This is a genomic window from Flavitalea flava (assembly GCF_054461575.1).
In genome coordinates this window covers 1-57,671 of sequence record NZ_JBTLQH010000028.1, presented here as the reverse complement: position 1 = coordinate 57,671, position 57,671 = coordinate 1, and the positions used below count along the sequence as shown (strand labels likewise).

The window sequence follows — 57,671 nt, the reverse complement described above, 5'->3', positions numbered from 1 at the left end:
CCGGAAGGTGATATCGCCTGACTGCTTATTGGCAGGATCGACCGGTGTACCATAATAATTAACCAAACTTCCACGGATACCCATCTCCACATTAAAATACTGATCGCTCAGCGCGCTGAAGGAAGCCGGGTTATTATTGACCAGAAAGCTGTTTGACCGGTAGGCAATCCCTGTATTGGCAAGCCCTGATGTACGATTGTAATAGTTATTTTCAATATCTCCGAGACCCATTTGGGAAAAAGGCGCATAATTTCCCTGCGCCAGCACCCCAAGGGATGAAACGGAAAGCAGAGTTATAAGAATATTTCGTTTCATTGTTATGACCGGGTTGGTATACGTAATGGTTAGTTATTTATGGGGATACAGGGAAATATAATACACGCTCAGCCTTATCCGCTGCTTCACCGGATAAGTTTGATCTGTCAGTGCTGCCCTGAGGAACGAATTGCCTGCTGCCGGGAAAGGGATGCTCAACATGAGCCCGTTCTGACCGGAGGTAGTGCTGTTATTTAAAATTTGGTATTTGACAAAATTGGTGACATCGTAAGTGTAAGAAGTATTGAGCGGAGACAGGTAATCCAGATCCAGGTTGCCGGTCTGTATACCTCCGGATCCGCTTAGCGAACCAACCAGGGGAGATCCTATGAGGTTATTATGATCGGTTTGGTAGATGCCCATCTGCGGGGGTAGTTTCTGCGTCGTTCCAAAACTTTCCGGAATTGGCCTTACGGTCAATTCCGCCCGCAGGATGCTCAGGTAATCTGCTCGTGCTGAGATCCCGCTCAGATACGGGAAGGTCATTTTCACGTTGAGCCCTGTCATAGTCTGTATGTAGGCGGCATGATCCGTTGAATCGGAAGGTGTGGCAGGAGGAGTTTGCGGGTTAGGGCCAGGCCTGGTGACTTTTGCAAGCGGGCTGCCCGTCCAGTCGGTGACAATATTGTTAAATTGAAAGCCCCTGTTGGTTACATTAAAATCGATGAATTTAAAGGCCGTATAGGCTGCGGCCTGGTGATAATAGATACGCATGATCGCACTGTCCTGAAAACCAAAGATAGCTCCCCGGGTTCCGGGCGTCGCAGAGAGACAAAGACCATGGAACCAGGCCAGCCAATCGGCCGATTTGGTGATGGTATCCGATTTGTTATAGATCATGTTGAACAATTGAAGACCCAACTGATCGTTCATTTTTATTTTAACGGTATCCCCGAAACCCTGATCGGTATAAGGGATATTGGGAGCGATCGTAGCACTTCCTCTGCCTAACTCAACCGGATCGACCGGGAAGCTGGAATTACTGAAAAAGCCCCTTTGAAAGGAATTCAATTGATAAAGCGTACTTACCTGATTAATGGAAATGCTTTGTGAAACAGTAGTATCCCCATAATAGGGATTTCCCTTTTTAAACAACAAGATCAGGCCGATGGAATCATAGCCATCGTTCACGGTAATGGTGGGAATGGGGCTGGGAGGAGCCACCTGCATAAACGCCCTTGAGTTGATCGTGCCGAAATAGGGGTCCCTGAACTCTCCTATCTGAAGATAACCGGTTCCTGCCGTTGCGGTCGAGTCGCTATAAACGGTGGAAAGGAAAACTGAGGCGGTATCTACCAGTACAATATTCGCCCCGTTATTATCGGAAATGAACTGACTTCCGAAATTGAGGACGGGTTGTTTTTGGCAGGAGACCAGGGAAAACAGGGCCAAACAAGAAGATAAAAGAAAAAATCGCTCTTTTTTCAGGTAATTTGGTATAATAGTCATGCTGATTTGCTTATTCCGGCTATGGCTTGATCTTACGGGGAGTGCCGATACCCGGACTTTTTTAGCCAATTTCTGCAATAATAAGGGGCCTAACTGTTACTATTTTGTTAGTATGTATAAAAAAGAATAAAAAATCGACAAATGGCCCATTTTCATATACGAATTGAATTTATTGAAAGGAAGAACAGGGCCTTGGGCGGGAAGGAGGTGATTGCCCGTTTCTCCTTCTTTTTCAGTTAAATAGGCAGGAAGTAAGTCTGGCAGAATGCCCGGAAATGAATAGGGAACAGGAGGCTTCTTTTTTAGTATATGAAAAATGCCATATTGTCTATTAAAAATGTCCGATAATACATTTTAACTAAATTGGTATGGCGACTTCTAATACATTAGCGAAAAATATCAAAAAAATATGAAGCGGATTAACATTGCTTTGTTCTCATTAATGTTACTGGGGGTCCTATTTTCTTGTTCCAAAGCTAGCTTGAATTACACTCAAAATGGGAACTGGGTTTCCCGGGCGACTTTTGCCGGAATACCCATGGGCTTTGGCGCTTCCTTTGTTTTAGGTAATAATGCTTATGTAGCGACAGGTTATAATCCCAATGATCCGAATAACCGGCTGGATATTATGTTCCGTTATACGGCTACTGCTATTCCTGCAGGCCCTACCGGCTATGACAGTGCATATGGTGCCTGGAAACAAATGACCTCCTTTCCCGGTGGCGGAAGACAAGGTGCAGTTGCTTTTTCCATAGGTAACCTGGGATATCTTGGTTCGGGAACGAAAGATGGCCATACGCCATTGAGCGATTTTTATGCCTATGATCCTTCCGTAGGGGAAGGTGGTGCATGGACGGCCATCGACAGCCTGGGTACCAGCATACAGCGCTACCCTCGTTTTGATGCGTCAGCCTTTGGTTTAAACAATGCAGGGTATGTCCTGACCGGTACGGATAACAACTATTATTTCGGCGATGTATGGAAATACGATCCGGGTTCCAATACCTGGTCCCAACTGACCAATATGCCCGGCTCCCCACGGTCACAGGCCCTGACCTGGATCTATAATGGAAAAGGTTACCTGGTAACCGGCTACACTCCCGGTTCACAGTGGGCTGTAGGCAATGCCTGTTACGATTTCTGGAAATTCGATCCTTCTTTACCCGATGGACAGTCCTGGACAAGGTTGCGTGATATATACAACACCAATCCCAGTACTTATGATGACGCCTATACCAATATCGCCCGTTATCATGCGGCAGGTTTCGTAATTACCGGCACCACTTCCGGAGATAAAGGATATATCACTACCGGCGAAAACGGTACGCTCTATAGCTTTACCTGGGAATATGATTTTGCCAGCGATCTTTGGACGGAAAAAACTCCTTATGAAGGCGCTGCGAGAAGAGGTGCAGTAGGTTTTACCATTCAGAACAGGGGATTCATCGCTACAGGGTTGAGCGGTGCAGGATTTAACGATTGCCGTGAATTCTTCCCCAACCAGATCTACAATCAGTATGATTAATAAGGGAACATTTCGTAAATGGGGCATCCCATGTTTGTTAATAGTAGCCACCGGAGCTCTTGCTTATACCGGGATACGAATGAAGACCAATTGGAAAAAGGATCATGTCTTCATCGAATTACGCCCGATTCAGACGCCTTTAGGTTGGGGGTATGACATTTTAGCGGACGGAAAGATCTTTATTCACCAGAATTCTATCCCGGCAGTGTCCGGCGGGCATGCCTTCCGTTCCAAAGAAGACGCTCTCCAGGTCGGTCAAAAAGTGGTAGACCGGCTTAGTCTGGGCCAGATTCCGATGGTAACGGATAAAGAAGTCAGGGAAATGGGTATCCGGGATTCCGTGGTATCGCAGAAATAACTACCATAAATTTTTCATAAACAAAAGACCTGTGCACCCGTGTACGGGTCTTTTGTTCATAAATGAGTGGAGCTCAATTTGTGAACTCAGCAAAAGGCTGGAACTCACTATCCTAAAAATAATTTCTCTTCATCAGGAGTACTCCTTACTTTGCAGATCGTTCCTTTTACATACTTTTTAATTTTCACCATTTTTTGAACTATGCGAAAAATTCAATTCTTATTCCTCCTGTTCCTTTTACCTGCGCTCTCTGCCTATAACCAGACGCAGCCTGCTTCCCGTTATGATCAGCACAAGGCTTTCGACCCTTTGTTCTATCCCGCTAACGGCACGGTATACCGTAGCGCAAGCGGCGCTCCGGGCGGCAAATATTGGGGCAACAAGGCGGATTATTCGATCAATGCCACCCTGGATACGGCCAAACATGAACTGACAGGGGCCGTGACCATTACCTATACCAATAACAGTCCGGATAATCTTCCTTTCCTTTGGCTGCAGCTCGATCAGAATATTTACCGGCAGGACTCAAGGGGTCAGTATACAAGCCCGGTAACAGGCGGCAGATGGGCTAATAAATCCTATACGCAAGGCGAGGTAATCAAATCCGTTTCGATCGTCCGTAACGGAATTTCTTCCAAAGCAGATTACCTGGTGACCGATACGCGCATGCAGATCCGCTTAAATGACGCACTAAAGGCAGAGGGAGGAAATCTGCAGATCAAAATTGAATATTCTTTTGAAGTTCCGGAATATGGAACGGACCGCATGGGCCGTTTGAATACGAAGAACGGATGGATCTACGAGATCGCCCAATGGTATCCGCGCATGTCCGTATATGATGATGTTTATGGATGGAATGTTCTTCCTTATCTGGGAGCCGGTGAGTTTTACCTGGAATATGGGAATATCGATTATACGATCACTGCGCCTTCGAATCTGGTCGTTACAGGAAGCGGGGAATTAGTGAATCCGGCAGAAGTGCTCACCCCGGCCCAGCAAGGCAGGATGGCCAAGGCAAAAGCCAGTGATAAGACCGTCTTTATCCGAACCCTGGAAGATGTTACAGATCCGGGTTCACACCTGTCCAAAAAGAGCCTGACCTGGCATTTCCGCTGCAATCAGACCCGTGATGTGGCATGGGCCGCCTCCCGTGCCTTTGTATGGGATGCTGCCAGGATCGATCTCCCAAGCGGCAAAAAGGCCCTGGCCCAATCCGTTTATCCCGCAGAAAGTGTTGGCGACAGCGCCTGGGGTCGTTCTACCGAATACGTGAAAGGTTGCATTGAACTATATTCCCAGCAATGGTACGAATTTACTTATCCTGTAGCAACCAATGTGGCCGGTATCGTCAACGGGATGGAATATCCCGGCATCGTATTCTGCTCCTCCCGCAGCAGGCAGGGCGGTCTCTGGGGGGTGACCAATCATGAATTCGGACATAACTGGTTCCCCATGATCGTAGGTTCCAATGAACGGAAATACGCCTGGATGGACGAAGGGTTCAATACTTTTATCAACGGAGTCGATACCAAGGTTTTTAATAAAGGGGAATATGAGGAGAAGGAAGATGCGCAGCGGAGCGCAAAGTACTATTTCAGCGCGGCCTCTGAGGCGCTGATGACCATTCCCGATGTACTGAACAGCGCAAACCTTGGAGTGGCAGCTTATGCCAAACCTGCGATGGCGCTTAATTTGTTGAGAAAACATGTCCTGGGTGAAAAAAGATTCGATTTTGCCTTCAGGACCTATATCAAACGCTGGGCATTCAAACATCCTACACCCTGGGATTTCTTCCGTACGATGGAAAATGTCGGAGGAGAAGATCTGGGATGGTTCTGGAGAGGATGGATATTGAATAACTGGAAGCTGGATCAAAGTGTGAAAGATGTAAAATATGCCGATAATGATCCTGCCAAAGGTGCGTTGATTACGGTCGAGAACCTGGAAGAAATGGCTATGCCGGTCATATTGGCCATTCAACAGGAAAATGGAAAAACCGATACCCTGACTTTACCTGTAGAAATCTGGCAGAAAGGCGGGACCAAGACTTTTGCATATGCCTCTGTTTCCAAAATAAAATCGATTGTGATCGATCCTTTGCATGAATTCCCGGATATCGATCCTTCGAATAATTCCTGGAACGGTTCAGCTTCCGTAAAACCGGTGCCTCCGGGCGTTTCGGCTGCGGATGTCATTAATAATTATCTGAAAGCCACCGGCGGTAAGGATAAATTGGCTGCCGTTAAAGATCTGGTGATCGTGTCTGGCGGAGTAGTACAGGGTCAGAAAATAGTCCGGACCCAAAAATATAAAACTCCTGATAAGTATTTGCTGGAGATCAGTCTCCCGGATATGAATATGACAGCTGTAAGGCTGTTGGTGAACGGGGATAGCGCAAAGATCACCCAAATGGGTCAGACACCTGTTCTCGATGAGGAAAGCCGTAAAGCGATCAAAGAAGTTAGCCTGCTTTTCCCTGAAATAAACTACCTGGCCGGCGGATATAAAACGGAGCTGACGAGCATAAAAAATATCAATGGAAAGGATGCTTATGAGGTAAAAGTTACCTATCCTTCCGGAAGCCTGGTCACCAATTATTATGAAGTGGCTACCGGATATAAATTACGGGAAGTGCATGTCGATAAACAAGGCGGATCAAAAAATCTGGATATGGATGATTACCGGGATGCCAGCGGGATCAAATTCCCTTATCATTTCAACGATGACGAAGGCGAAGTCGTGTTAGACCTGACTGTTCAAAGTATTAAAGTGAATCAGGGGGTGGTGGATACGGATTTTAAATAATAGTCAGATAAAATAGGGGTACTGGGGCTTAGCCCCGGTCGCGACGCAAAAATGGATAGAATGGGCATGCTTACTTTTACAATAAAGCATGCCCATTCTATCAAATCCCATGCAGGAATTGATCATGGATATAATCGACAACGGCGGTCATGCTCCCCGTTTCTTCGAATACCTTTAGCTGCCGGTCAGCGCCGGTTCCGTTCTCAAGGATCTTTGTAGCAAAATGGGTGGCTTCGCGGCTGCCCAGGGGGTCCACTACATCGTCTACAAAGTCAAGTAGCTCATAGATGAGGACCCTTGTATTTACTTCTTCTTCCTTGCCGAAATCGATGAGGTGCCCGTCGATGCCATAACGGCTGGCCCGCCATTTATTCTCATTGATCAGGGCCCGGGAATACTGGATATAGTTCATATTCTGCATACGCAGTTTGTAGATCTTCACGCAGATCGCCTGGAAGAGGGCAGCGATGCAAATGGTCTCTTCCACTGTCATCGGGACATCGCAGATCCGGAATTCAACCGTATTAAAGAAGGGATGTACCCGGAGATCCCACCAGATCTTTTTGGCATTGTCGATGCAATTGGTCTTGACCAATAACTTTACAAAATTGTCATAAGCTTCGATACTTTCAAAATATTCCGGTATCCCGGTGCGGGGGAATTTATCGAACACCTTTGTGCGGAACGATTTATAACCCGTCTGACGACCTTCCCAAAAAGGAGAATTGGTACTTAGGGCATAGATATGAGGTAAAAAATAACGCGTGGAATTGGCAATATGATTAGCCATCTCACGGCTTTCCATCCCCACATGCACATGGAGACCGAAGATCAGGTTACTGCGTGCTGCTTCCTGCAGTTCGTTGACGATTTCATAATAACGGGCATGATCGGTGATCAGCTGGCTTTCCCAATGACTGAACGGATGCGTACCGGAAGCGCCCACCCAGAAACCCAGGTCTCCTGCGATCTGGGAGATGGTCTTGCGTAAGGTCGAGACATCCTTGAACGCCTCATTGATATCCCGGCAGATATCCGTTCCCACTTCCACAACGGCCTGGTGCATTTCTGCCTTGACCTTGTCCTTGATCACTTTCTGTCCTTCCGTCACGATCTTTTGTTCATGACTCTTTAATTCCCGGGTAACAGGATCGAGGGTCATGTATTCTTCTTCGACGCCCAGGGTGAAATTTCCATAATTGATATCGGCCATAGCAAAAGGGGTATTTTGGTAACTTAAACACTCCGTACAAATGTAAACGGAAATTTAACGCAGGCTATTTTTTCGTTTACCCATCAGAATTTTAATTTTTCCACACTGCTTTGCAGGTAGGCACCCCAGGTAAGATTGTCCATTCCGTCGCGCTGGGCCAATGCACGTTCGATCGCATAGTCTGCCGAAGTCTCCACCACCCAGTTGAAATTATCTTCACCGACGCTGGTCTTTTCCGCATCAGGTGCCGGATTACAGAAGTCGATCGCATAAGGGATACCATCCCTGACCGCTAATTCCACCGTGTTAAAATCATAACCCAGCCAGCCATTGATCCGCAATACGATCTCTTCCATTTGCTGCAGCCTTTCCGCAGAAGGGTTGAAGTCGGCACAATAACGAAGATGATGCGGATTGCGGGGTTCATAAGGCATAATACGTACGTATTTGCCGCCGATGCAATAACAGCGGTAATATTCCGTAAAAACGATCTCTTCCTGTAATAACATCACGAGTTGACCGGTCTCGCCGTGATGATGATAGAATTCTTCGGCGTTATGCAGTTTGTATACATTTTTCCAACCTCCGCCGGCGAATGGCTTCATGAAGGCCGGGAAACCGACATAATGAAAGATGCTGTCCCAATCCATAGGATAGGCCAGGTTGGAAAAAGATTGGTCATTCGTATCCGCCGGCAATTCCCGCGAAGGAAGGATAACCGTTTTGGGCACGGGAACACCGATCCTGGTGGCCAGGCAATTATTAAAGAACTTTTCATCGGCGCTCCACCAGAAGGGATTGTTGATCACTGCTGTTCCGCACAGCGCTGCATTTTTGAGATAGGCCCGGTAAAAAGGAACGTCCTGGGAGATCCGGTCGACGATCACGGCATAACCGCAGGGCTCACCTTGCATCACCTTGTCGATGCGCACGGGCTCGGCAACTATATCCGTTAGGTTCTTCCGGTTCACCGCCTCGATAAAGGCCATTGGAAAGCTCCTTTCCTGACCGAAGAGGATGCCTATCTTTTTTTGTGTGCCCATAGTTGTATTTTTTATGCGTTCCGATAATTCCGGAATGAACCGGATGAATGATTGCATTTTCAGCTAACCGCGCCCGGAAGTAAAGAAAGATAATGAGGGAACATTTCTTTCCATACAGGCCAGTCATGATCCCTGTCCGGACGGATATCCAGCCAGTGACCCATGTTTTTGTCAGCCAGCATCCTGCTCAGGGATTCGTTCTGCCCCCGGCAGCTGTCTCTTTCTGCCGTACCTAAAACGATGCCCATTTTCCAGAGGCCGGCATCAGCTGCTCCCGGAATAAAATCCACCGGATTATTATAAAAGACATTGTCATCATAGTAGCCATCAACAAAGGAGCGGATGTCGAATATCCCGCTCATGGGGAAACAATACCCGGTGACCTGCGGGTGCCGGAAAGCAAAATTAACGGCATGATACCCTCCGAAACTACAGCCTGCCACCGCAACTTTGCTTTGACCAGTCTCCTGAAAGGCAAGTGGGAGGACCTCGTCCAAAATAAGGCGGTCATACAACGTATGGTTGTAAGCGCGTTCGGACGGAGGAATCGATTTATTGTACCAGCTATAGGCATCCAGGCTGTCGGGGCAATAGATCTTCACTTTCCCGTTTTCCAGGAACCATCGGGCAGTTTCGACCAATCCCTGGTCCTTGTTCTGATAATAGGTTCCCTGTGAGGTAGGAAACAGAATAACGGGGTATCCCGCATGACCGAATACAAGCATTTTGAACTCCCCGCCGGTAATGGGGGAATGCCACTGATGATATTCTTCCCGAAGGTCCATATCTGTTTGGATAAGGTGAAATCAGTAAATTATTCGCGTAACCAAACCTACTGAAAAAAAGGCAAATGACAACCCGGTAGCCCTTGATTCCTATTAACTTTATTTGTTATTTTTGGCCTTATGCAAGTTGACAAGAGCACAGGCATTTTAATGGAAAGCATACAGTTGGAATCCCTATCCCTGGACAGGGCCGTACAAATTGATTTTTTCCGGCCATCCGGATTGTGGGAAGGGCCTGAAAACATCAGCCTTTTGCTGATCAACGATGGTCAGGACCTGGAACAATTGGGTCTGGCAGATATGCTCGATGAGCTTTATGGACGTGAAATTCTCGATCCCTTGTTATGCGTGGGCATTCACGCCGGCCCGGAACGGAAAATGGAATACGGTACGGCCGGTATCCCGAATGATCAGGGCTGGGGGGCAAGGGCTGAAGACTATACCCGTTTTGTTTTTGAGGAATTGATACCGTTTATCCGGGAGAAATTTCTGATCCGTGAATTTAAAGAAAAGGCCTTTGCCGGATTTTCGCTGGGTGCGCTCAGCGCTATGGATATCGTTTGGGGACATCCTGAAGAATTTGCCAGGGCTGGTATGTTTTCCGGATCTTTTTGGTGGAGGACAAAAGATAAGTCGGATCCTTCCTATAATGATAATTCCGACCGGATCATGCACCGGCAGGTTAGGGAGCGTGCAAACGGGTATTACCCCTGGTTGAATTTCTTTTTTGAATGCGGCACCGAAGATGAAAAAGAAGATCGCAATCAGAACGGGATTATCGATTCCATTGACGATACAAAAGATCTTATTCAGGAACTGGTAACCAAAGGGTATTCCTATGAAGAAGGGGTGGCCCCCGAAATAACCTATCTTGAATTGGAAGGTGGAAAACACGAAGTCTCTACCTGGGCCAGGGCTATGCCGGAATTCCTGGAGTGGGGATGGGGGAAAAAAGATAAAACGAACAGATAAAAAAAGTCCCGGTTTATGCCGGGACTTTTTTTATCAAAACCATATTGGTCATTATACTACGATATTCTATGATTTCAACCGAAGATTATTATTCAACCGAAGATTATTTTACATGTAAAAATTTGGTGTCGGTTCCTACCAGATTTCCCAACTGACTGCTCAGGTTCAGGCTATAGGCGAAGGTAGCTGTCGTTTTGAGCCCAGTCTTGGAGGAAATCGCCGGAATGGGAAGCGGGAAACTGATTGACCAATGGAACAGGCCGGTTTTAGCCATTCCCACCGTATCATAAGCCGGTATGATTTTTTTAATGAACTGTATGGTCACCGGATTCTGGGCTCCGGTGGTATCGTTTGTTCTCAGGGTAGCCGAGATGATATATTTGCCTGTTGTGTCATTAATATTGCCTTGAGCAGCGAATGCCACGGTATCGCCGGAATTTACAATACTATCCTTGGAATGCGTCATCTTACTATTCACTGAAAACACCCGGGTCGGGGTATAGGGAGCAAGTGTTGTTGTTTTGTTGCAGGCCCAGATAAGAACTCCCGACACCAGCATAAAAAAAAGAACGTTTTTTTTCATAAAAAATATTTTAATCTGAATACTAATAATTTTTTATACCGAGTATAAATGGAAAGAATACTCAGGCAGTAAATGCGTTAATTAAATAAATACCGGATACCGAATTGCATCTGCCACCTTGAACCCGTGAAGGTCTGATTGTTGGCAAAGTTGGTAAGTGCCGTATTATTGACAAAACTGTTGACCAGGGGTACCTGGTTAGCCGGATCCAGGTAGGGTAAAGAAAATTGCGGTGTTTTATTATCGCCGGCCAGCCCTTCGAATTTAAGAAAGTTGGCGCTGCTGACGGTTTTGATCAAACCCCAATTTCTGTTCAACAGGTTTCCTACATTGACGATGTCGAAGCTGAGACGCAGCGTGTGTTTGTCTTTATCCTCCCCGTTCTTTGTATAGAAATAGATGTCCTGTGTAATATTCAGATCCAGGTGTTTGTACCAGGGGTACAAAAGTGAGTTGGCCTGGGCGTATTGTCCTTTATGTTTATTCAGATAATGATCCTGGTTAATGAAATTGCTTAGTTGATTCCAGATTTGTGAGGCTGTCCTGGTGTCGGTATGATCCAGGGAGGTATTGCCAATATTAGCAGAACCGCCATTCACCGGGACCAGATTGATCTCGCCGGAATTTCTGGGGATATAGATAAGGTCATTTCCGGTATTCCCGTCGCCGTTCAGATCTCCGTTGTATACATATGAATTGGACCCTGCGGTCGTAGCTTCGTAAACCGCTCCGACAGAAGTAACAAAATGTTTGGAGTATTCTATCCGGTAACTGGCAGAAGCAATCACGCGATGCGGCTGGTACCAGGAAGGACGGGCCAGGATCGGTGCATTCGGATCCGTATTGGAAATTGCCCTGGCGGCCCATAGGGAACTGGCCGTGCTGCCGACTTCCATCAGGTTCTTGGTGTCGCTATAGGTATAGGCTACACTGGCATACAGATGGCGCCATGTCTTCTGGACCCTTGCAGTGGCTGCATAGGAAAACCCTTTGCTGGAATTTGACAGCAGGATCGCGTTTCCGATATTGGGATTCTGCAGCGTGCTGCCATTGTAATATTTGTTGCTGGAGTTGGAACCGCTGGTGGATGCAGCCGTCGTATTGAATCGTAAACGGTTATCCGGCCCGTTGGCGATGGCAAACCCATTGCCCTCCTGAAGATTCACATTGGACATATAAACGGCGTTGATGTCCTTGGAATAGGTGAACTCGCCCGTCAGGACCCAGTCCCCGGGTAATTTTTTATCCAGGCCAACACTGGTCCTCAACTTGGTCGGATATTTGAAATTTTTGGAAGTCACGTTCACCGAATACCCGGTTGGTGTGGAAGTCTGTGCCAACGGCGGATTTTGTAAGGTATTCAGGTAATAATCGAGGGCCTTGGTGGGATCGGCAAAAAATGGCATATTTTTTTGCGTGAAAGACCCCCACTGTACTCCATTATTAGCAGCCTGATTCTCGAGCCACACGAAAGGAGGTGCTCCTTCGAAAATCCCGGCTCCGCCTCTTAACTGCCAGGTCCTGTCGCCGGTAACATCCCAGTTAAAACCGACCCGGGGAGAAACGATCAGAAAACTTTCTGGCGCCTTTCCAACATTGTATTGGTTCCCGTTCAGGAATTTGAGGGCATCGAAATTCGGGTTGTCGGTGAACTTATTCTGATACGATGTATAATCGAACCGGACACCATAGGTCAGGGTAAAAGCGGGGGTAATCCGCCATTTATCCTGACCGAACAAACTAAGGTTGGTGGCTCCGGCGTAAGCCCAGGGAAACGCTCCTCCCTTCAGGGTTGAATACTGCTGATAATAAGTGGCGGCCGGCGCTCCCGAATACCAGTCCGATAAACTGTTGAATTGATACACCCCATTGTAACCGGGTGCAAAGGCATTCTGATATTTTTTGTAGCTGTTCTGGGTACCGATAGTGATCTCATGGCCTCCCTTGAAAAGGCTAAAAATATCCGTAAGCTGATAAGAATCCATATTCAGCTTATTGTTATAGGTATACATCTCATATCCGAAGGTGGTGTAGATATTGTTATTGTTCAGGATATCTACCACGGGAAATGAACCTGAACTGGATTTGGGTGCGCGAAAATCCCGCTCCTGGGTATAACCGATCTGGAATTTATTGGACATCTGGTTATTTAACTTGGTGTTCAGTTCCAGGATATAGATCTTAAGGTTGTTGTTGATCCGGTAGCCGCTGCCGGAAAAGGGTATGGAAAAAGTACCGGGCTGACCGCCGGTAACCTGTCCGCTGCCCGGACGACTGTTGCTGGCAAACTGGTCAGCGTAGGATTTCAGGTAATTATATTTGAAGGATAAGGTATTGTTATTGTCGATATTCCAGTCAAGACGCAAATTGATCTTATAGCTATTGGTCTGGAAAGAAGGGCTCTGGGCAGCTCCGGGGTCGTATTTATAGGTTGACTGCAGATAAGAAGCCAAACGGGCCAGGGTATCGGCGTTGGCCTGGGAAACGACTCCTGCCTGCGGGGAATGCGTGGCATCGGAAGCAATGACGCTGCTGGATGGCTGTTTTTGAATATTCTGTTCTCCATTGATAAAGAAGAACAATTTGTTCTTGATAATGGCCCCGCCAAAGCTTGCGCCAACGACATTAAAATTGAAAGGCGTTCTCGCCACCGTAGTATTTTCTACCTTATAACCGATAGTGCCCGGCCCTTTTATATAGTCATATACCGTGGCTCTGAATTGATTGGTACCGCTGCGGGTAACGGAATTGACACCCGCACCCGTAAAACCGCCTTGCCGCACATCGTAAGGAGCTACATTTACCTGGATCTGGTCGATAGCATCCAGGGCTATGGGTTGGGCATTAGCCTGCCCGCCCAGGGTACCGGAAAGACCGAAGGAGTTATTGAAATCGGCCCCATCTACCGTGATATTATTCATTTGAGGGCTGCTTCCGGAAAAACTCAATCCGTTGGAGCTGGATTCCAGCCTGGCAAAGTCCTGGATAGACCGGGTAATCGTGGGCAACCGTTCGATCTGGGCCCTGGTAATGATCTCCTGAGCACCGGTACGGCTGTTATTAAAGGTCTTATTCTGACGAGAAGCCGGTACAACTACTGCCGTCAGCTCCTTCGATTCCGGTGTCAAATTGAAATCTGAGGTAAAATCCTGGCCAACGACCAGCATAATATTATCCTGTTTCTCCTGTCTGAAACCTACAAAACTGATGGAAAGCACATAAGGCCCACCCACACGCAAATTGGGAAGATTGAAACGCCCGTCTTTCCGGGTGGTGGTCGTATATTTTGTGCCTGTCGGAGTATGCAGGGCTGTCACGGTAGCCCCTCCCAGGCCTGTCTTGCCTTCCGAAACCGTTCCCAATATCTGGGACGTCGTCTCCTGCGCAAATGTAAATAGTACACAAAGGATTAGGTACGCTGAAATTACCAGTCGTTTTATCATAATAGTTGTTTTTGCCGGCTGCAAAGAAAAATGCTAACTATGTCCTGATAGTTAAAACTTCGTTAATGAATCGTTACTGATGATGATAGGCAAGTAATCAGAGTCAGGTCAATTTAAACCGCTGCTGAACGGAAGGAGTTAATTTAATTTCTGTCCGTACAGGCTCTAATCAGGGTCTGGGCAAGGGGCTTCGTTAAATATAACAGGGCCGATTTACAGGTAGTAGTAGGAGTATACACTTATCTTTTCGATTCCGGTCAGTCAAATATTATATATGTTAAAGAAAGGCAAAACTAAAGAAAGGCTGCATAATTAAATCCGATAATATTGACAAGTTATAAACAGGAGCCTAAAAGAGGCATCCGCTGATCAGGCATCCTTTAGAACCTTTCCGGCGTTTTTATTGTTAAATTTGCACCTAAATCTATTTAGCATGTTGGCAACTATTGAAAGCGCCATTGAAGATATCAAAAAAGGAAAGCTGGTAATCGTGGTGGATGATGAAGACCGGGAGAATGAAGGGGATTTTATTACCGCGGCCCGGAATGTAACCCCGGAAGTGATCAATTTCATGAGCAAATACGGAAGAGGATTGATCTGCGCTCCGCTGATCGAAGAGCGTTGCGACGAATTAGGACTGGAGCTGATGGTCAATAATAATACTGCCCTTCACGAGACGGCCTTTACGGTATCCGTTGACCTGCTTGGGCATGGCTGTACCACCGGAATTTCCGCCCAGGACAGGGCAAAAACGATCCAGGCACTGATCGATCCGGCCACTAAACCGGAAGATCTTGGCCGTCCGGGACATATTTTCCCTTTACGTGCTAAAAAGGGAGGGGTGCTCCGGAGGACCGGGCATACGGAAGCGACCATCGATCTGGCCAGACTGGCTGGATTTGAGCCGGCAGGCGTACTGGTTGAGATCATGAACGAGGATGGAAGCATGGCCAGACTGCCGGAATTGCGGGAAATCGCCAAGAAATTTGATCTTAAGCTTATTTCCATTAAGGATCTGATCGAATACCGTCTGCGGATCGATAGTCTGATTGAAGAAATTGTCCGGGTGGATATGCCAACCCAGTATGGTCATTTTAAACTAATCGCCTTCCGGGAAAAAAATACCTCCAATGAGCATCTTGCCCTGATCAAGGGAGAATGGGAAAAGGACGAACCTTTGCTGGTGCGGGTGCATTCATCCTGTTTTACCGGGGATATACTTGGCTCCCTGCGTTGTGACTGCGGGGAACAGCTCCATGAAGCCATGCAATTGGTGGAAAAGGAAGGTAAAGGGGTTATCCTTTATATGAACCAGGAAGGCCGTGGAATAGGTCTGGTCAATAAACTAAAGGCCTATAAGCTTCAGGAGAATGGTATGGATACGGTAGAGGCAAATCTTCACCTGGGTTTCCCTATGGATAAACGGGATTACGGGGTAGGAGCGCAGATCCTCCGTTACCTTGGGATCAGCAAACTCCGGCTTATCAGCAATAATCCCCGCAAAAGGGCAGGATTATCCGGTTACGGGATCGAGATCGTGGAAACCGTACCCATCGAGATCCATCCCAATCCGCATAACGAAAAATATCTCCTGACCAAAAGGGATAAACTGGGTCACGATATTCTTTCAAACGTATTATTCCCCCCAGCCCCCTAAAGGGGGAGGACCCCCCAGCCCCCTAAAGGGGGAGGACCCCCCAGCCCCCTAAAGGGGGAGTAATATTCCTGGAAGATTATTTAATTAAATGAGTTAATGAAAGTTTCGGTTAGAGTAGCGTGTTACCTTACTCCCCCTTTAGGGGCTGGGGGTGGCAGGTGTGGCAGGTGGCGGTGTGGCAGGAGCGGCGGGAGTAGGTTTCTTTTTTTTCTTCTTTCCCTTGAATAATTCATCGATCCGGTCAAAATCCCTCCGGTAAGTAATGCTGCTTCCCGAACTATTCTGGGTGTGATTACCTGAGGACAGATAATTATAGGAATCCCTGTAGAAGAAGGTGAGGGCGATCCTTCCATCGGCTGTTATTTTATATTCGGCATTTAAATTCGGAAGGAACTGAAAAGAAGATGCCTGGGTCTGCTGCGGTGTCATTCCAAAATCCAATGCACTTCCGAAGGTAAAGGTCAGTTTCTCATTGAGAAAACTTTTTCCAATGCTCAGGGTCAGATTTGTCCTGTCCAGGTTGAACTTGCCCTGGTCTGCATTATCGGTCAGATTACTTCCATTATAGAAACTGGTATTGACATTAACGGTCAGACTCTTGTCATTGAATATCCTTTGCAAAAGCGTATAGAATTGTTTGGACAGGGCATTAAACAGGACACCGGATATACTGTTTACCACTACTCCGGAAATGGCAATCGTGGGGTCGAAATTGTTCGTGCTGTTGGACAGGGGCACAAATGTGTTAAGGGCAACGAGCATTGAGACCTGCTTGTTCAACTCATTCTGGTCACTTTGAATTTTCTGGATCAGGGCCAGCGCCTCCTGGTCATTCTTCAGCGGACTGTTCGGAGGCAGATCGATCTGGAAAGCAATGTCGGGTTTCATCAACTTGCCGGTAAGATCCGCGGTCACCAGGACATCGCCCCGGAATCGCTTGACATTATCCAGATTCCCACCCAAACCGCTTGCAGTAGACAGACCTAAGTCGCCGAAACGCACGTTCTCCGCTCTATAGACTGCTTCGATAAATATATTTGCATCATAGGGATTCCCTGTCCATTGGATATAGTTACCTACCCCTTCTTTAAGTATAAAGGGTTTGTGAATCAGGGATTGAAAAGTAAAATGATAGCTGCCCCGGTCGATATCATATCGCCCTGTTAAGGTAAGGTCTTCATTGGTGCCAACCCGCATACTCAGGTTCCCATGTCCGTTCGCCTTGATGATATCGGAACTTAAGGGATCTACGATCACATATACATTTGCATAGTTGTTGGCCCGCATATCGAGGGTTACCTGAAGGTTCGAAGTTTTTTTGTCCGGGAACTGGGCCTTCATTTCCTTTCCATAGATCTTCCAGACGATAAAATCGGCATCCCCGCTCTCGCGGCTGACGGAAGGGGGAAGGTATATATTGGAACTGTCAGTAGGCTCTCCGGTAATATACATTTTCATATTCTCCTCCGGACCATTGAGGGTCATATTCGCTTTGCCAATCACGGTTCCGTAAAACTGGTTATTATCTGTTGCCTTGGTATCCAGCAAAAGAAGACGGTTCGTATTCATGGAAAAGTCAAACCCAAGATCATTAAAACCGTGGTGGAAAAGGCGGCCGCGGGTGAGTTCAGCAGTACGGCCCGATTTGTCCTTCAGTTGAATGTTCCCGAAATCGATCGTGTCTTTTTTGAAGAGTATGGTTGCCGATGCGATCTTATAGGTGCATTGGGTATAATTTACTTTCATACTGGCATCCTTCAAATGTACGGTTCCCAGATAAAGAAGGCGATCCGCAGGTCCCGTTATCTGTAAATGGCCGCTTACATTTCCGGTGAGATTGCTGAATATGCCTCCAAGATACTTTTCCAGTAATTCGACCTTGGTATCGGCTACATCGGTAGTGATATTTATCGGCGGCCCCGTTGCGCTGTCTTGGGTATTGATCAGGGTATTTATATCGAAATGATAATTTTTGTTGTCGGAATGAACGCTCGCATTCACCAGACCGCTTGAGCCTTGATAGGTCCCATTAAGTTGCAGTTTGCCGATCGAATCGTTGGAAAACCGGAATTGTTCGGTTTCTCCGGTGAAACTGATCTCCGGCTTTCCAAAAGGGTCGGTCATATCAGCAGATCCGGTTAACAGTCCTTCCAGTCTTTCGGACTTAATGAAGTAGGGCGTAAAATCGCCTATGTTGATCTTTTTCAGTTCTACATGGACATTGTTCCAGTTCCCTTCTTCGGAAGGGGAGGTAGTAACCAGGACCTGCTGGTCACCGCTATAGATCTTCAGCGATTCCGCTGAAATAATATTATGGCTGAAAGCCAGTTCTCCACCCTTATCGATGGTCCAGCTCTTGCTGTTGATTTCGAAGGTGGATGGATTAAATTTGATCCGCGCTCCGGTTGGCAGGGTCTGCACCTGGGCGGAAAGGTTTGCGGCATTGAGCGTCTGATTCGCGCCGGTCTTCACCTGAATGAATGACATATCGTTGGAAGATCGCAACTGAATATGTGTTTCAGGAAAATGCAAACTATCGTTCAGGTACACTTCTCCGATATTAGTTTCCATGGAAAGGCTGTCCAGGTTACCCCTTCCTTTCAAGGTAAGATTGTTGAAGGCAATCTTTTTATAGCCGAACGAGGGCAACTCCATATTAAGGTCGAGTAAATTATCCTTTGTATTGATACGTCCGCTGACCCCCGCATTGTTAAAACCCTTCAGGTCTTTATTAAAAAAATCGATATAGTCATCTACTTTCTTGGTAGTGATGACAAAACTGAAATTCTGATTAGTCGGAATTGTTTTTGCCGGTTTGATATAACTGGGATAATATTTGTTCAGGAAGGTCTGAAAGGAGGCCGGCAGATCTTTTATCGAAAACTCTCCTACAATGGCCCCGTCGAATTCATTGCTCACGACGGTTATCGTCTTATTGTTGTCAATGATGCTGGATTCCAGGTTCAGGGAATCGAAGGAAACCCGTTGCCCGTTCTTCAGGACCGAAGCATCATAGATGCTGGCCGTACCCAGGAAGTTATCTATATTATCCCCGGTAAAATTGCAGCGGAATTTTCCATTGAACTGAACCGGCTTGTTAATAAAATGCAGCTTCATCAGATCCGCCTTTCCCACCTGGGCATCAAAATCGAACCGGGGATGTTCCTGACTAAAATCAACGAGTCCATTGAGACGGGCATCCAGGTTGGAATCGCCTGAGATAAGTTCGCCGTTAAATTTCTTTTTGGCTATAGCCCCATTGACTTTGATCTGCTGGTACGTATAATTATGGAAGTCCAGATTTTTGATCGTTCCATCCAGGGTTGCATTCAGGGTGGAGGATCTCAGCCCGACACCGGCTACTTTTCCGGTAAATGATATTTTTCCCAGATCGTCATTGTCCAGGAATGGTCCCAGGTTAAAATTCTCCGTACTGATATTACCGGAATAAATGGTAGGCCCTGCAGCAGGGAATTGCATGTTCACATCTGTCACCAGCGTACCCAGATTGGTGGCGATCGTACCATTGGTGACAAAATCATGGACCGTTCCCTGGAAACTCCCGGTAAAACGAAGCCATTCGATGCGATCCAGCCGCGCCTGATCGATTTCCTTCAACGATGGGATCAGTGTAACGATGTCCTGATAGGAGGTCCTGAATTCATTGGATTTAAAATCGATATATGTTTTTCCAATATCGGGTAAACCCCGGAGATGGATATCCCCATTCAGATAAGTGTTCTTTCCTGCTTCCAATATCACGTTCTTTCCCCGGAGATCCGTTACCGTTCCTCTGATAATACCCGTGATCCGGATTTTTTTCTTCCAATCTTTTAATTCCGGGGCAAACCAGGCAATATCGTCGCTATCCAGATCGGCATCTGCAAAATCAGCATCCATATGGACCCTGCTCAGAAAATAGGACATATTGTCCAGGGTAGAAAAACGCATGGCAAAGTAGTTCCGTAAATGACTCCTGCCCGTTTGTAAATCAAAATGGGCGAATTCCATCGCCTCCGGAAACCATTTGATCCGCGCACTCAATTTTTTCACCTCAAAACCACTCCGCTCTTTTGTATTAAGTTGTAACTGGGCTGTGATCGTATCCTTGTTAAGGCGGAGGTCTTTTAAACTGGTATTGACGGAATAGAAAAAAATATGGTTGCCGTCAAAATGTTTGTTGGGATGTGTGTCAGCCGGAATTTCATGCCGGAAAGAGCCATCTCTTATGGTAACGCTTCGTGCCCGGATATCCCAGTTTGCAGAGTTCAACCGTAAATGGAGCGGATCGTTTTTAATGACCTCGTCTGCCGTATCTGTAAGGGGAGGCCTTTTTCCATCATAATTGACCAGGGTGAATTGAGGTTGGGTAAAGTCCAGGGTACTAATCCGGATGATTTTCTGCGAAAAACTGAATTGTTGGGCATCCATTTTCAGGGCAGACAGGTGCAGATCCATATCTTCTCCTCTCCATCCATCTTTTTTCAAAAAATGGATACGGGACAGGTCAATCTGTTTCAGGTCCAGCTGTATTCCCTGTGTCGTATCTTTTTTCGATCCGGAAGAAGTGGGCGGCGCAGGGGACGAAAAATAATCGGCCAGGAATTGATAGTTCCATACTGAATCCGTCCGTTGTAATTTTATAGTAGCATCGCTAAGACCGATGTATTTCAGGGCTGCGGTATCTTTAAAAAACCACCAGTCGGTGATCCTGACGCTGACTTCACCGGCATATAGAAGCGTATCTTTCCGGGCATCTTCCACCAGAACACCGTCCAGCAGCATTTTGTTAAATAAGGAAAAATCAACATGCCTGACCCTGATGTTCGTATGTAAGCTTTTTGATAGACGCCCCGTCACCTTGGAAACCAGCCAGGTCTGTACGGAGGGCATTTGTATCAATACCCATCCCGCCACCAGCAGTAGTAGTAAGACCATCAATGTGTTACGAGTTATTTTCCAGATCTTTCTCAGGGGCTGTTTATTACAAATTGCAAATTTATCAAAAATGGCAGAGTCCGCACGATAATTGTGAGCTTCTGCCTTTGTGCAGAGCTCACGAACCGGGCTCCGCCCGGTTTATATACAATTCTTGCACCAGAATCCTCCTGTGCTATAAAATGGCTAAATTAGGTAAAAGCCAGCCTAATTATACATCTATAATGGCTATACGGAGATTATGCCGGGATGGTTGGTTAACGACCTGGTATCACCCGGATTATTTGTTCTTTTTTTCCTTCATTTGATGATTGAACTGCGCTGACCCTCCGATAGGAATGGAAAGGCTTTTCCATTCCGTATCCCTGATCATTTTCCCAATATATACGATCTGCCCTACGTGGTGTGGATAATGGGCAAGCTGACGGTTGATGGCATCAATAGCTGCCAATGGTTCATGACGGATATGGACCGTACGGAGAAGGTCTTCCTCTTTAAGAGAGCGAAGGGTGTCCAGCAGACATTTCCAGCCTTTTTCCCAAAGCTCCATCAATTGGACCCGGTTAAAAGGCTGGGCGTTGAATTCCGTATCCCGGTTCCGCCAGGATTTTTCGCCATCTTCTGTCAGGAATTGTGTGAACCGGCTCAACATATTCCCACTCAGGTGCTGGATGATGATCGCAATATTGTTGGAACCTTCGTTTGGTGAAAAATGAAAGTCTTTTTCTTCGAGTTGCCCGAAAGTCCGGTCTCCCAGCTCCTTATAGGTGAGCAATCGTTTGACGACAGATTCGAGATAAACGGATCCTAAAGAATTCATATGTTTAGTTTTTAGCTTCTCAATATCCATCTGCCGTATCATCTCCCCGGATATCGCCAACGGCCGTAATTTTATTTCCCGGTTGAATACTGATCACCTCGGTCCTGCCGATATGCTCCCGTTCGGTGACTTTATAGCCCATTGCTATTAATTGCTCCCTTATAGCAGCCGGAAAGGAGTTTTCTACATAAATCTCATCGGGAAACCACTGATGATGGAATTTAGGGGCGTTCACTGCTGCTTCCGGACTCATCCGGAATTCCAGGATATCCACCAGGGTTTGAAATACGGAAGTCGTAATAGTCGTTCCGCCGGGAGTGCCTACAACCAGGTAAACTTTTCCCTTATCCAATACCAGGGTCGGTGTCATGGAACTCAGCATCCTTTTGCCCGGTGCAATCGCATTGGCTTCAGCGCCAATTGCCCCATACATATTCGGCGTGCCGGATTTGATGCTGAAATCATCCATTTCATTATTTAACAGAAAACCAGCTCCTGCCACTACCACTTTGCTGCCATAACCGCCATTCAGAGTAGTGGTGATAGAGACGGCATTACCTTCCTTGTCGACCACATTCAGATGAGTAGTCTCTTCGCTGACAGAGCTAAGGACGCCAGCTTGTATATCTATACTGTTTCCTGCTTTTTCCGGGTCAAACGAAGCCATTCTTTGTTGGAGATAAGCGGAAGAGGTAATAGTTTTTACCGGTACGCTGTAAAAATCCCGGTCCCCCAGGAATTTGGCGCGGTCAGCATAGGCCCGCCTTTCCACCTCCGTCATCAGGTGAACTGCCTTAAGGGACCCGAAACCAAAACTGCTTATTGGGCGATTCTCTACCATCTTGAGCATTTGTTGCAAAACTACCCCGCCGCTGCTCGGCAGAGGCATGGTAATGATGCTGTATTGCTTATACGGAAATACGGTTGCCGGTCTTTCGATTGCCCGATAGTCCCGGAGATCCTTTGCTGTAATTATGCCTTTGCCCCTTTTCATTTCTTCTAAAATCAAACCGGCCGTCTGACCTTCGTAAAAACCTTTGGCCCCATTATCGCGAATCAAACGCAGGGTTTTGGCCAGGTCTTTTTGTACCAGGGTATCACCGGGTTTCCAGCCTCCTTCTTTTACAAAGACAGGAGTAATCGTATTGTATTTTTTAAATTCGTCCCGATCTTCGTTAAGGTTCCTGGCTTCGGCTTCCGAGATAACGAATCCCTTTTCAGCAAGATCGATGGCGGGCTGGATCAGTTTGGAAAAAGGAAGACGCGCATATTTGTATTCTGCAAAGATCCCTGCGATCGTTCCCGGAACACCTGCCGCCAGATGACCGTTCTGACTAAGTTCCGGCAGCGCATTACCTGCCGTGTCCAGGTACATGTCGCGCGTAGCTCCTGACGGGGCTTTTTCCCTGTAATCCAGAGCCAGATTTTGTCCGGGTCCCTGTTTCCCGGCCAGATGGGCGACCATAAATCCGCCCCCGCCAATATTACCCGCCCCCGGGTAAACAACCGCCAGGGCCAGTTGGGTGGCAATGGCCGCGTCAAAGGCGTTGCCATTCTGTTGCAAAACAATTACCCCGGCCCTGCTTGCAAGCGGGTGGGCAGAGACTACGGCTCCCCTGGTCACCTCCACCCTTTTGCGGATCTTATAGGAGTATGGATCGAGCTTCTGGGCCTGAAGCAGGGAGGGGAGCATTCCCAAAACGAGTAAAAGGAAAAAGGAAACGGCCGATACATACGAAAGAGGTGATTTTTGCAACATAGCCATAACGAAGGGAAATTTGCCGGAAAGTTACCATCAAAATTCTAAAAAAGGGGATTTAATGGATGTTGAAATAGTATAATGTGATGGGCAGCTTTTTTTATTTTAACCGTTGTCTTACATTCACGCTTCATTTGATTTGTCAGGCGCGGAAATGGTTCCCTTAATATCGAGAAAACAGACTATGCAAAAAATTATTGCTCTTTTTTACTTCCTGATTTTTACTGCCTTTGGATCATTTTCTCAAAATATACCTTCTCCGGAGGCCTTTTTAGGATATCCGCTGGGAAGTCATTTCACCCCCCACCATAAGATCGTTACCTATTTTAAACAAGTGGCGCAGGCTCTCCCCGGACAGGTAAAACTGGAACAATACGGGGAGACTTATGAAGGGCGCCCGCTGATCCTGGCCTATATAGCTTCCCAGGAGAACTTTCCCCGGCTGGAGGCAATACGTCTGAATAACCTGCGTTTGGCCGGACAGTCCCGGGATAAAATGTCGCCCGATGAGAACGGCCCGGTAACCGTTTGGCTTAGTTATAATGTTCACGGGAATGAACCTTCTTCTTCCGAAGCCGCCATGAAGACTTTGTACGAACTGGTGAATCCGGCGAATTCGGGCTCGAAGGAATGGCTTCAGCACGCGGTGGTGATCATTGACCCCTGCATCAACCCGGATGGCAGGGACCGGTATGTGAACTGGTTTAATACGGCAGTGGGGAACAAACCAAATCCCGATCCTCAATCCAGGGAACATCACGAACCATGGCCGGCAGGCAGAAGTAACCATTATAATTTCGATCTTAACCGGGATTGGGCCTGGCAAACACAGGTAGAAACACAACAAAGGCTAAAAAAGTATAATGTCTGGCTGCCACAGGTGCATGTGGATTTCCATGAGCAGGGTTTTAATAATCCCTATTATTTTGCACCTGCCGCCGAGCCCTATCATGATGTGATTACGGGCTGGCAAAGAGAATTCCAGATACAGATCGGAAAAAATAATGCAAAATATTTCGATTCCCACGGCTGGCTTTATTTTACGAAAGAGGAATTCGATCTTTTTTACCCCAGTTATGGTGATACTTATCCCACTTATAACGGAGCGATTGGAATGACTTTTGAACAGGGGGGGATCCGCGGCGGGTTAGCTGTAACGACCGAAGACGGAGATACGCTGACCCTGGGCGATCGGTTGGAGCATCATTTCACAACGGGTATGTCTACTGTCGAGGTTTCTGCGCAGAACGCTTCCAGGCTGATAAAAGAGTTCCGGAAATTTTTCTCCGAGGCTCAATCAAAACCCACAGGAGAGTTCAAAGCTTATTTTATCAGGGCCGATGAATATGGAGATAAAACAGACCGCCTGAAATCTTTATTGGATAAGAATAATTTGGAGTGGATACCAGCTCCATCCGGCAGTTTTACGGGCGTGAATTATGAAACGGGCAAAATAGCGGCATTCAAAGCCGGGCCGGGGGACATCGTTCTTAATGCCAACCAGCCAAGATCCAATTTGCTCCGGGTATTGTTCGAACGCAATTCACGGATCAGTGATTCGGTGACTTATGATATAACTGCCTGGAGTATTCCCTTCGTGTACGGTTTGCAGGCATATGGTCTGAACGCCTTTGTCGTTCCTTCCTCCGGAAATACGCAGGTTCCTCCAATTGTTCCCGGGCCATCCGTGTCTGCTGGCGGACAATATGCCTTTGCTGCCCGCTGGACAGGATTACGCAGCGCTCAATTCCTGGCTGCACTTTTAAAAAAAGGAGTGAAGACCCGTTATGCCGAACAATCTTTCCAATCCGGAGGTCAAAATTTTGAAAAAGGAACCCTGATCATTACGCCAACCGGCAACAGTTCCTTTGGCAAACAATTGGAGGCTACGATTACCGGGATCGCCGGTAAATACGGTATAACCATTTCCCCGATCATTTCGGGCTTTGTGGAAAAGGGCGCAGATTTTGGCAGCGGAAGGGTTCACCTGATCCATAAACCCCGTGTAGCCATGCTAACCGGAGAAGAGGTTAGCTCTTTGAATGCCGGGGAAGTATGGCATTTTTTCGAACAGGAACTGGATTATCCTGTTACCCAGCTGAATGCCGGCGAGATCTCTCAGGTGAGTTTGAAAAATTATGATGTGCTGATCCTTCCCAATGGATATTATAAATGGCTGAATGAAAAAAGTACAGCTGAACCGGTCCGCAACTGGATACGGGAAGGGGGGAGGCTGATTGCCATGGAAAATGCAGTCGCCCAATTATCAAAGATCGGATGGGGGATACGGGAAAAGAATGATCCGGCTGATAAAAAGGAGGATGATAAAAATAAAGACAAAAAAGAAGAGGAGGATTATTCCTCTTTACGGCGATATGAGAACAGGGAAAGGGATTATGTGGCCAACAGTGTTCCGGGATCTATCTACAAGGTAGAGTTGGATAATTCACACCCCCTGGCATTTGGATACCCGAATTATTATTATACGCTCAAACAGGATGAAAATGTGTATGAGTTCATAAAGGAAGGAGGGTGGAATGTAGGGGTTATCAAAAAGGATAATTATGTTAGCGGTTTTACCGGTAACAAGGCAAAGGAGAAATTGAAGGACGGACTGATCTTCGGGGTTGAAGATATGGGAAGAGGCGAGATCGTCTATATGGCGGACGATCCTTTGTTCCGCAGTTTCTGGGAGAATGGGAAATTACTTTTTTGTAATGCCGTTTTTTTAGTCGGGCAGAAATGATTGGATACAGTATACTAAACAGATCAATTAAATAGTTGTTGGAATGAGAAGGATCAAAAATGTTTTTTTCAGAATAAGTTTGTTTGTGGCTGCTGGCTTTTTTCCTGCCTGCCTTTTGGCTCAGGCTCCGGAGACTGTCGGATCGGCGGAGATCTTTCTGCGTCTGAAAAAATTAAATGTGCTGGGTTCTGTATTGTATATCGCTGCGCACCCCGATGACGAAAACTCAAGGCTGATTGCGTATATGGCAAAGGAACGGTTGTACCGTACGGGATATTTGTCAATGACCAGAGGGGACGGCGGGCAAAATCTCATCGGGGATGAACAGGGCGTAGAGCTTGGGTTGATACGCACCCAGGAAATGTTGGCCGCCAGAAGAATTGACGGGGCCGAACAGTTTTTTTCCAGGGCCTTTGATTTTGGTTTTTCCAAGTCCACGGAAGAAGCATTAAAAACCTGGAATAAGGAAAAGATCCTGAGCGATGTGGTCTGGGTTATCCGTAAATTCCAGCCTGATGTGATCTTTACCCGCTTCCCTGAGGATGGCAGGGCAGGTCATGGCCATCATTCCGCCTCTGCGGTATTGGCCCATGAGGCTTTTTCAGCGGCAGCGGATCCTGCCCGTTTTCCCGAACAATTGAAAAATGGTGTTAAACCCTGGCAGGCCAGGCGCATTTTATGGAATACGTTTAATTTCGGAAGCACCAATACGACCAGTGAGGATCAAATGAAAATAGATGTGGGCGTATATAACCCGATACTGGGTAAAAGTTACGGGGAAATCGCCGCTGAGAGCCGGACCGAGCATAAGAGCCAGGGTGCTGCATTGACACCGGCCCGCGGGCAGTCCCTGGAATATTTTACCCTGGTTGCCGGGGATCCTGCCCATCAGGATCCGATGGAAGGGGTTGGGATTTCCTGGAGCCGGGTGGAAGGGGGAGAGAAAATTGAAGGAATGATCAATCAACTGGTACAAAATTTTTCTTTGCCCGAGCCCGAAAAATCGGTTCCAGGCCTGGTCAATCTTTATAAAGAATTAGGTGCCTTAAAAGACGGTTACTGGAAAACCCAAAAGACGAAGGAAGTCCGGCGACTCATTGAAGCCTGCAGCGGATTATGGCTGGAAGCTACGGTTCGTAACCCTTATACCGTTCAAGGTGATTCGTTGTCTATTAATTTTGTGCTCAACAACAGGCTTCATTCCATGGCTTCCGTAATGGAAATCACCGTGAACGGTTTTGATACGCTGTACAAACAAGACCTCTCCGATAACAGGAATTATTCATTTTCCAGGAATATCTTTGTAGGAACCCAAAAACCAGTGACCCAACCTTATTGGCTGGCAGAAGAAATGTCACCAGGGTCCTATAATGTAAAAGACCCGCAGCTGATCGGCGATGCTCAAAGCAAGCCTGCTTTTGATGCGCAATTCCGGCTGGTCATCGAAGGACAGGATTTTGTCTTCACCCGTCCCGTTCAATATAAATTTACCGATCCCGTCAAAGGAGAATTATACCAACCACTCACCGTATTGCCTCCAATAACTGGTCAGTTCGAGCCAAGCCTGGTGCTTTTCACCGACGGAGAAGAGAAAAGCTTTGAAGTGCAGACCAAGGTTCAGACAATACGTCCTGTTCAGCCAAAGATCCGGCTGACCAACACGGACGGTATTTCCCTGAAACAAACGACGGATTTCCATAATACCCATTTTACTTATGTTGCGAGACCGGTAAAAAAAGGAGCAGATATCCTGAATGCCAATTTGCTTTTTGAACAGAATGGTAAAACGGATACTGCCAGACAATTAAAGACAGTTAATTATGATCATATTCCCCGCATCGATTATTTCCGGCCTTCTGTCCAGAAGTTCGTCATTGCCGATGTAAAAATTGCCGGCAAACGTATCGGTTATATCGAAGGCGCCGGAGATAAGGTTCCCGAGGCCTTACTGCAAATGGGCTATGAAGTCGTATTCCTGAAAGAAAAGGATATAACCTCCGGAAATCTCAAACAATACGACGCTCTTCTGACAGGTATCCGTGCTTATGATGTGCATAATTGGCTGATCGGGAAATATGAAGTCCTTATGGATTATGTAAAAGAAGGGGGGAACCTGGTCGTTCAATATAACCGGAATAATATGGGGAATGCAAAAATAAAGATCGGGCCTTATCCTTTCGCTATTTCTTATACCCGGGTAACGGATGAGAATGCCAAGGTTAATTTTTTACAACCCGATCACGCGGTAATGAACTTCCCTAATAAAATCACCGACAATGATTTCGCAGGCTGGGTTCAGGAACGGGGTATTTATTTTGCCGATCAGACCGATCCAGCTTACGAAAAAGTGTTTTCGATGAAGGATCCCGGCGAACAGGATCAGAGCGGAAGCCTGATCATCGCCGCGTATGGCAAAGGAAAGTTCGTCTATACGGGCCTGGTATTTTTTCGTGAATTGCCTGCCGGGGTTCCCGGAGCCTACCGGTTGCTTGCCAATATTATTGCCTTGAACCGGAAAAAAGGATTTTGAGGTTGAAATTAATAAAATCATATGAATCGCAGAAGGGATATAGCTATTGTTACGGCCATTGTAGTGGGTCTTGTCGTTGGGCGCTTCATCAAGCGGGCGACATTCGGATTGATCGTAGGTCTCGCCGTTGGATTGCTGGTGGCCTCCCTGATCGCCAACAGAGACAGGAACCGTAGGAAGGATCAGGGGAACAAGCCGTGATTGCTGGCAGTGAATGCTCCGAAAACAGGATGCTAAAAGAAGCTATATGAATAAGATAAGGGAAGTTGATCAGGAAGAAAAAGCTCCGTTGTTCAAACGTTGGAGTACCTGGTATGCGTTGGTCATCGGCTTTTTGATCGTGCTGGTAGGTTTCTTCTTTTACCTAACCAAACATTTCTCATGAGCAGGATCGACTGGATTGTTTTGATCCTCACGCTTGCCGGAACCATCGCATATGGGCTTTATAAAAGCCGTACCACCAGAAATCTGGACGGATATTTCTTATGTAACCGGTCCGTACCCTGGTATATGGTCCTGTTGAGCATCATGGGCACACAGGCTAGTGCCGTAACTTTTTTATCGGCTCCCGGTCAGGCTTATACGGACGGAATGCGTTTCGTGCAGTATTATTTCGGTTTACCGCTCGCCATGGTGGTGCTCTGTATCACCTTTGTTCCGGTTTACCATCGCCTTAAGGTATATACGGCGTATGAATTCCTGGAAAAAAGATTCGATCTGAAGACGCGGACCCTGACTTCTTTCCTCTTCCTCCTGCAGCGAGGGCTCTCAACAGGTATAAGTATCGCCGCCCCTTCCATCATTTTATCTTCCATTCTTAATCTGGATATTTTCTGGACCAATATTTTAATGGGCGGCGTACTTATCATCTATACGGTCACCGGCGGCGCTAAAGCGGTCGCCTATACGCAGCAATTACAACTCATCATAATTTTCGGAGGCCTCTGTATGGCCGGTTATATGGTCGTGCACAAGATGCCGGCAGGTGTTGGCCTTTCAGAGGCCCTGCATATCGGCGGCAAGGCCGGCAAACTGAATATCATTACAACGGGTATACGCGAGAAGGGCCCTGGAGGGGCGGGTGGGGGATTCGATTGGAACGACCGTTATAATTTACTCAGCGGGGTGATAGGAGGCTTTTTCCTGGCCTTGTCTTATTTTGGTACGGATCAATCACAGGTAGGAAGATACCTTTCCGCCCGTTCATTGAGCGAAAGCCGCCTTGGTCTGTTGATGAACGGCCTGGTTAAGGTTCCCATGCAATTCCTTATTCTTCTTTTAGGGGTGCTCGTGTTCTCTTTCTATCAATTTAATAAAGAGCCTGTTTTTTTTAATCAGTCCCAATTGGATCTTCTGGCAAAATCTAAGTACAAGGACTCCCTGGTGCTGGTAACCAGGACATATGACGCTGCGGAAAATGAAAGGATTAAGGAAAGACATTTGCTGGCCGGAGGAGATCTTTTACAAAGCCAAAAAAGACTGGAAGCGGCCGAGAAGGAAAAGGCCGAAGGACGGGTAACGATCAAGCGGTGGTTAAAAGATAAGGAGGTGGGAGGAGACGATAATGATACAAATTATATCTTCCTTCGTTTCGTAATGGATTTTTTGCCCAGGGGTCTGATCGGATTATTGATCGCTGTGATTTTCCTGGCCTCCTGGGGATCTATTGCGGCAACGCTGAATTCCCTCTCTTCCTGTACGATAGTTGATTTTCATAAACGGTTTTCAAAAAAGGAGTTATCCGAAGAAAAAGAATTCAGATTGTCCCGGATGTATACCTTGTTCTGGGGTATATTTTGTATCCTGGTCGCACAATTAGCTTATAATGCCGGGAACAGCCTTATCGAGGCCGTTAACTTGCTGGGCTCCCTTTTCTATGGTGTAATCCTGGGTATTTTCCTGGTTGCTTTTTACCGAAAGAAAACCGGAGGCACTTCCGTTTTTATAAGTGCGGTGGTCATCGAGATCGGAGTGATCATCCTGAATATCCTGAGCCGGAAGGGGATTGTACCTTTAAGTTTCTTATGGTTCAATGTAGTTGGAGCCGTCGGTGTGGTATTGCTGAGCGAAGGAATAGAATTGTTTCGCAAGAAAAGAAAAGTAACACTACCCATTTTGTAAATTACTCATTTTTTCATATTTTGCTCAAAATTAATCAAAAATGATCAAAAATAATCATTTTGACATTGAGCAGATCAACCTGCTGAAGACAGAGATCCTTTCCGATAATTGGTATACGCTCAAAAAGGTCAGTTATGAAATAGTAAAAAAAGATGGCTCCGTCCTTTTCCAGGACCGGGAAGCCTATGACCGGGGCAATGGTGCGACCATTCTGCTGTATAATAAAGAAAAAAAGACAGTTATACTGACCCGGCAATTCAGATTACCGGCTTACATAAACGGCCATCCAACCGGCATGCTGATCGAATGCTGTGCGGGTTTATTGGATAAAGACCATGCCGAGGAAGCCATCAGGCGGGAAACTTCCGAAGAAACCGGCTATAAGGTTTCGGTCGTTCAAAAAGTATTTGAGGCCTATATGTCGCCAGGATCAGTGACCGAGATCCTTTATTTTTTTGTGGCGGAATATAGTGAGGAAATGAAAGTAAGTGAAGGGGGCGGGCTCGAAGAGGAAAATGAGCATATCGAAGTCCTGGAAATTTCTTTTGCTCAGTCCCTGGAAATGATAAAGACGGGAGAAATAAAAGATGCCAAGACAATCATGCTCCTGCAATATGCACAGATACACTACCTGGTATAAAAAAAGCTCATAGCCTAACGGGCTATGAGCTTGTAAAAATTTATTTTTTACTTCAGATTTATTTTTTACTTCAAAGAAGCGATCAGCTTTTCGTTGAGCGCCACATAGTCGGCGTTATTCGCCTGTTTGGATAACCCGATCGATTTTTGGGCAGTGGCAATGGCTTCCTGTTTTTTGCCCAGTTTGGCCTGGCATCTTGCCTTTTGATAAACCACATAAAAGGCGGTGGGATCCTGTGCGATCGCTTTATCAAACCAATCATTAGCCTTATTCAGATCCTTCCCGTTGTCCAGGTAATACAAGGCAGCGGTAAAATAAGGGCGATTGTCCTTTGTCATGGAATTATCGATCTGCGCCATGATCTTTCCGTCAATTTCTGTTTTGATGGGTAAGGCCACCAGGGTTTTATCCCAGAATATCGCCAGATCACAACTTACAGACGTGATATTGTTGAACATGATCGTAAAAGACTCGATGGAAAATGGCAGCTCCTGGTTTCTTACTTTTACACGTACCAGGTCCTGATCGGCTTTGTAGGCAGCCGGATTGGTTACATCCAGTTGTTTGGTAATGATCACCGTCCATTCGTCCTGGCCGGGGATAGTAAGCAATCCGTATTTGCCGGCAGGTATTTTGGTTCCGCCGATGGTTACTTCATCTCCGAAGGTAAGCGTTGTGGCCTGATTGGCACCGGTGCGCCATACTTTTCCATAAGGTACCAGGTCTCCAAAGATCGTGCGGCCTTTGATCCCTGGTCTCGAATAGGATAGTTCAATGGAAGACAGACCGAAGTCCTGCTTGACGGTCTGTGGTGGTGAAGGCGCCGGAGTCTTTATCTGCTGTGCAGTAGAATTCAGAAAAATCAGACCGGTTAGTGCAAACAATGATAGAAGCTTGTTCATATTTGGTGGTTTTGAAGGCCGAAAGTACTGCATGCCGAAGGAATGGCCATAATAAGTTTGGATGAACGGTAGCTGATTTTTTGTTTTAAAAAGACAAGGTGACCATTGCTTTTGCCTTTTTCCCTTTAAGTAGTTTCCATGATGGGCCTTGTTGTACCAGGTGAAGGAGCGTTGAGTCATGGGAAGGGGAAAGAGATTTTTCGATCCTGAAGGATGAAAGCACCCCGTTTTTATCAACCCGGAAAGAAAGGACAACTTCTCCTTTGACCGTGGAATCTGCTTTCCCGGTATTCTTGTTCCTTTCCAGGTAAGTTTTATAGGATGCCCATCCGACTACGGGTTCGGTTTTCGGGTTCAGGGATTCCATGGTTCTTAATTTCACCGTATCTTTTTTGGTAAAGGTCTCTTCTTCAGCGGATTTTTTTCTTTTTTTGGAGCCATAACCAACCACAACCACTTCGTTCAAAGAAGCGTTTTCCGGTTTTAGCTGGATAACGTTTCCGATCCTGTTATCTGTATTGAGGGACATGGCGAAATCCTGGTATCCTACCGAACTTGCCCGGAGCCGTGCAGAAGAATCCTGCTTAGGTAAACGGAGATTAAACTGTCCATTGTTATCGGTTACGGCAGTAAATTTATCTTTACCATCCAGGGAAAGACTGACTCCGGAAAGGGGTTTGTTATTTTGATCGACAACCTTCCCCGAAACCAGTAAGGGGGGATGTGTATCCGTGGATTTTTCGAAATCCCTGGTGATATTCAATCCGGGGGCCGGAGTGGTAGATAGATTAAATGAATTGGTGGCGGCTTCGGACTTAAGATCGTTATTGGATGAACGGGGGGCTTTAAATGAATATTTGGTGGATGAAGGTTTGACCTTCTTCGGAGAGGGTACGGTTTGCGCCGTAATGGAATCTGAATCTTTTTGGGCATCGCTTTTGGTCAAGCCTCCGGCGGCTGCCTGGGATGGGCTTGGAGAGGCGCTTTCAGAAGGACCATTAGATGGGCCTTTTGACTGGACAGAGGTGGTATCCTGTATTTTTTTTTCCGATACGGCAAGAGAATACATGGATTTGCCCTTAAAAAATGTGAAATAGGTTATTCCTCCGAGCCCGATCAACAGGATAAAAACAGCCGCCATTTTCCACATAGGTTTACCTGCCTTCTGCTCTTCGTCTTTCCCGCTTACTCTTTTTTGCAATCTTTCCCGAAGCTCGTCCAGGTCTTTATGCATGGCGGAGTGATGCATTTCCATCCCTTCCATGGCATCGGCCAGGAAAGGGTCGTCCAGGGCGGCTTTTTCCAACCGGTGCATTTCCGGCGCAGACAATTCCCCTTTCAGATATTTTTCAATATCCGAAGCGGTATAAGAACTATGCTGATTTGTGTTGCCGCTCATTATTCGATTCTCATTATTCAATTTTGTTGATCCGGATTGGCACCTTTTCGGTTTTATCCATACAAATTTTCAAATTTCTTTTACCATTCTGTATATAACTTCTGACCTTATTCCATTGCAAACCGGTCAAAGTTTCTATCTCCTTGTAGCATTTGTTTTGCAAATAAAATAATTCTACGGTTGATTTCTGCTCCGGCATAAGGGTTTCCAGGCATTTTGACAGCTTTTCCAGATTCCCTTCCCTTTCCATGATACCATGCAGATGCAGATCTTCCTCCATTTGCATACGACCCTCGTCCAGCTCGTTGACTTTTATCCGTTTGGAGGTTCGTAACTGCATAAGACAGTAGTTCTTAGCCAGGGTATACAGCCAGCCCTTAAAGTTCTCCACCTGGTGTTTGCGCAGTTTTTGTGCCAGCTCTTCAAAGATCGCCATGACGGCATCTTTTGCCGTTTCCGGCTCCCCCAGGTATTTCAGGCAAACGGCATACAGGAGATCCATATAACGCTGGTACAGAATAGCCAGGACCTCCAGGTCGGCCGATTGCTGATAGGCAGCGACCAGTTCCTGGTCGTTAACGGAATGGGGTGATATGTTTTTTAAAAAGGGCAAAAACCTGAAGGCATGATTCATTTATTGAATCCCAAACTGAGTGGAACCCGGTTCGTGAGCTCAGACCCAGGGGAGTGAAACGAACCCTGCGAACTTCGGGGTCGAACAGTGTTCGACCCCGAAGTTCTGCTGAAATACAATGATGAAGATACGGCTTTACCCGAGGATTTTCAAAATGGCAAACAGAGGACAAAGCGGATAAATAAATAATAAGCAAGGATCAGCAGGAGATTGAACAAAATAGTCTTCTTCATGAGGGTGGATTTAACTAAAAGGATTTTCAACGGATAATTGCCTCTAAAGAAGGAAAAAATTATGCCAAACCCAGGTTATCCACATAGGAATAGTACCCCATTAGCCATGAAAAAACACGGGAGAAAACACCGGATTATATTCGGATTAACATTAATGAAATGAGAAACATGCTGCTAAATAACTTTCGTTTCTTATATGTTAATTCTTAGATAAACAACCTGTCTTGAATTAAAGTAAAAAGGCGAGGATTTAACTATAAAAGGGCCCTCGCGGGCCCTTAGTTTAAACATTTTTTACTGAAAATCCTTTAATGAGTCCCGTTAACCAATAGTTTATTTCCTATTTTTTCATAAGAAAATTTACCATAGCAATCAGGCTCCCCAGTATGGCAATTAATTGGACTAACCCGGACCAGAAGATAGCCTTTGTCAACTCCGACCTAATTTGTTCGGTTTTTGTTTCCTGTTTGAGGATCTCCTTGTGCAAAAAATGAAAATCTTCTGTCATTTTGGTGCTCAAAGAGAGAAAATCCTCTTTCCAAAGGCTTTTAAAGGTTACCTGTTGTTCCATAATCAATCCTTTTACTGCATCATTAAAGACCAACAAAAATTCGTTGGCTTTTGGCTCGGAAAGGTTCAAATCCTTTCTGAGGAGGTCGTGCAATTTCACATTGTCTACCATGATTAATCAACGCGGAGTTTGCTAGTAAACATAACCGTCGTTTGTTGTACAAATGTATCAATACTTATATATTTAAAATTAAAAATGAGCTGTTTTTTTACTCCTCAAAATTAAAAAATGTCATTTAAAGGCAGGATGGAACCGGTGTAATGTCTCGCGTAGGTATTCCCTGTCCAGGTGCGTATATATCTCGGTGGTAGTAATGCTTTCATGACCCAGCATTTCCTGAACAGCCCTGAGATCGGCACCTCCTTCGACCAGGTGAGTGGCGAAAGAATGCCGGAAGGTGTGCGGAGAAATATTTTTTGTAATGCCTGCTTTGGAGACCAGGTCTTTCAATAATAAGAAGATCATTACCCGGCTTAATTTGCTGCCCCGGCGATTGAGGAACAGGATGTCTTCATTACCTGGCTTCAGAGGAGCGTGAACCCGGATCTCGTGTTGATAAAGCTGGATATATTTAACGGCCGAGGATCCGATCGGAACCAGTCTTTCTTTATCTCCTTTACCGATCACCCGGATAAAACCCAGGTCCAGGTACAGACAGGAAATCCGGAGATTCACCAGTTCACTCACCCGAAGCCCGCAACTATATAAGGTTTCCAGGATGGCCTTGTTGCGGCCGCCCTCCGGTTTGCTCAGATCGATCATGGCTATGATGGCTTCGATCTCATCAAAGCTAAGGATATCCGGTAGGGACCGTTTCAATTTAGGCGCCTCCAGCAGGGTGGTGGGGTCTTTTTTGACGATCTGTTCGATAGCGCAATATTTATAGAAGGAACGGATCCCGGAAATAATCCGGGCCTGTGAAGTGGCTGTCAGGCCCAGTTCGCCGATCCATTGCAGAAAACGCTGGAGATCTTTCAACCCGATCCCTTCAGGCTTTTTCAGGGAATGATCGGTCTGGAGGAATTGGGTAAGTTTGTCGATATCCCGTAAATAGGCTTCTATGGAATTATCCGACAGGGATTTTTCCAGTTGAAGCCATGCCTTAAAACCTTTTTTATAGGGTTCCCACATAGGGCAAGTTTAAACTTTTACCAGACAAAATCCTGAATTTTTCTTTCCGGCAAAAAAAATATTGAATTTTCGCATGAAACTCCCTGCCTTTGCGGCATATTTGCTTTTTAACTTATTTATAAGCTTTTTCAATCATGGCTACTGTCAATCTACGGTCCTTCCGGCAACTCGTTCGTCACAATAAGAAACGCATAAGAAGTTTCCTGACCCGGTTGGAGAAGAAGACCCCGCGCGGCCTGGATAAGATCGTTGTTGAAGCGGATAAGGCTTCCTGGGCCAAAACGGATTGTCTCGATTGCGCCAATTGCTGTAAGACCATGTCTCCCACCTATACCCAAAAAGACCTTAAACGGATCTCCGCACATTTTGGCATGAGCGTGAATGCCTTCAAGGAAAAATGGCTTTATAAGGATAAGAGCGGGGATTGGATGAATGTCAAACAACCCTGTCAGTTTCTCGATTTGAATACCAATATGTGCAATATCTATGCTATCCGGCCCCGTGACTGTGCCGGTTTCCCCCATCATACCAAAAAGAAAATGGTGGAATACGTGCATATGTATAAACAGAATATCGAATACTGCCCTGCTTCCTACCGGTTGGTGGAATTTATTATGGAAAAAGTGAAAGGGACTCCCCCAACCCCCTAAAGGGTGGGTCAGAGGTAAACATCCTCTATCAGAAAATATTCCACGATCGGAGACATTTTTTCGTCAGAACACAAGTTATTGGCTCTTTTGATCGTAATTGCCAATACATCATATTGAATTCTTTTATAGCCGGGAAATTGAAAAAGCCAGGCTGCAGCGGCCCTCATCATACCTTTTATCTTTGCGTTGCTCACTCTTTCTTCCGGATAGCCATAACGACCCATTTGACCGGCTTTTTCCGCTTGTCCCGTTTTGACCTCGATAAAATGGACGATCCCGCTGCGTGTGGCAATAATATCTATTTCATGCCGGCTGCTTCGCCAGTTGCGATGCAGGACGGTGAACCCTTTTTCCATTAACCAGTCCGCCGCAAGCACCTCGCCTTTTTTCCCGAAATCATTATGACGGGCCATTGCTATACTTTTTTGTTTTATTTTGGGGCTCGAAAGGTCGTAAAAATAGTGGCACAAAAATAGTAAGGATAAACTGGTAAGGATAAAAAAGTGCTTATAATCTGGTAACCCATATAATCGTTTTTCATGAAACAGGATAACCGCGTTTACAAATTACAGGGGAAAATTCAGCATTACGCCTGGGGGGGGCATACCTATTTACCACAACTCCTATCTCTGCCCAATCCGGAAAATAAGCCTTTTGCCGAATATTGGCTCGGAGCGCATGTTAATGCTCCAGCGGAACTTATAACAGATGAAGAAACGATCAGACTGGATGAATTCGTTGGACAGAGACCTTCGGAATTACTGGGTGCCTATACTGCGGAGCGTTTTGGAAGACTGCCTTACCTTTTGAAAATCCTGGATGTAAAAGATATGTTGTCCATTCAGGTCCACCCCTCAAAAAAAAATGCCGAACAGGAATTTGTAGCCGAGAATAAAAAAGGGATCGCCTTAAATGCTCCCAATCGAAATTATAAGGACGATAATCATAAGCCGGAACTGATGCTGGCCTTAAGCGAGTTTTATCTTCTGCATGGATTCAAGCCGGAAGAGGAACTGAAAGAAACCCTGGAAGCGATTCCCGAGCTCCGGTTCTTATTATCGGTATTCGAAAAAAAGGGGTACCAGGGATTATACAAGGAGGTCATGGAAATGGATCAAACCTCGGTAAATGAAGTTCTACAACCCCTGCTGGACAGAATCATTCCTGCATATAAGGATAATAAACTATCGAAAAATCAGGAAGACTTCTGGGCTGCCCGGGCCGCGCTCACCTTTAATGAACCGGGCAGGATCGACCGCGGTATCTTTTCGGTTTACCTCTTCAATCTGCTGAATCTTCACCCGGGAGAAGCGATCTTCCAGGATGCCGGTCTGCCCCATGCTTATCTGGAAGGCCAAAATGTCGAGATCATGGCCAACTCAGATAATGTTCTTCGGGGAGGGCTTACCCCCAAACATATCGATGTACCTGAATTGCTGAAACATGTGACTTTTGAAGAGACCCTGCCCCGGATCATTCCCTGTAATAAATCTGCCGGACATATCTCCGCTTTCCATACCACAGCCCCTGATTTTGAATTAAGCCGGATCGGTTTGATCAAGGGTGAAACGATTGGTATCCAATCCCGTTCAACGGATATTTTCATAGTCCTGGAAGGAAGCGTGCAGGTAGTTGAAACACCCCAACATTCCTTCAGCCGGCTGAAAGGGGAGGCCTTTCTTGCCTTTGACCATGCCAAATTAGAACTACGGGCCCGCGAAGATGCCATTTTATACAAGGCCGCCGTACCTTTAAAGAAATAGACGAGCGTACCTTTAAAGAAATAGGAAAGGGACGTAGGGGAGGGGGATTAAGTTAAGGGCAAATAAGGGCTGTTAAAGACGCCTTAATGAAGCAATGGTCGTTTTTTTTGCTTATTTTCGTTGTCCAGGGAAAAAAAATTTAAAAATAAAATTCTGGCCATGAAACCCAATAGATCAATACTTTTTTCACTCGTTTTGTTGGTGATCGTAGCTGCGCTCTACCGCATTATCCCGGACAGGCCAATGGGTTTTGCTCCCCAAATGGCCATGGCCATTTTTGCAGGGGCCATGGTGAAAGACAGAAAGTGGGCCTTGATCCTTCCGGTATTGTCCATGTTCCTATCCGATCTTTTATATCAGGTCTTATACCTTAACGGAGCATCTTCGGTCGCTGGCTTCTATGAAGGCCAATGGCAGAATTATTTGTTGTTCGCCTTACTGGTTACGATTGGGTTTCTTATAAAGAAAAAGATCAATGTAGTTAATATATTCCTGGCTTCCCTGGCCGCTCCAACCGTTTATTTCCTTTTATCCAATTTCGTTCTCTGGGCCGGTTGGGCAGGAACCCGCGGATATGGAAGACCCAAGACCTGGGATGGTCTTTTGCTTTGTTTTAATGACGGCCTTCCTTTTTACAAAACAAGCATTTTTGCTACCCTGGTATTCAGTACCGTTCTATTCGGAGCCTATTTCCTCCTGAAGAGAGGTGTGCCGAAGGCCTCCGTTGCGCTGGTTGATTAAATGCTCATTGATTAAACGCTCGTTGGTTAAACGATCATTTCCTTGTCTCTGTTTCATATTCGGTATCGATGGCCAGGTCTTTACCATCGGCGGCTGCCGTAGCCAGTTCATCACACCGGTTGTTATTAGGGTTATTGGCATGCCCCTTTACCCATACGAAACGGATATTGTTTTTCTTGGCCAGTTCATTATAGTGCAGCCATAAATCCTTGTTCTTCTTTCCTCCTTTGAAATTGGTAGCGACCCAATTTTTTAACCAGCCTTCCTGCACGGCTTTTACCACATATTGGCTATCCGAGTAGACCGTGATCTTTATGCCTTCTTTTTTTAATGCTTCCAATCCTGCGATAACCGCCATTAATTCCATTCGGTTATTGGTGGTCAGGCGATAACCCCCTGATAATTCCTTACGGCGATCACCCCAGAATAAAATAGTGCCGTATCCTCCCGGTCCGGGATTACCCCGCGCAGCACCGTCTGTGTACATGATCAGTTCATTACTCATAATGGTCGGTTCTAAGGGTTTGGTCAGACCTGAAATACGCCGGTCTTAAAGTTTTCGATATGAGGATTATGCGCAGCGGCGTTCAGCCCTTCTGCTATTACTTTGCGGGTATCGGCCGGATCGATCAGGCCGTCCACCCATAACCGGGATGCGGCATAATATGGACTCGTCTGTTTTTCATAACGCCCCTTGATCTCGTCCAGCAATTTTTTTTCTTCTGCAGGGTCGATTTCCCGGCCTTTACTTTTTAAGGCACTGACCTGGATCTGTAATAAGGTTTTGGCAGCCTGTTCGCCTCCCATTACAGCGATTTTTGCCGATGGCCAGGCAAAAATAAAACGGGGGTCATACGCCTTCCCGCACATCGCATAGTTACCGGCTCCAAAAGAATTTCCAATGATAATGGTGATCTTGGGCACAACCGAATTGGCGACGGCATTCACCATCTTTGCCCCATCTTTTATGATCCCGGAATGTTCGCTCCGCGATCCGACCATAAAGCCGGTTACATCCTGGAGAAAAACCAGGGGAATCTTTTTCTGATTGCAGTTCATGATAAAGCGGGCGGCTTTATCTGCGCTATCATTATAGATCACTCCGCCCAACTGCATTTCTCCTTTTTTATTTTTTACGAGTTTGCGTTGATTGGCGACGATGCCTACCGCCCACCCTTCTATGCGTGCATATCCGCATAAGATTGTTTTGCCATAGTCTTCCTTGAATTGTTCAAAGGCGGAGTTATCAACGATCCTTTCTATGATGGAAAGCATATCGTAAGACTTGTTAGGATCAGCAGGAAGGATCCCGTTCAATTCCTGACCGCTTTTAAGGGGAGAAACAGGCGCAATACGGCTAAACACCGGGGAAGGGGGATGGCCCAGTTTGCTCATTATTTTTTTGACCTGGTCGAGACAGGCTTGTTCCGTCTTGAATTTATAATCCGCAATGCCGGATAATTCCGTGTGGGTAACGGCCCCACCCAAGGTTTCGGTATCGGTTTCCTCTCCGATGGCTGCCTTTACCAGGTAAGGGCCGGCCAGGAAAATGGAACCATTACCCTCGACCATAAGGGTTTCATCACTCATGATCGGCAGATAGGCGCCTCCGGCTACGCAGGCACCCATGACGGCGGCAATCTGGGTAATTCCCATGGCGCTCATACGGGCATTGTTGCGAAAGACCCTTCCGAAATGTTCTTTGTCCGGAAAGATTTCATCCTGCATAGGCAGGAAGACTCCGGCGCTATCCACCAGGTAGATCACGGGTAAATGATTTTCCATGGCGATCTCCTGCATCCGCAGGTTCTTTTTTCCGGTAATGGGAAACCAGGCGCCAGCCTTAACCGTCTGATCATTGGCTACGATCATACATTGCCGGCCACTGACATAACCAATACCCGCAACCGTTCCGCCGGCAGGGCATCCTCCATATTCTTCATACATCCCGTAACCTGCCAGCGCCCCGAGTTCGATAAAGGAGGTTCCTTCGTCCATGAGGTATTGGATACGCTCCCTTGCCGTCAGTTTATTTTTCTCCCGTTGTTTGTCTATCGCCTTTTTACCACCACCCAGGGCGATCTTGTCCAGCCGGGTCTTCAATTGGCTGAGCAACATCCCCATGGCGTCCTCATTCTTATTAAATTCAAGTTTATCAGGATCCATAGCAGGCATTTGTAATTTATTAATTTGGGCCTTCCGGCCAGCCGCCGGCGATGACTTTAAAGTGCAATTTAACATGGATGCTTTAATTTTTGGAGTATTTTTAAGGGATGCCGGCTAAAAGCAGAATAACGTGGATATGTCTTATCGGATCAGCGATAGGGATTAAAATCCTTTCCGGTTTCCCCGGAGCTGTGGAAAAATATTATACTATGGGGTTTTATCCGGTGATAGCGCGGATCCAACGGTTGATGTTCGGATGGATACCCATTAGTATCGGCGATTTGTTATATGCGATACTTGCGATCTGGTTGGTAGCCGGATTGATATCCATAATCCGGAGCGTGATCAAAAGACGGGCAGACGGTCCTTATTTTCTCTCGCTTTTGCGGCGTATCCTTTTTGGTTGTCTGCTGGTATACGTTCTTTTCAATGGTCTCTGGGGCCTGAACTACGATCGTCAGGGAATTGCGGATCAATTGCAACTGACAGTGAAACCTTATTCTACGGATGAGCTTACGGGACTGTTAACGATAATTGCCCAACGGCTGAATGAGGTGGACAGTATTTCCCGCCCAGGCAGAGATTTCCTCAACCGCAACAGTCACCTGTTTGCCGGTTCGGTTCAAAGTTATACGGCACTGGCCCAGGGCGATTCCCGTTTTGCCTATCCTTCCCCTTCCGTTAAAGCTTCGATGTTCAGTTACCTGGGAAATTACCTGGGTTTCGGCGGTTATTATAATCCGTTTTCCGGCGAGGCTCAGGTAAATACGACCATGCCGGTTTTTACCCGGCCATTTACAGCTTGTCATGAGATCGGTCATCAACTGGGGTATGCGAAGGAGAATGAGGCTAATTTTGCGGGTTATTTGGCTGCCCGGTCCTCTCCTGATCCGGCCTTTCGGTATTCTGTCTATTTCGATCTGTATATTTATGCCGCACGGGAATTATATGCCCGGGATTCCAACCTGATCAAACCATACAGGGAGAAGTTGCGGCCTTCGATCCGAAAGGATTTCCAGGAATTAAAGCGGTTCAACCGACAATTTGAGAATCCCCTGGAGCCTGTCATCCGGAGGCTCTACGGAAATTATTTAATAGCAAACGGTCAACCTCAGGGTATAATGACCTATAATGAAGTGATTGCGTGGCTGATCGCTTATCAAAAGAAAATGGGTCCAGGGGCAATCTGATTGTAATGATGGAACTGTAATGATGGATCTGTAATGATGGATCTGTAATGAGGAGGTCTTAGAATTTATTCTTCCACATCATGCTCTCCACCGGCTTATTGATCTGCCCGCTGTATTTGGCATCTTTTTTCTGGTTGTATTTCACCAGGATCTCCCCATCCACCGGGAAATAGATCAGTTGTCCTACCGGCATGTGTTTGTAAACTTTCACCGGTTGTTTGACGGAGATCTCCAGGGTCCAGTTCCCGCAAAAACCTACATCCCCTTTACCGGCTGTAGCGTGGATATCTATACCCAGGCGCCCGGTGGACGATTTGCCTTCCAGGAACGGGACATGCGCATGTGTCTCGGTGTACTCCTGTGTTACCCCCAGGTAAAAGATATGCGGGTAAAGAACGAACCCGTCCTCCGGGATCTCGAAATATTCGATCTCGTTATGCTTTTTTGAATCCAAAATGTGTTCCCGGTAGGTCGCGAGCCATTTCCCGAGATGTATATCATAAGAATTGCTACCCAGACAGGCACGATCATAAGGTTCGATTTTAATAGTGCCTTTTTCTATTTCCTCCAGAATGCGCTTATCGGATAGGATCATGATGAAATTAGTTAAGTTTGCGAATAGTCTGTAACGATTGCCGTTCGTAAAATACTGCAAATTTGCAATTCGCGAAGATGCGGTTATAATTTTAAAGATGCCCCTATTTTATCAACATAATATCAACGAAGGAACAAAAATCGGAATTTGGCATATCCAGGAGCCGGAATCTTTTTTCCTGGAAAAAGTTCCGCTGAAAAGAGAGGTGTCCCATCCCTTTAAGCGTTTGCAACATTTGGCCGGGCGGTATCTGCTACCTTTTTTATTTGCTGATTTCCCATTGGAAGAGATCCGGATAGCCGATACCCGCCAACCTTTCCTGGAAAGTGAAAGGTATCATTTTTCCATTTCCCATTGTGACCATTTTGCGGCGGCCATTGTCAGTAATACCCATCGGGTGGGAGTGGACATCGAATTGATCACCCCCAGGATCGAACGGGTTGCCCATAAATTCCTCAATGAAGAGGAAGTTCACTTTTTTAATGAAGACTATGCTCTTTTCCTGGAACAATGGGGACTCCGGGGAAAGGTTCAGCAGGAATTACTAACCCTGATCTGGAGCGCCAAGGAAGCAATTTTTAAATGGTACGGCCGGGGGGAAATGGATTTTAAAAAACATATGTTGCTGGAAGGGAATATCACCATGGACGGGGAGGGAATCCATCTTCCTTTTACCTTTGAAAAGGAAAAAAAGATTCACCTCGACCTCGAGGCAAGGATCTTTGATGACCTTGTTCTCGCCTGGCTAATGACCTGATCAATTATTCAGAAAAAGCACCTTTCCGCCCGTGTTATTCATATGATCGGAATCTATCGCCTGCCGGTACTCATTCAAGGGGTAACGGGCCGCCACATCCATCACGAAACCGGGATCCGAAATTATTCCGGTTAACGAATCCATCATTTCCCCCCGTTCTGACAACTTCAGTCCATTCAGATAACCCCTGATCCCGAAGCCTTGCAAAGAGATATCTTTATAAACAAACAAGGCGTTCGGAAATTGGGAAAGAGCGGGATCCAAGGTACCGTAAAGGATCATTTTCCCTTGGGGCGCCAGACATTGCAGCAATTCGGTAGCCGTTTCGCCACCAACAGGATCCAGTACCGCATTTACTCCTTTCCCGTCGGTTAGCGAATTTACTTTTTCTTTGAAAGAGGAAGGAGGCGTGCTGATGATTTCGGTAGCTCCCAATGCTTTTAATTCCTCTCCATAATTACCTCCTCTCACCGTTAATATCAACCTGATTCCTTTTTTTGCGGCAACCTGTGTGAGCGTGCGCGCCAGTGATGAGTTGCCGGCACTCAGCATGAGCCAATCGCCGGATTTTACTCCCGACCGTTGCAATAGTCCCCAGGCCGAGGGGGGATTGAGTGCGAATTGGCAGGCTTTCTCCACCGGGAAGCCCGGAGGCAATACAAAAAGTTCTTTTTCGGATACAACAGTATATTCGGCCCAGGTATTCTTATAGATAAAGGCAACCAGGGAACCAATTGGAATTTGGACATCTCTGCCTGCACTTTCCACTATCCCGGCTCCTTCCAGGCCTGCAACCTGGGGAAATTCGGGCTGGAACCTGTATTTTCCCTGGATAAAAAAATGATCGGCCGGATTGATAGGGCTGCCCAGCATTTTTACCCGTACTTCTCCCGGTCCGGGAACAGGCATGTCCATTTCCCGCACCCGCAGTACACTTCGGGGATCTCCGGTCTGTTCAAAATAGATGGCTTTCATATTTTCCTTTTATGTTTCGAAATGTACTGAGCGAAATGACCTATTCAGGTAACTATTCAGGCAACAGGTTATCTCCTTCCTCTTCCAATAAATTGACGTCGATGGCGTCCTTCCCCGCTATACCCTCGATCGATCCACGTACATGGGCAGCATTCAGCAATACTTTTTCCAACTGTTTTTCTCGGGATTTCCATAATTTTTCCATCATGTCCCGTTCTTTCTGGATGGATTGTTTCATGGAAAGAAATCCTTCCCTGATGGCCTTCCATTGTTCACTGAATTCGATACTGGTCAGATAATCGTATAAAAGATGCATTTTATCCCCTCTGTTCTCCTGGGATTTTGATGCATTAAAGATCCTGATGATACCGTCCCTCAATACATAAGCCAGGGCTTTGACTTCCATAAAGGAGCAGATCCAGACCCCGTTCTTTTCCCCGAAACGATCCATGTCTTTTGGCATGGCCTGGGTGACGATGACGGCAATCGTGGCGCCCTGGCTACGCATATCGGCCTTTAACTTCTCGATCCAGTCCTGGGAGAAATCCCTTGTGCGTTTGCTCTCATAAATGATCTTACCACACTCCTGACCGAAATTATTGCGTACGATCTGTATACAGTCGGCTCCTCTCACTCCTTTCCCGACTTCGCCGATTTCGTCGAAAGGAAAACTTGTTCGCAATAATTCTTCCAGGGCAAGCTCCTGCACTTCACCCTGTAATTGCATGGAGCCCTGTTCTGCTTTGCGTCTCATCTCTTCGGCCAGTTTCTTCTGGTCGTCGAGCTGTTTTTCCAGCTCTTTCATCCGAAGTTGGTATTCCGTCTCCCTGGCTGCTCCCTTTTGTTCTTCCAGAGCCCGGATCTCTTCCGATAATTTACTCCGTTCCTGCTGCAGCTGGCGTTGAACGGATAATTCCATTTCCGCTTCCCGGTTTTTCAGATCCTGTTCTTTTTTCAAGAATTCCAGCTCCTTTTGCCGGGAGGTTTTTAACTTCTCTTCATTATCCTTGTTGGCTTCCTCCAGCAGGTGTAATTTATTTTCAAAGTCAGTGCCGATAGACTTACGTAAGGACTCCTCCATGGATTGCTGCCAATTCAATTTCTCGTCGTCCAGTTTCTTTTGCCAGCGTGTCTGCTCCTGGCCCAGGCGTATAGCATAATCGGCTTCTTTTTTTTGCGAAGCTTGTAATAATTCCTGTTCCCTCCGGCTGAACTCATCCTGCTTCTTCTGCAATTCTTTCTCTTTTTCCTTTTTGAAGGAAAGCATCTGGTCCCTGAGGTCTTTTTTGTATTGTTCAGAAACGGCTTCTTCCATGGGGAAGTGGTGGCCGCAGTTGGGGCATTTGATATCCGTCGCCATCCCGTATTTTTCTTACAAACCTACTTGAAAAAGTACAATAGACAAGAAACTGACCCCAGACTGGAAAACTACTGCTGAATATGGCACCGATGATCAAGGTTAATGGAGGAACTCCTGAATTACCGGAAGCACGCGGGGATCCGGATTGTAGTGAAACCCAAGCAGTGCTGCCATTGTAGCTGCCATTTGCCCTTGCCTGATTTGGCCTGGTCCGTTCACCTCACCCTTAGGGGTGGTATCGGGGCCAATTACGGCTATCCAGATCTCCCCGGATTCTTTGATCTTTGGCCCATGATCCCGCCAGTCGCTCTTTTTATGATCGCCCCGTCCATGATCACAGGTAAGGATCATCGTAGTCTGGTCCCTATATTCCGGCATAGATTGCAGGAACTTCCACATATCGGCTATCATGGCGTCCTCAGCATGGGCGCTTCCGATATACTGATCGTAGGATCCATTGTGGGCAAACGCATCCGTTTCCCCAAGCGCGATATAAAGTACTTTCGGATGATAGGTTTTCAGGTATTCCCGCCCGGCAAAATAAGTCAGCAGGTCCGGCCGCTCTTCTGAAGGTTTGGCAGCAAGGGCCTGCATTTGGTTCAATAACTGCATACCGGGACCGGGGTAAGGGAGGGAGTCGCTATCCGCATTGACCAGTAAACCATTTCTCCATTTGTTGAGGATATAGGGGAAAAGGACCGAAGTAGTGAAAGCTGCAACCTTTCCTTTATAGCCTGGTTGACGATCAATGAATTCAAACACATTGGGAAGCTGATTCTTTACCAGGCCATTGGAGTTCACTGCCGGGTCGGGTATCCCCGTCAGGGTCTCGCTGAACCCCGGATAGGTAAATTGCCAGGGGTTGGCCACATTTACAAGATTGCCAAGATTTCTGTTGCCATACAAAGCGCCTTTTGCGGCTATGGTTGTCCAGAGGAAAGGGAATAGTCTTTTTCTGCGTTCCAGGGGATCGTTATCCCAATAATCTTTGCGCATTTGCCCTCTTTCCTCCGTATAGGCAGGGTCATTCAAGAGGGCAGAGTCCACCCCAGCGAATATTTCCTGCCATCTCATGCCGTCCAGGGCAATCATAACCAGTTTTGTGGTTTTTTGAGTGGGTTTTCCAGCAGGTATGGAAGATACCTGAGCCCTGGTCCTGTTGGGGAAAAGAAAGATTCCCAAAAAAAAGAGCACCGCTGAAAAGGTCGTTTTTCTCATCTGGAATGGTTGTTACGTTTTCTTCATAGAGACCGGGAGAACGGTTTGATACCCTCCGGTCTTGTTATTTTTTTGTTGAATTTTTTTGGCTGGCCCGGAAAATAAGGCTCCCGGACTACCACTAAAAGGGTATTGATCGAATGAAAATATCTTCCGAGTTTTGCTTTCTGATTTATATTTCTTCCTTACTGCCTGTTTAATCGCCTAATACTTTTATCGTTCCTGGTCCTTTTATCATCCGGCCTTATTTTTTTTTAAGTGGTAATAATTTCTTTAAGGTGTAATAATTTCTGTGGCTAATCCATAAGGGAAGTTAAGCCATGGGATATTCCATACGACCCGTAAAAAATAAAAATTAACGTATGAAAAAAGCAAAAAGCATCGCCGGAGCCTATGTAAAGGTTCCCGGTAGTACAAAGGCGGCTCCCAAAGAAGCCAAACTCGACACGTTGAATCCAAACGATTGCGCAACGGTCACGATCCGGATTAAGAGACAAAAAAGCATCGATAAGGCCGTAGAAAAAGGACAGCGCATCAGCCGGGAAGAATATGCAGCGGAATATGGCGCTTCCGATGAATCGCTTAGCCGTTTGGAAGACTTCGCTACCGACAATCATTTATCCGTCGTGGAGAGCGACAAGGCGCGGCGGAGCGTCATTGTAAAAGGCAAGATCGCTGATCTGGAGAAAGCCTTCCAGGTACATCTTACCAATTATAAAGATGATAATGGCAAGGTCTTCAGAGGCAGGTCGGGGGATGTTTGTATACCGGCTGAACTGGAAGACATCGTAGAAGGGGTTTTTGGCCTGGATGACCGGCCACATGCCCAACCTCATTTTCAGATAGCTTCCGAAGAGAACGGAATGTTCGTGGCCCACAACAATGGGAGTGGATATACACCCAATCAACTGGATGTGATTTACAACTTCCCTAATAATGTTTCGGGAAAGGGCCAGTGTATCGGAATAATCGAACTGGGGGGAGGCTTCCGTAATTCGGATCTGACCACTTATTTTTCCGGTCTTGGGATCACCAAACCTTCGGTGAAAGCAATTTCTGTAGATGGTGCCACCAACCATCCCACGACTGCCAATGGGGACGACGGGGAAGTGATGCTGGACATTGAAGTGGCAGGTGCTGTAGCGCCAGGAGCCAAAATAGTCGTTTATTTTGCCCCTAACACAGATCAGGGTTTCCTGAATGCGATCACCAAAGCCGTCCATGACAATCATAATAAACCATCGGTTATCAGTATAAGCTGGGGCGCCGCGGAAAAAAGATGGACGGTGCAATCCATGAACAACTTTAATGAAGCATTTAAGGCGGCTTCCCTGCTGGGCGTAACGATCTGTGTGGCTTCCGGTGACCAGGGAAGCGACGACAGGGTCGGCGATGGCCAGGTTCATGTGGATTTCCCCGCCAGCAGCCCATTTGTACTGGGTTGCGGTGGAACCAAATTGTTGACTAACGGCAATGCGATCACCAGCGAAACAGTTTGGCATGAATCGAACGATTCAGCCTCGGGCGGTGGCGTGAGCGATTTCTTTCCTTTACCGGACTACCAGAAGAACGCCAAGGTTCCACTTTCCTTAAGCAAAAAACACAAAGGTCGCGGGGTACCGGATGTCGCAGGAAATGCAGATCCACAGACCGGCTATAAAGTAAGGGTGGATGGTCAGGACATGATCATCGGAGGGACCAGCGCCGTAGCTCCGCTTATGGCGGGCTTTATTGCTTTGGTGAATGAAAAGAACGGGGGCTCCGCAGGTTTTATAAACCCTAAAATCTATGCGGCCAAGACCGGCCTGCGGGATATTACCAAAGGGGATAATATTACTACGTCAACCAATAAAGGCTATAAGGCAGGGAAAGGTTGGGATGCCTGCACAGGATTGGGGGTGTTGAATAAATTGTAAGACCCGGGCCTAGCCTATCCGGTGTTCCTTCTGGTATTGCTGGGGGCTTTTGCCCGTGATCATCCTGAAATTCTTATGAAAGCAGGTAAAATTATTGAACCCGCTTTCAAAACAGAGTTGTTTGATGCTGATCCGGTTGTCGATTAACAATTTGCAGGCATGGCCTACCCGGATTTCCGTAAGGAATTGGGTATAAGTCTTGCCTGTCCTGGATTTAAAATACCGGCAAAAAGAATTCGGAACCAATCCGACAACGGAAGCCACTTTTTCGAGATAAATCTTTTCGGAGAAATGGCTAAAAGAATAATCATAAATGGCATTTATCCGGTCATGTTCCAAATCGGAAAAATCCGGACGGAAGCCGATGGAAGAAAGCAGGTTAACATGATCTCTTTCTGCTAATGCCGAAAGACATTCGATCAGGGCAACAATCCTGCCTGCACCCTCCGCCAGGCGAATCTTTTCCATCCGCATGGGAATATCGCCTCCTTCCTTCACCTGGACCAGTATACCCCGCCGGGCCTTATCCAATAGGGCCCGGATGGGTTTGGTCTCGGGTAGCTGCAAAAAAGCATCGCCCCAAAAATTTTCCGAGAAATGAATGACGGTCGAGTGGGCAGAAACTTCCTTATTCTCCTTAAAATAAGCATCGTCATATCGCCAGTAATGAGGGAGATTGGACCCCACCAGTATTATATCCCCGGATTGAAAGCGATTGATATGATCACCTACGAATTGAGTGCCCCCGCCCTGGTGAAAATGGATCAGCTCCACTTCAGCATGGTAATGCCAGCGGTTATTTATAAAAGGATCCCTGTCCTCCCGCACACTGAATGAGTGGGTGGGGGTTTTAAGAACTTTGAGTAATTGGGGCTTCATCCGTAACTATTCAGGTATTGATAATTCTCCGGAGTAAATTTACACCGGAATCGGGCCCGGTAAAAGTTAATCTTTAAATTTGCCGGAGAAATTAATAACCTCCCGGGAAAACACCAATTTCACCAATTCCGGGTTAAACAGGAGATTTTATTATGAACAGAAAATTATTTCCGCCCATCGGCATCGGCCTGATCAGCCTTTTCGTTATTACCTTTATTACATCCTGTAAACAGAATCCGATCACAGGCAGGAGTCAGTTGAGCCTTGTATCCGAATCCGAAGTACAGGCCATGGCCCTGACTCAGTATTCTCAATTCATTTCCACCAATAAAGTAGTTCCTGCCAATAATTCCAACCAGGAGATGGTCAAAAGGGTAGGGAACCGGATTGCAGCCGCGATTACCCGGTATTATAAAGAACATGCCCTGGCCGATGCCGTTCAGGACTATAAATGGGAGTTTAACCTGGTTGAAAGCAAGGAAGTAAATGCCTGGTGTATGCCCGGAGGGAAAGTGGTCGTCTATAGCGGTCTTTTACCCGTAACACAGAATGAAACATCCCTGGCCATTGTACTTGGTCATGAGATCACGCACGCTGTGGCCGGACATGGAAGAGAAAGGATGAGCCAGCAAATGCTGGCCCAGGGTTTACAGGTTGCGGGAAATATTGCTTTGGGGAACAACCCCCAGACCGTAAATATCTTTAACCAGGTATATGCTCCTACCTCACAGGTAGCCGTTCTGCTCCCTTATTCGAGGAAAAATGAATATGAAGCCGATCATTACGGTCTCATTTTTGCCGCCATGGCAGGCTATGACCCCAGGGAGGCTGTCCCCTTCTGGCAAAGAATGGCTGCCATGGGTGGTCAAAAGCCTCCTGTTCTGTTAAGCGATCACCCCACCGATGAAGGGCGGATCCAGAAATTGCAGGAATGGATGCCGGAAGCCTTGAAGTATTATACGCCAGTCAAATAAATAGTACGGCAACTTATCACCCGCTATTTTGTTAATTTTAACAATGAGTATAGCGACCGAGCCATTGACGTTGAAAGTGAGGCTGGCCGCCTTGGGTAATCTTCCCCGTTTCTTTAAACTGGTCTGGGAGACCAGTCCGGGCATTATGATCGCCAATTCGATCCTGCGAATCCTTCGTTCTGCCATTCCAGTCGCCATATTATATGTCGGAAAACTTATAATCGACCAGGTTATCCTTCTGGCAGGCAGCCATACCGGTAACCATCCGGGGCCGCTAAACCTACCCGGGGGTCAATCATTTGGCAGCTCTCCGGCAGGTATTCATCTTTGGGAATTGGTTGCCCTGGAATTTGGCCTGGCTATTTTGTCCGACGGGTTATCAAGGGCTATATCTTTGCTGGATAGCTTATTAGGTGACTTGTTCTCTAATTTTACTTCAATACGGATCATGCGTCATGCCGCCGAACTGGATTTGGATCAGTTCGAAGATTCCACCTTTTATGATAAACTGGAAAGGGCGCGCCAGCAGACAACCGGACGAACCGTCCTGTTGTCCCAGGTACTAGGGCAGGTCCAGGATCTGATCACCATGGCCTTCCTGGCTGCGGGATTGATGACCTTCAATCCCTGGCTGATCGTTCTTTTATTGATTGCGGTAATTCCGGCATTCCTGGGGGAATCCTATTTTAATGACCGGAGTTATGCCCTTACCCGGGGACAGACCCCTGAACGCCGGGAACTGGATTATCTCCGTTTTCTGGGGGCCAGTGATGACACGGCAAAAGAGGTAAAGCTTTTTGGCCTTTCGGGCTTTCTTATCGACCGCTTTCGTGTATTATCGGAGAAATTTTACCGGGACAACCGATTACTGACCATCCGCCGATCGACCTGGGGAACGGTGTTTGCTTTCCTGGGCAGTGCCGGTTATTACGCTGCCTATGTGGTGATCATTCTCCGGGCTATCAATGGCCGCCTGTCCATCGGGGATCTCACCTTTCTGGCAGGTTCCTTCCGGCAATTAAGAAGTCTGCTCGAAGGGATCCTCACCCGGTTCACCAGCGTATCCCAGGGAGCCATTTATCTGAAGGACCTTTTTGAATTTTTTGAGATCAGCCCGAGAATTGTCCGTTCACCTCATCCCAGGCCTTTTCCCAACCCCATCCGATCCGGTTTCACCTTCGAGGATGTGGGGTTTCGTTATATGAATACCGAACGGTGGGCCAACCGGCATTTGAATTTTACCCTGCGGCCCGGAGAAAAACTCGCCCTGGTGGGTGAGAACGGGGCCGGCAAGACTACCCTCATCAAATTGCTGGCCAGGCTCTACGATCCATCCGAAGGAAGGATATTACTGGATGGCTATGATCTGCGGGAATACGACCCGGAAATTTTAAGAAAACAGATTGGGATCATTTTCCAGGATTATATCCGGTATCAAATGACAGTCGCTCAGAATATCGCCGTGGGAAATATTGCGAAAAAGGAAGATCGCCAATTGATCGAAGCCTCTGCAGAACAAAGTCTCGCCGCCGCCCTTACTGAAAAACTGCCGGGTAAATATGATCAGGAGCTTGGCAGACGGTTTCGCCAGGGTGTCGAATTATCCGGGGGAGAATGGCAAAAGATCGCCCTGGCCAGGGCGTACATGCGCGATGCCCAATTGCTGATCCTGGATGAACCGACAGCGGCCCTGGATGCCCGGGCCGAATATGAGGTCTTTCAGCGTTTTGCCGATCTGACCAAAGGTAAATCCGCTGTATTGATCTCCCATCGTTTCTCTACGGTCAGGATGGCAGATCGGATCCTGGTGCTGGAAAGAGGAGAATTGATAGAGATCGGCAGTCATGAAGAGCTGTTGGAAAAAGGGGGTCGCTATGCCGAACTGTTCAATCTTCAGGCAAGAGGGTATAAGTAAAGAGCGTTAATTTTATTTCCATGAAAGTATTGATCATCGAAGATCACCAGGAACTGGCCAGGAATATTCACGATTACCTGGCCAGGGAAGGGTATATCTGCGAGCTATCCGCCACCTTCGTGGCGGCCAGGGAAAAACTGGGTCTGTTCCAGTATGATTGTATATTACTGGATATCGGTCTTCCTGATGGCAATGGTATTAAATTGCTGGACACTATCCGTGCGGAACATACCACCAGTAATGTCCTGATCATTTCTGCCAAAAACGCCCTGGATGATAAGATTGTAGGTTTGGAAAAAGGAGCCGATGACTATCTGACCAAACCTTTCCACCTGGCCGAATTACATGCCCGGATCCGGGCCGTTTACCGGCGGAAAAATCTGGGGGGAGCTCAGATCGTTCAATTCAAGGAGATAAGTCTTAACACCGATACCTTCGAAGCCAGGGTGGGAGAGGCCGTCCTGGATATTACCCGCAAAGAATTCGACCTGCTCCTGTATTTCCTGGTCAATAAGAACCGGGTTCTCTCCCGGCAATCCATTGCAGCCCACTTATGGGGTGACTACACCGATAATTTGGCTAATTTCGATTTTGTCTATCAGCATGTAAAGAATCTACGTCGGAAGATCGGCCATGCAGGAGGTACTGATTATATAAGTACAGTATATGGGCTGGGATATAAATTCGATACGCGGAAGGAAGGGGATTGACAAGGAGAACGATATGAAAGAAAATCAGGGTTATACCTATAGAAAATAGAGGTCATGCCTATAGAAAATCAGAATTAAATTTAAAGATGACACTTACCAATAAATTTACGCTCTGGTATCTGGCTGTCATGTTGATGGTACTGCTGATCGGAGGGGCAATCGTCTACTACGAGATCCAATGGAAGATCAGCCGGGTGGAAGTGGTCAGGCACCAGCGTCTTAACGACATCATCGCCCAGCAGATCCGCACAGGAGGGGATTTTAGCAATCATCCTACCCGTAAACGGGCCACGATCTCCATCATTCCTGCCGATTCTTTCCCAACGGACATTTCCACCTATTATACCCGCGGAACAGGTTGGAATCCCGAATTCCAGGCCAATGAATACCGGTTGGAGGTAAACTCTTTTTACCGGATCGATGGCCGTCATTATAAGATTACTTCCTATTCTTTTATACCTTCTTTTTACCAACTTCTGCCGGGGGTGGTGGATTCTTTCAAATGGATATTGCTGTTGCTCCTGCTATTGGTGGGGCTATCGGGCAGGCTTATCTCCAAATATATTTTGGCTCCCTTTAAGCGCACTATCCGGGTGATCCAATCTTTCGATCTGAAAAAAAAGGAACCGATCCGTCTCCCGGTAACCCGTACCGCTGAATTCAGGGAATTGAATGTATTTCTAAAAAAAATGACAGATAAGGCGTTGGAAGATTACCAGTTGTTGAAGGAATTCACGGAGAACGCCTCTCATGAGCTCCAAACGCCAACAGCCATTATCAGAGGCAAATTGGAATTGCTGTCGGAATCCGATATCCGGGACGATCAGGCCGTCCTGATCGCGGAAATGCAAAATGCCCTGGAAAAACTTTCCCGCATTCATAGTTCTCTGACCCTGCTGACAAAATTGGAGAATTACCAATTTGAAACCAATGAACCGGTTTGTTTCAGTCAACTTCTTCGGGAAACCCTGGAATCCTTCGAGGAGCTGATCCAGTTGAAATCGCTTACCTTATCCACCCAGATTGCTGAAGAGGTATTTCTGGCCTTACCTTATTCCCTTGCCGAACTGATGTTGAATAACCTGGTGAGCAATGCCATCCGGCATAACAGCGGTAGAAATGACTCCGGGGGCGGTACGATCAGGGTCTTTCTGAATAAGACCGAAATGGTGATCGACAATACTGGTCTGCCGCCTTCGACGCCAACCCATGAATTATTCGAGCGGTTCAAAAAAGGGAATCCGGGCAGCGATTCTATCGGAATCGGGCTGGCCATCGTCAAACAAATCTGCGATCTGAATCAATTTAACATTGTGTATGAATATGCAGCCGGCATACATCATATAGCAATTAGTTTTTATGCCAAATCTCCAGCTTCAAAATTGCTTCAAAATTCCTAACGCACTTTGCATACGGAGGCATAAGCCTGCTATGCAAAATTGCTCTTCAGATGGTTAAAAAAAATATTTACTGCCTGTTACCGGTTTGGGGTTCGCTGCTGATATCACTAATGCCCTTCCCTGTAACGGCGCAGGTGCTGTCGTTAAAAGATGCCGTTCGGACGGCTCTTTCCAATTACGGAACTATCCGGGCCAAATCGAATTATGTAAAAGCTTCCGGTGCAAATGTCCTGGAAACAAAAAGGGAATACCTGCCCGATCTCAACCTTTCCGCCCAGCAGGATTACGGAACCATCAATGGCCAGAACGGCCCTTCGTATGGGTATAAGGGACTTAGCGTGGCCTCCTCCGGCCCGGCCCTGGCCACTCAGAACTGGAACGCTGCCTTCGGCGCTCTTTATCTGGCCAATGTCAATTGGGATTTTTTTGCTTTTGGAAGAGCCAGGGAAAAAACAAAGGTTGCCCAATCCATACTCTATCGTGATCAGCGGGATCTCGACCAGGAACGTTTTCAACATAGCATACGGGTCTCAGCGGCCTATCTTGGTTTGTTGGCAGCCCAGAAGCTCACCGTTTCCCAACAAAACAATCTGGACCGGGCGCAGGCATTACGGGACGTCGTCGTTGCCCGTGTAAAAGGAGGACTGAATCCCGGGGTGGATTCTTCCCTGGCCAATGCAGAGGTTTCGAACGCCAAGATCTTATTGACCAATGCCCTGGAATTTCAACAGGAGCAGGCCAGCCAACTAGCTCAGTTTATGGGGGTGCCTCCTGCAGATTTTAAACTGGACAGCGTATTTATAGCCAGGATCCCTACTGCACTTTATAATGCAGGATCATTACAGGATACGGCACTCAACGGCTCCGCTGCAAAAAATAGCCGGCAGGAATGGAGCGGCCACCCCCTTCTGAAATTTTACCGTGAACGGGTCAACCTGAGTAATGAGCAGGCTAAATATTTAAAAACCTTTACTTATCCGACGTTTTCCTTATTCGGCGTTTTGCAGGACCGGGGCTCTGGTTTTGACAGTAATTATGGGGCACTAAATACGGACGCCTATACCAAAGACTATCTTAAAGGGGTTGGTTTTGGCCGGGGAAATTATCTTGTCGGAGTCGGCATGGTCTGGAACCTTACCAGCCCGCTCCGGGTGCATCAGCAGGTTGCCGCGCAACAATTCACCTCGCAGGGATTGCAGGAAGAATATGGCCTGGTCGATCAGCAGTTAAGGGCTCAATTGATTTTATCCGAAACCCGTATCAAAAATGCACTCGATAATTACCGGGAAGCACCTATCCAGGTCAGGGCCGCTTCAGACGGGTATTTACAAAAAAGTGTTTTGTATAAGAACGGACTCAATACCATCGTGGAGGTTACTACTTCGTTGTATACCCTCAATCGCGCGGAAACGGACAGGGATATCGCTAATAATAACGTTTGGCAGGCCTTGTTATTCAAAGCAGCGGCCAGCGGAGATTTTGGATTGTTCGAAAATGAATTTTAATTGAATTTTCATCGTTATGGGATTAATCAGAAGTGCACTCAGAAAACCGATCAGCATCCTCGTACTGGTGATGGGCCTTTTATTTTTCGGGATCAGTGCGGTCCGGACAATCAAGATCGATATTTTTCCGGATATGAATCTTCCGGTCATCTATATTTCCCATCCTTACGGTGGTTTCACCCCCGACCAGATGGAAACTTATTTCGGTAAACAATACGTAAACCTGCTATTATATGTCGGCGGAGTCAGAAGTATCGAAACAAGAAATATCCAGGGTCTTACGCTGATCAAACTGACATTTTACGAAGGCACCAATATGGCCCAGGCTGCCTCCGAGGTCACTTCTTATACCAACAGGGCACAGGCCATTTTTCCGCAAGGGTCT

46 protein-coding genes (1 of these 46 running past the window's edge) are annotated in these 57,671 nt (G+C 46.7%); 23 read left to right on the top strand and 23 right to left on the bottom strand.

Going from position 1 to position 57,671, the window contains the following annotated elements:
* On the bottom strand, positions 1 to 315 hold the 5' portion of the coding sequence (locus ACX0G9_RS21660; protein ID WP_459067049.1) for a hypothetical protein. The gene continues 954 nt to the left of window position 1, outside the view; 315 of the gene's 1,269 nt are visible here — the first part of the coding sequence; it begins with the start codon at positions 313 to 315; its stop codon lies beyond the left edge, outside the window.
* A gap of 33 nt (positions 316 to 348) precedes the next feature.
* Positions 349 to 1,764: a DUF4270 family protein gene (locus tag ACX0G9_RS21655; RefSeq protein WP_459067048.1), complete on the bottom strand. Its 1,416-nt coding sequence runs from the start codon at positions 1,762 to 1,764 to the stop codon at positions 349 to 351.
* A 481-nt stretch (positions 1,765 to 2,245) separates the two neighbouring features.
* Here ACX0G9_RS21655 and ACX0G9_RS21650 point away from each other — a divergent pair, with 481 nt between their 5' ends.
* The 3 genes from ACX0G9_RS21650 (at position 2,246) to ACX0G9_RS21640 (ending at position 6,452) form a co-directional block, all read left to right on the top strand.
* The gene (locus ACX0G9_RS21650; RefSeq protein ID WP_459067047.1) at positions 2,246 to 3,289 is read left to right on the top strand and encodes a Kelch repeat-containing protein; all 1,044 of its coding nucleotides are present in this window, start codon (positions 2,246 to 2,248) and stop codon (positions 3,287 to 3,289) included.
* A 34-nt stretch (positions 3,290 to 3,323) separates the two neighbouring features.
* Complete coding sequence (locus tag ACX0G9_RS21645; protein WP_459067046.1) at positions 3,324 to 3,647, top strand: DUF4907 domain-containing protein; 324 nt, start codon at positions 3,324 to 3,326, stop codon at positions 3,645 to 3,647.
* Positions 3,648 to 3,848: 201 nt separating this feature from the next.
* Positions 3,849 to 6,452, top strand: coding sequence for a M1 family metallopeptidase (locus ACX0G9_RS21640; RefSeq protein WP_459067045.1), 2,604 nt, complete (start codon positions 3,849 to 3,851; stop codon positions 6,450 to 6,452).
* 100 nt (positions 6,453 to 6,552) lie between these two features.
* Here the strand turns inward: ACX0G9_RS21640 and ACX0G9_RS21635 are convergent, their stop codons facing one another.
* The 3 genes from ACX0G9_RS21635 to ACX0G9_RS21625 form a co-directional block, all read right to left on the bottom strand.
* Positions 6,553 to 7,665, bottom strand: coding sequence for a carboxylate-amine ligase (locus ACX0G9_RS21635; RefSeq protein WP_459067044.1), 1,113 nt, complete (start codon positions 7,663 to 7,665; stop codon positions 6,553 to 6,555).
* An 83-nt stretch (positions 7,666 to 7,748) separates the two neighbouring features.
* Entirely contained in the window at positions 7,749 to 8,708 is a 960-nt protein-coding gene (locus ACX0G9_RS21630) for an ATP-grasp domain-containing protein (RefSeq protein ID WP_459067043.1), read from the bottom strand.
* A gap of 59 nt (positions 8,709 to 8,767) precedes the next feature.
* Entirely contained in the window at positions 8,768 to 9,493 is a 726-nt protein-coding gene (locus ACX0G9_RS21625; RefSeq protein ID WP_459067042.1) for an esterase family protein, read from the bottom strand.
* A 120-nt stretch (positions 9,494 to 9,613) separates the two neighbouring features.
* On the opposite strand from ACX0G9_RS21625, the gene ACX0G9_RS21620 reads away from it, so the two are divergent.
* Entirely contained in the window at positions 9,614 to 10,465 is an 852-nt protein-coding gene (locus tag ACX0G9_RS21620) for an alpha/beta hydrolase (RefSeq protein ID WP_459067041.1), read from the top strand.
* 103 nt (positions 10,466 to 10,568) lie between these two features.
* Here ACX0G9_RS21620 and ACX0G9_RS21615 read toward each other — a convergent pair whose 3' ends face one another.
* Positions 10,569 to 11,048 (bottom strand): hypothetical protein, encoded by a 480-nt coding sequence (locus ACX0G9_RS21615; protein ID WP_459067040.1) that lies wholly within the window; start codon positions 11,046 to 11,048, stop codon positions 10,569 to 10,571.
* Positions 11,049 to 11,125: 77 nt separating this feature from the next.
* Entirely contained in the window at positions 11,126 to 14,491 is a 3,366-nt protein-coding gene (locus ACX0G9_RS21610) for a TonB-dependent receptor (RefSeq protein WP_459067039.1), read from the bottom strand.
* Positions 14,492 to 14,924: 433 nt separating this feature from the next.
* Here ACX0G9_RS21610 and ACX0G9_RS21605 point away from each other — a divergent pair, with 433 nt between their 5' ends.
* A complete protein-coding gene (locus ACX0G9_RS21605) occupies positions 14,925 to 16,148 on the top strand; it encodes a bifunctional 3,4-dihydroxy-2-butanone-4-phosphate synthase/GTP cyclohydrolase II (protein WP_459067038.1) in 1,224 nt (407 codons plus the stop codon).
* A 138-nt stretch (positions 16,149 to 16,286) separates the two neighbouring features.
* On the opposite strand, the gene ACX0G9_RS21600 is transcribed toward ACX0G9_RS21605, so the two are convergent.
* The 3 genes from ACX0G9_RS21600 to ggt all read right to left on the bottom strand — a co-directional run bounded on the left by ACX0G9_RS21600 (position 16,287) and on the right by ggt (position 23,671).
* Positions 16,287 to 21,086: a translocation/assembly module TamB domain-containing protein gene (locus ACX0G9_RS21600; RefSeq protein ID WP_459067037.1), complete on the bottom strand. Its 4,800-nt coding sequence runs from the start codon at positions 21,084 to 21,086 to the stop codon at positions 16,287 to 16,289.
* 280 nt (positions 21,087 to 21,366) lie between these two features.
* Positions 21,367 to 21,906, bottom strand: a complete 540-nt coding sequence (locus tag ACX0G9_RS21595) for a DUF1572 family protein (protein ID WP_459067036.1) — start codon at positions 21,904 to 21,906, stop codon at positions 21,367 to 21,369.
* A gap of 19 nt (positions 21,907 to 21,925) precedes the next feature.
* Positions 21,926 to 23,671 (bottom strand): gamma-glutamyltransferase, encoded by a 1,746-nt coding sequence (gene ggt / locus ACX0G9_RS21590; protein WP_459067035.1) that lies wholly within the window; start codon positions 23,669 to 23,671, stop codon positions 21,926 to 21,928.
* Positions 23,672 to 23,849: 178 nt separating this feature from the next.
* On the opposite strand from ggt, the gene ACX0G9_RS21585 reads away from it, so the two are divergent.
* Genes ACX0G9_RS21585 through nudK form a run of 6 tightly spaced genes read left to right on the top strand, consistent with a single transcriptional unit; the run spans position 23,850 to position 31,702 of the window.
* Positions 23,850 to 26,411 (top strand): M14 family metallopeptidase, encoded by a 2,562-nt coding sequence (locus ACX0G9_RS21585; protein ID WP_459067034.1) that lies wholly within the window; start codon positions 23,850 to 23,852, stop codon positions 26,409 to 26,411.
* A 43-nt stretch (positions 26,412 to 26,454) separates the two neighbouring features.
* Positions 26,455 to 28,941: a PIG-L family deacetylase gene (locus tag ACX0G9_RS21580; protein ID WP_459067033.1), complete on the top strand. Its 2,487-nt coding sequence runs from the start codon at positions 26,455 to 26,457 to the stop codon at positions 28,939 to 28,941.
* Positions 28,942 to 28,962: 21 nt separating this feature from the next.
* Positions 28,963 to 29,142 (top strand): hypothetical protein, encoded by a 180-nt coding sequence (locus ACX0G9_RS21575; RefSeq protein WP_459067032.1) that lies wholly within the window; start codon positions 28,963 to 28,965, stop codon positions 29,140 to 29,142.
* 46 nt (positions 29,143 to 29,188) lie between these two features.
* Positions 29,189 to 29,326, top strand: coding sequence for a hypothetical protein (locus tag ACX0G9_RS21570; RefSeq protein WP_459067031.1), 138 nt, complete (start codon positions 29,189 to 29,191; stop codon positions 29,324 to 29,326).
* Entirely contained in the window at positions 29,323 to 31,062 is a 1,740-nt protein-coding gene (locus ACX0G9_RS21565) for a sodium:solute symporter family protein (RefSeq protein ID WP_459067030.1), read from the top strand. Before ACX0G9_RS21570 ends, ACX0G9_RS21565 begins: the two co-directional genes overlap by 4 nt.
* A 40-nt stretch (positions 31,063 to 31,102) precedes the next feature.
* Entirely contained in the window at positions 31,103 to 31,702 is a 600-nt protein-coding gene (gene nudK, locus ACX0G9_RS21560) for a GDP-mannose pyrophosphatase NudK (RefSeq protein WP_459067029.1), read from the top strand.
* Positions 31,703 to 31,767: 65 nt separating this feature from the next.
* Here the strand turns inward: nudK and ACX0G9_RS21555 are convergent, their stop codons facing one another.
* From ACX0G9_RS21555 to xerD, 5 genes are all read right to left on the bottom strand, one after another.
* Positions 31,768 to 32,604 (bottom strand): DUF2911 domain-containing protein, encoded by an 837-nt coding sequence (locus ACX0G9_RS21555; protein ID WP_459067028.1) that lies wholly within the window; start codon positions 32,602 to 32,604, stop codon positions 31,768 to 31,770.
* A gap of 85 nt (positions 32,605 to 32,689) precedes the next feature.
* Entirely contained in the window at positions 32,690 to 34,003 is a 1,314-nt protein-coding gene (locus tag ACX0G9_RS21550) for a carboxypeptidase-like regulatory domain-containing protein (protein WP_459067027.1), read from the bottom strand.
* Between the two features lie 13 nt (positions 34,004 to 34,016).
* Positions 34,017 to 34,616, bottom strand: a complete 600-nt coding sequence (locus ACX0G9_RS21545; protein WP_459067026.1) for an RNA polymerase sigma factor — start codon at positions 34,614 to 34,616, stop codon at positions 34,017 to 34,019.
* Between the two features lie 594 nt (positions 34,617 to 35,210).
* Positions 35,211 to 35,552, bottom strand: coding sequence for a hypothetical protein (locus tag ACX0G9_RS21540; RefSeq protein ID WP_459067025.1), 342 nt, complete (start codon positions 35,550 to 35,552; stop codon positions 35,211 to 35,213).
* Positions 35,553 to 35,672: 120 nt separating this feature from the next.
* A complete protein-coding gene (gene xerD, locus ACX0G9_RS21535) occupies positions 35,673 to 36,572 on the bottom strand; it encodes a site-specific tyrosine recombinase XerD (RefSeq protein WP_459067024.1) in 900 nt (299 codons plus the stop codon).
* Positions 36,573 to 36,706: 134 nt separating this feature from the next.
* Between xerD and ACX0G9_RS21530 the strand changes: the two genes are divergently transcribed.
* A complete protein-coding gene (locus ACX0G9_RS21530) occupies positions 36,707 to 37,222 on the top strand; it encodes a YkgJ family cysteine cluster protein (RefSeq protein ID WP_459067023.1) in 516 nt (171 codons plus the stop codon).
* Between the two features lie 8 nt (positions 37,223 to 37,230).
* Here the strand turns inward: ACX0G9_RS21530 and ACX0G9_RS21525 are convergent, their stop codons facing one another.
* The gene (locus tag ACX0G9_RS21525) at positions 37,231 to 37,635 is read right to left on the bottom strand and encodes a YraN family protein (protein ID WP_459067022.1); all 405 of its coding nucleotides are present in this window, start codon (positions 37,633 to 37,635) and stop codon (positions 37,231 to 37,233) included.
* Between the two features lie 126 nt (positions 37,636 to 37,761).
* Between ACX0G9_RS21525 and manA the strand changes: the two genes are divergently transcribed.
* Positions 37,762 to 38,985: a mannose-6-phosphate isomerase, class I gene (manA, locus tag ACX0G9_RS21520; RefSeq protein ID WP_459067021.1), complete on the top strand. Its 1,224-nt coding sequence runs from the start codon at positions 37,762 to 37,764 to the stop codon at positions 38,983 to 38,985.
* Positions 38,986 to 39,144: 159 nt separating this feature from the next.
* Positions 39,145 to 39,726, top strand: coding sequence for a DUF6580 family putative transport protein (locus ACX0G9_RS21515; RefSeq protein ID WP_459067020.1), 582 nt, complete (start codon positions 39,145 to 39,147; stop codon positions 39,724 to 39,726).
* 34 nt (positions 39,727 to 39,760) lie between these two features.
* Here the strand turns inward: ACX0G9_RS21515 and rnhA are convergent, their stop codons facing one another.
* A complete protein-coding gene (gene rnhA, locus ACX0G9_RS21510) occupies positions 39,761 to 40,231 on the bottom strand; it encodes a ribonuclease HI (RefSeq protein ID WP_459067019.1) in 471 nt (156 codons plus the stop codon).
* Between the two features lie 23 nt (positions 40,232 to 40,254).
* Complete coding sequence (locus tag ACX0G9_RS21505; RefSeq protein ID WP_459067018.1) at positions 40,255 to 41,892, bottom strand: acyl-CoA carboxylase subunit beta; 1,638 nt, start codon at positions 41,890 to 41,892, stop codon at positions 40,255 to 40,257.
* A gap of 209 nt (positions 41,893 to 42,101) precedes the next feature.
* On the opposite strand from ACX0G9_RS21505, the gene ACX0G9_RS21500 reads away from it, so the two are divergent.
* On the top strand, positions 42,102 to 43,082 hold the full coding sequence (locus ACX0G9_RS21500; protein ID WP_459067017.1) for a DUF3810 domain-containing protein: 981 nt from the start codon (positions 42,102 to 42,104) through the stop codon (positions 43,080 to 43,082).
* Between the two features lie 58 nt (positions 43,083 to 43,140).
* Here the strand turns inward: ACX0G9_RS21500 and dcd are convergent, their stop codons facing one another.
* Positions 43,141 to 43,677, bottom strand: a complete 537-nt coding sequence (dcd, locus tag ACX0G9_RS21495; RefSeq protein WP_459067016.1) for a dCTP deaminase — start codon at positions 43,675 to 43,677, stop codon at positions 43,141 to 43,143.
* A gap of 97 nt (positions 43,678 to 43,774) precedes the next feature.
* On the opposite strand from dcd, the gene ACX0G9_RS21490 reads away from it, so the two are divergent.
* Positions 43,775 to 44,434 (top strand): 4'-phosphopantetheinyl transferase family protein, encoded by a 660-nt coding sequence (locus ACX0G9_RS21490; RefSeq protein WP_459067015.1) that lies wholly within the window; start codon positions 43,775 to 43,777, stop codon positions 44,432 to 44,434.
* Here the strand turns inward: ACX0G9_RS21490 and ACX0G9_RS21485 are convergent, their stop codons facing one another.
* The 3 genes from ACX0G9_RS21485 to ACX0G9_RS21475 form a co-directional block, all read right to left on the bottom strand.
* Positions 44,435 to 45,409, bottom strand: a complete 975-nt coding sequence (locus ACX0G9_RS21485) for a zinc-dependent alcohol dehydrogenase family protein (RefSeq protein ID WP_459067014.1) — start codon at positions 45,407 to 45,409, stop codon at positions 44,435 to 44,437.
* Positions 45,410 to 45,461: 52 nt separating this feature from the next.
* Positions 45,462 to 46,769: a DUF2130 domain-containing protein gene (locus ACX0G9_RS21480; protein ID WP_459067013.1), complete on the bottom strand. Its 1,308-nt coding sequence runs from the start codon at positions 46,767 to 46,769 to the stop codon at positions 45,462 to 45,464.
* 99 nt (positions 46,770 to 46,868) lie between these two features.
* Positions 46,869 to 47,987 (bottom strand): hypothetical protein, encoded by a 1,119-nt coding sequence (locus ACX0G9_RS21475; RefSeq protein WP_459067012.1) that lies wholly within the window; start codon positions 47,985 to 47,987, stop codon positions 46,869 to 46,871.
* A 362-nt stretch (positions 47,988 to 48,349) separates the two neighbouring features.
* Here ACX0G9_RS21475 and ACX0G9_RS21470 point away from each other — a divergent pair, with 362 nt between their 5' ends.
* Positions 48,350 to 49,903 (top strand): S53 family peptidase, encoded by a 1,554-nt coding sequence (locus ACX0G9_RS21470; protein ID WP_459067011.1) that lies wholly within the window; start codon positions 48,350 to 48,352, stop codon positions 49,901 to 49,903.
* A gap of 9 nt (positions 49,904 to 49,912) precedes the next feature.
* Here the strand turns inward: ACX0G9_RS21470 and ACX0G9_RS21465 are convergent, their stop codons facing one another.
* Complete coding sequence (locus tag ACX0G9_RS21465; protein WP_459067010.1) at positions 49,913 to 50,782, bottom strand: AraC family transcriptional regulator; 870 nt, start codon at positions 50,780 to 50,782, stop codon at positions 49,913 to 49,915.
* 152 nt (positions 50,783 to 50,934) lie between these two features.
* Here ACX0G9_RS21465 and ACX0G9_RS21460 point away from each other — a divergent pair, with 152 nt between their 5' ends.
* The 6 genes from ACX0G9_RS21460 to ACX0G9_RS21435 all read left to right on the top strand — a co-directional run.
* Positions 50,935 to 51,756, top strand: coding sequence for a M48 family metallopeptidase (locus ACX0G9_RS21460; RefSeq protein WP_459067009.1), 822 nt, complete (start codon positions 50,935 to 50,937; stop codon positions 51,754 to 51,756).
* Positions 51,757 to 51,799: 43 nt separating this feature from the next.
* Positions 51,800 to 53,671, top strand: a complete 1,872-nt coding sequence (locus ACX0G9_RS21455) for an ABC transporter ATP-binding protein (protein ID WP_459067008.1) — start codon at positions 51,800 to 51,802, stop codon at positions 53,669 to 53,671.
* Positions 53,672 to 53,691: 20 nt separating this feature from the next.
* On the top strand, positions 53,692 to 54,381 hold the full coding sequence (locus tag ACX0G9_RS21450; RefSeq protein WP_459067007.1) for a response regulator transcription factor: 690 nt from the start codon (positions 53,692 to 53,694) through the stop codon (positions 54,379 to 54,381).
* Between the two features lie 86 nt (positions 54,382 to 54,467).
* Positions 54,468 to 55,781 (top strand): sensor histidine kinase, encoded by a 1,314-nt coding sequence (locus ACX0G9_RS21445; RefSeq protein WP_459067006.1) that lies wholly within the window; start codon positions 54,468 to 54,470, stop codon positions 55,779 to 55,781.
* 50 nt (positions 55,782 to 55,831) lie between these two features.
* On the top strand, positions 55,832 to 57,286 hold the full coding sequence (locus tag ACX0G9_RS21440) for a TolC family protein (RefSeq protein WP_459067005.1): 1,455 nt from the start codon (positions 55,832 to 55,834) through the stop codon (positions 57,284 to 57,286).
* Positions 57,287 to 57,302: 16 nt separating this feature from the next.
* Positions 57,303 to 57,671: efflux RND transporter permease subunit (locus ACX0G9_RS21435; RefSeq protein WP_459067004.1), on the top strand; the 369-nt coding region annotated here is incomplete at its 3' end.

Excerpts from the sequence above, each read along its gene's own strand:
- ACX0G9_RS21595 (WP_459067036.1), bottom strand. The coding sequence starts at position 21,906 with ATGAATTCTTTAGGATCCGTTTATCTCGAATCTGTCGTCAAACGATTG.
- ACX0G9_RS21620 (WP_459067041.1), top strand. The coding sequence starts at position 9,614 with ATGCAAGTTGACAAGAGCACAGGCATTTTAATGGAAAGCATACAGTTG.
- ACX0G9_RS21575 (WP_459067032.1), top strand. The coding sequence starts at position 28,963 with ATGAATCGCAGAAGGGATATAGCTATTGTTACGGCCATTGTAGTGGGT.
- ACX0G9_RS21640 (WP_459067045.1), top strand. The coding sequence starts at position 3,849 with ATGCGAAAAATTCAATTCTTATTCCTCCTGTTCCTTTTACCTGCGCTC.
- ACX0G9_RS21500 (WP_459067017.1), top strand. The coding sequence starts at position 42,102 with ATGGGGTTTTATCCGGTGATAGCGCGGATCCAACGGTTGATGTTCGGA.
- ACX0G9_RS21445 (WP_459067006.1), top strand. The coding sequence starts at position 54,468 with ATGACACTTACCAATAAATTTACGCTCTGGTATCTGGCTGTCATGTTG.
- rnhA (WP_459067019.1), bottom strand. The coding sequence starts at position 40,231 with ATGAGTAATGAACTGATCATGTACACAGACGGTGCTGCGCGGGGTAAT.
- ACX0G9_RS21440 (WP_459067005.1), top strand. The coding sequence starts at position 55,832 with ATGGTTAAAAAAAATATTTACTGCCTGTTACCGGTTTGGGGTTCGCTG.
- ACX0G9_RS21450 (WP_459067007.1), top strand. The coding sequence starts at position 53,692 with ATGAAAGTATTGATCATCGAAGATCACCAGGAACTGGCCAGGAATATT.
- ACX0G9_RS21565 (WP_459067030.1), top strand. The coding sequence starts at position 29,323 with ATGAGCAGGATCGACTGGATTGTTTTGATCCTCACGCTTGCCGGAACC.
- nudK (WP_459067029.1), top strand. The coding sequence starts at position 31,103 with ATGATCAAAAATAATCATTTTGACATTGAGCAGATCAACCTGCTGAAG.
- ACX0G9_RS21470 (WP_459067011.1), top strand. The coding sequence starts at position 48,350 with ATGAAAAAAGCAAAAAGCATCGCCGGAGCCTATGTAAAGGTTCCCGGT.
- ACX0G9_RS21580 (WP_459067033.1), top strand. The coding sequence starts at position 26,455 with ATGAGAAGGATCAAAAATGTTTTTTTCAGAATAAGTTTGTTTGTGGCT.
- ACX0G9_RS21600 (WP_459067037.1), bottom strand. The coding sequence starts at position 21,086 with ATGGTCTTACTACTACTGCTGGTGGCGGGATGGGTATTGATACAAATG.
- ACX0G9_RS21515 (WP_459067020.1), top strand. The coding sequence starts at position 39,145 with ATGAAACCCAATAGATCAATACTTTTTTCACTCGTTTTGTTGGTGATC.
- ACX0G9_RS21460 (WP_459067009.1), top strand. The coding sequence starts at position 50,935 with ATGAACAGAAAATTATTTCCGCCCATCGGCATCGGCCTGATCAGCCTT.
- ACX0G9_RS21530 (WP_459067023.1), top strand. The coding sequence starts at position 36,707 with ATGGCTACTGTCAATCTACGGTCCTTCCGGCAACTCGTTCGTCACAAT.
- ACX0G9_RS21475 (WP_459067012.1), bottom strand. The coding sequence starts at position 47,987 with ATGAGAAAAACGACCTTTTCAGCGGTGCTCTTTTTTTTGGGAATCTTT.
- ACX0G9_RS21625 (WP_459067042.1), bottom strand. The coding sequence starts at position 9,493 with ATGGACCTTCGGGAAGAATATCATCAGTGGCATTCCCCCATTACCGGC.
- ACX0G9_RS21570 (WP_459067031.1), top strand. The coding sequence starts at position 29,189 with ATGAATAAGATAAGGGAAGTTGATCAGGAAGAAAAAGCTCCGTTGTTC.
- ACX0G9_RS21480 (WP_459067013.1), bottom strand. The coding sequence starts at position 46,769 with ATGGCGACGGATATCAAATGCCCCAACTGCGGCCACCACTTCCCCATG.
- ACX0G9_RS21630 (WP_459067043.1), bottom strand. The coding sequence starts at position 8,708 with ATGGGCACACAAAAAAAGATAGGCATCCTCTTCGGTCAGGAAAGGAGC.
- ACX0G9_RS21555 (WP_459067028.1), bottom strand. The coding sequence starts at position 32,604 with ATGAACAAGCTTCTATCATTGTTTGCACTAACCGGTCTGATTTTTCTG.
- ggt (WP_459067035.1), bottom strand. The coding sequence starts at position 23,671 with ATGGCTATGTTGCAAAAATCACCTCTTTCGTATGTATCGGCCGTTTCC.
- ACX0G9_RS21525 (WP_459067022.1), bottom strand. The coding sequence starts at position 37,635 with ATGGCCCGTCATAATGATTTCGGGAAAAAAGGCGAGGTGCTTGCGGCG.
- xerD (WP_459067024.1), bottom strand. The coding sequence starts at position 36,572 with ATGTGGGAACCCTATAAAAAAGGTTTTAAGGCATGGCTTCAACTGGAA.
- ACX0G9_RS21550 (WP_459067027.1), bottom strand. The coding sequence starts at position 34,003 with ATGAGCGGCAACACAAATCAGCATAGTTCTTATACCGCTTCGGATATT.
- ACX0G9_RS21465 (WP_459067010.1), bottom strand. The coding sequence starts at position 50,782 with ATGAAGCCCCAATTACTCAAAGTTCTTAAAACCCCCACCCACTCATTC.
- dcd (WP_459067016.1), bottom strand. The coding sequence starts at position 43,677 with ATGATCCTATCCGATAAGCGCATTCTGGAGGAAATAGAAAAAGGCACT.
- manA (WP_459067021.1), top strand. The coding sequence starts at position 37,762 with ATGAAACAGGATAACCGCGTTTACAAATTACAGGGGAAAATTCAGCAT.
- ACX0G9_RS21615 (WP_459067040.1), bottom strand. The coding sequence starts at position 11,048 with ATGAAAAAAAACGTTCTTTTTTTTATGCTGGTGTCGGGAGTTCTTATC.
- ACX0G9_RS21540 (WP_459067025.1), bottom strand. The coding sequence starts at position 35,552 with ATGGTAGACAATGTGAAATTGCACGACCTCCTCAGAAAGGATTTGAAC.
- ACX0G9_RS21585 (WP_459067034.1), top strand. The coding sequence starts at position 23,850 with ATGCAAAAAATTATTGCTCTTTTTTACTTCCTGATTTTTACTGCCTTT.
- ACX0G9_RS21505 (WP_459067018.1), bottom strand. The coding sequence starts at position 41,892 with ATGGATCCTGATAAACTTGAATTTAATAAGAATGAGGACGCCATGGGG.
- ACX0G9_RS21455 (WP_459067008.1), top strand. The coding sequence starts at position 51,800 with ATGAGTATAGCGACCGAGCCATTGACGTTGAAAGTGAGGCTGGCCGCC.
- ACX0G9_RS21635 (WP_459067044.1), bottom strand. The coding sequence starts at position 7,665 with ATGGCCGATATCAATTATGGAAATTTCACCCTGGGCGTCGAAGAAGAA.
- ACX0G9_RS21605 (WP_459067038.1), top strand. The coding sequence starts at position 14,925 with ATGTTGGCAACTATTGAAAGCGCCATTGAAGATATCAAAAAAGGAAAG.
- ACX0G9_RS21655 (WP_459067048.1), bottom strand. The coding sequence starts at position 1,764 with ATGACTATTATACCAAATTACCTGAAAAAAGAGCGATTTTTTCTTTTA.
- ACX0G9_RS21610 (WP_459067039.1), bottom strand. The coding sequence starts at position 14,491 with ATGATAAAACGACTGGTAATTTCAGCGTACCTAATCCTTTGTGTACTA.
- ACX0G9_RS21485 (WP_459067014.1), bottom strand. The coding sequence starts at position 45,409 with ATGAAAGCCATCTATTTTGAACAGACCGGAGATCCCCGAAGTGTACTG.
- ACX0G9_RS21490 (WP_459067015.1), top strand. The coding sequence starts at position 43,775 with ATGCCCCTATTTTATCAACATAATATCAACGAAGGAACAAAAATCGGA.